Annotated in this window: 50 protein-coding genes (2 of these 50 cut by a window edge); 27 read left to right on the forward strand and 23 right to left on the reverse strand. The window is 65.1% G+C overall.

Features of this window, described 5'->3' with window-relative positions; genetic code table 11:
- On the reverse strand, window positions 1–243 hold the 5' portion of the coding sequence (locus tag V0R62_RS02915) for a cation:proton antiporter domain-containing protein (protein WP_330102659.1). The gene continues 984 nt to the left of window position 1, outside the view; 243 of the gene's 1,227 nt are visible here — the first part of the coding sequence; its start codon is at window positions 241–243; its stop codon lies beyond the left edge, outside the window.
- A gap of 197 nt (window positions 244–440) precedes the next feature.
- On the opposite strand from V0R62_RS02915, the gene V0R62_RS02920 reads away from it, so the two are divergent.
- From V0R62_RS02920 to V0R62_RS02965, 10 genes are read left to right on the forward strand one after another with little or no spacing between them, the layout of a single operon-like run.
- A complete protein-coding gene (locus V0R62_RS02920; RefSeq protein WP_330102660.1) occupies window positions 441–749 on the forward strand; it encodes a hypothetical protein in 309 nt (102 codons plus the stop codon).
- 25 nt (window positions 750–774) lie between these two features.
- Complete coding sequence (locus V0R62_RS02925) at window positions 775–1,662, forward strand: GNAT family N-acetyltransferase (RefSeq protein ID WP_330102661.1); 888 nt, start codon at window positions 775–777, stop codon at window positions 1,660–1,662.
- 1 nt (window position 1,663) lies between these two features.
- The gene (locus V0R62_RS02930; RefSeq protein WP_330102662.1) at window positions 1,664–2,359 is read left to right on the forward strand and encodes an SDR family NAD(P)-dependent oxidoreductase; all 696 of its coding nucleotides are present in this window, start codon (window positions 1,664–1,666) and stop codon (window positions 2,357–2,359) included.
- Window positions 2,356–3,720, forward strand: coding sequence for a long-chain fatty acid--CoA ligase (locus V0R62_RS02935; protein ID WP_330102663.1), 1,365 nt, complete (start codon window positions 2,356–2,358; stop codon window positions 3,718–3,720). The genes V0R62_RS02930 and V0R62_RS02935 overlap by 4 nt, the downstream gene beginning before the upstream one ends.
- The gene (locus V0R62_RS02940) at window positions 3,717–4,328 is read left to right on the forward strand and encodes an LbetaH domain-containing protein (RefSeq protein WP_330102664.1); all 612 of its coding nucleotides are present in this window, start codon (window positions 3,717–3,719) and stop codon (window positions 4,326–4,328) included. The genes V0R62_RS02935 and V0R62_RS02940 overlap by 4 nt, the downstream gene beginning before the upstream one ends.
- Window positions 4,325–6,037, forward strand: coding sequence for a chloramphenicol-biosynthetic FADH2-dependent halogenase CmlS (gene cmlS, locus V0R62_RS02945; protein ID WP_330102665.1), 1,713 nt, complete (start codon window positions 4,325–4,327; stop codon window positions 6,035–6,037). Before V0R62_RS02940 ends, cmlS begins: the two co-directional genes overlap by 4 nt.
- The gene (locus tag V0R62_RS02950) at window positions 6,027–6,584 is read left to right on the forward strand and encodes an RBBP9/YdeN family alpha/beta hydrolase (RefSeq protein WP_330102666.1); all 558 of its coding nucleotides are present in this window, start codon (window positions 6,027–6,029) and stop codon (window positions 6,582–6,584) included. Before cmlS ends, V0R62_RS02950 begins: the two co-directional genes overlap by 11 nt.
- Window positions 6,585–6,640: 56 nt before the next feature.
- Complete coding sequence (locus V0R62_RS02955) at window positions 6,641–8,041, forward strand: GNAT family N-acetyltransferase (RefSeq protein WP_330102667.1); 1,401 nt, start codon at window positions 6,641–6,643, stop codon at window positions 8,039–8,041.
- Window positions 8,034–8,420 (forward strand): hypothetical protein, encoded by a 387-nt coding sequence (locus V0R62_RS02960; protein WP_330102668.1) that lies wholly within the window; start codon window positions 8,034–8,036, stop codon window positions 8,418–8,420. Before V0R62_RS02955 ends, V0R62_RS02960 begins: the two co-directional genes overlap by 8 nt.
- Entirely contained in the window at window positions 8,417–9,103 is a 687-nt protein-coding gene (locus tag V0R62_RS02965) for a 4'-phosphopantetheinyl transferase family protein (protein WP_330102669.1), read from the forward strand. The genes V0R62_RS02960 and V0R62_RS02965 overlap by 4 nt, the downstream gene beginning before the upstream one ends.
- Here V0R62_RS02965 and V0R62_RS02970 read toward each other — a convergent pair.
- From V0R62_RS02970 to V0R62_RS02980, 3 genes are read right to left on the reverse strand one after another with little or no spacing between them, the layout of a single operon-like run.
- The gene (locus V0R62_RS02970) at window positions 9,090–9,728 is read right to left on the reverse strand and encodes a response regulator transcription factor (protein WP_330102670.1); all 639 of its coding nucleotides are present in this window, start codon (window positions 9,726–9,728) and stop codon (window positions 9,090–9,092) included. The genes V0R62_RS02965 and V0R62_RS02970 overlap by 14 nt on opposite strands.
- Window positions 9,729–9,764: 36 nt before the next feature.
- Complete coding sequence (locus V0R62_RS02975; RefSeq protein ID WP_330102671.1) at window positions 9,765–10,685, reverse strand: DMT family transporter; 921 nt, start codon at window positions 10,683–10,685, stop codon at window positions 9,765–9,767.
- Between the two features lie 12 nt (window positions 10,686–10,697).
- A complete protein-coding gene (locus tag V0R62_RS02980; protein WP_330102672.1) occupies window positions 10,698–11,060 on the reverse strand; it encodes a hypothetical protein in 363 nt (120 codons plus the stop codon).
- A 268-nt stretch (window positions 11,061–11,328) separates the two neighbouring features.
- On the opposite strand from V0R62_RS02980, the gene V0R62_RS02985 reads away from it, so the two are divergent.
- The gene (locus tag V0R62_RS02985) at window positions 11,329–12,219 is read left to right on the forward strand and encodes a LysR substrate-binding domain-containing protein (protein WP_330102673.1); all 891 of its coding nucleotides are present in this window, start codon (window positions 11,329–11,331) and stop codon (window positions 12,217–12,219) included.
- A gap of 111 nt (window positions 12,220–12,330) precedes the next feature.
- Here the strand turns inward: V0R62_RS02985 and V0R62_RS02990 are convergent, their stop codons facing one another.
- The gene (locus V0R62_RS02990) at window positions 12,331–12,984 is read right to left on the reverse strand and encodes an NADPH-dependent F420 reductase (protein ID WP_330102674.1); all 654 of its coding nucleotides are present in this window, start codon (window positions 12,982–12,984) and stop codon (window positions 12,331–12,333) included.
- Between the two features lie 137 nt (window positions 12,985–13,121).
- On the opposite strand from V0R62_RS02990, the gene V0R62_RS02995 reads away from it, so the two are divergent.
- Window positions 13,122–14,030 (forward strand): LysR family transcriptional regulator, encoded by a 909-nt coding sequence (locus V0R62_RS02995; protein WP_330102675.1) that lies wholly within the window; start codon window positions 13,122–13,124, stop codon window positions 14,028–14,030.
- A gap of 26 nt (window positions 14,031–14,056) precedes the next feature.
- Here V0R62_RS02995 and V0R62_RS03000 read toward each other — a convergent pair whose 3' ends face one another.
- The 3 genes from V0R62_RS03000 to V0R62_RS03010 all read right to left on the reverse strand — a co-directional run bounded on the left by V0R62_RS03000 (window position 14,057) and on the right by V0R62_RS03010 (window position 16,956).
- Entirely contained in the window at window positions 14,057–14,665 is a 609-nt protein-coding gene (locus V0R62_RS03000; protein WP_330102676.1) for a glutathione S-transferase, read from the reverse strand.
- A 328-nt stretch (window positions 14,666–14,993) separates the two neighbouring features.
- Complete coding sequence (locus V0R62_RS03005) at window positions 14,994–15,974, reverse strand: aliphatic sulfonate ABC transporter substrate-binding protein (RefSeq protein ID WP_330102677.1); 981 nt, start codon at window positions 15,972–15,974, stop codon at window positions 14,994–14,996.
- Between the two features lie 16 nt (window positions 15,975–15,990).
- Window positions 15,991–16,956 carry an ABC transporter substrate-binding protein gene (locus V0R62_RS03010; RefSeq protein ID WP_330102678.1) on the reverse strand — a complete coding sequence of 322 codons (966 nt, stop codon included), beginning with the start codon at window positions 16,954–16,956 and terminating at the stop codon, window positions 15,991–15,993.
- 211 nt (window positions 16,957–17,167) lie between these two features.
- Here V0R62_RS03010 and V0R62_RS03015 point away from each other — a divergent pair, with 211 nt between their 5' ends.
- The 13 genes from V0R62_RS03015 to V0R62_RS03075 all read left to right on the forward strand — a co-directional run bounded on the left by V0R62_RS03015 (window position 17,168) and on the right by V0R62_RS03075 (window position 33,659).
- Entirely contained in the window at window positions 17,168–18,058 is an 891-nt protein-coding gene (locus V0R62_RS03015; RefSeq protein ID WP_330102679.1) for a LysR family transcriptional regulator, read from the forward strand.
- Between the two features lie 169 nt (window positions 18,059–18,227).
- Window positions 18,228–19,361: an acyl-CoA dehydrogenase family protein gene (locus tag V0R62_RS03020; RefSeq protein ID WP_330102680.1), complete on the forward strand. Its 1,134-nt coding sequence runs from the start codon at window positions 18,228–18,230 to the stop codon at window positions 19,359–19,361.
- A complete protein-coding gene (locus V0R62_RS03025) occupies window positions 19,358–20,302 on the forward strand; it encodes a D-isomer specific 2-hydroxyacid dehydrogenase family protein (RefSeq protein WP_330102681.1) in 945 nt (314 codons plus the stop codon). Before V0R62_RS03020 ends, V0R62_RS03025 begins: the two co-directional genes overlap by 4 nt.
- Window positions 20,303–20,317: 15 nt before the next feature.
- Window positions 20,318–21,112 (forward strand): class II aldolase/adducin family protein, encoded by a 795-nt coding sequence (locus V0R62_RS03030; RefSeq protein WP_330102682.1) that lies wholly within the window; start codon window positions 20,318–20,320, stop codon window positions 21,110–21,112.
- A gap of 74 nt (window positions 21,113–21,186) precedes the next feature.
- Entirely contained in the window at window positions 21,187–22,806 is a 1,620-nt protein-coding gene (locus V0R62_RS03035) for an ABC transporter substrate-binding protein (protein WP_330102683.1), read from the forward strand.
- Window positions 22,803–23,753, forward strand: coding sequence for an ABC transporter permease (locus V0R62_RS03040; protein WP_330102684.1), 951 nt, complete (start codon window positions 22,803–22,805; stop codon window positions 23,751–23,753). Before V0R62_RS03035 ends, V0R62_RS03040 begins: the two co-directional genes overlap by 4 nt.
- A gap of 1 nt (window position 23,754) precedes the next feature.
- Window positions 23,755–24,657 (forward strand): ABC transporter permease, encoded by a 903-nt coding sequence (locus V0R62_RS03045; RefSeq protein ID WP_330102685.1) that lies wholly within the window; start codon window positions 23,755–23,757, stop codon window positions 24,655–24,657.
- The gene (locus V0R62_RS03050; RefSeq protein WP_330102686.1) at window positions 24,654–26,273 is read left to right on the forward strand and encodes an ABC transporter ATP-binding protein; all 1,620 of its coding nucleotides are present in this window, start codon (window positions 24,654–24,656) and stop codon (window positions 26,271–26,273) included. The genes V0R62_RS03045 and V0R62_RS03050 overlap by 4 nt, the downstream gene beginning before the upstream one ends.
- A gap of 71 nt (window positions 26,274–26,344) precedes the next feature.
- Entirely contained in the window at window positions 26,345–27,679 is a 1,335-nt protein-coding gene (locus V0R62_RS03055; RefSeq protein ID WP_330102687.1) for an LLM class flavin-dependent oxidoreductase, read from the forward strand.
- A gap of 34 nt (window positions 27,680–27,713) precedes the next feature.
- Window positions 27,714–28,814 (forward strand): LLM class flavin-dependent oxidoreductase, encoded by a 1,101-nt coding sequence (locus V0R62_RS03060; protein ID WP_330102688.1) that lies wholly within the window; start codon window positions 27,714–27,716, stop codon window positions 28,812–28,814.
- Between the two features lie 322 nt (window positions 28,815–29,136).
- Window positions 29,137–30,699: a flavin monoamine oxidase family protein gene (locus tag V0R62_RS03065; protein WP_330102689.1), complete on the forward strand. Its 1,563-nt coding sequence runs from the start codon at window positions 29,137–29,139 to the stop codon at window positions 30,697–30,699.
- Window positions 30,700–30,718: 19 nt separating this feature from the next.
- On the forward strand, window positions 30,719–31,213 hold the full coding sequence (locus V0R62_RS03070; protein WP_330102690.1) for a RidA family protein: 495 nt from the start codon (window positions 30,719–30,721) through the stop codon (window positions 31,211–31,213).
- Window positions 31,214–31,247: 34 nt separating this feature from the next.
- Window positions 31,248–33,659: a TonB-dependent receptor plug domain-containing protein gene (locus tag V0R62_RS03075; RefSeq protein ID WP_330102691.1), complete on the forward strand. Its 2,412-nt coding sequence runs from the start codon at window positions 31,248–31,250 to the stop codon at window positions 33,657–33,659.
- A gap of 48 nt (window positions 33,660–33,707) precedes the next feature.
- Here the strand turns inward: V0R62_RS03075 and V0R62_RS03080 are convergent, their stop codons facing one another.
- The 9 genes from V0R62_RS03080 to V0R62_RS03120 form a co-directional block, all read right to left on the reverse strand.
- Window positions 33,708–35,300, reverse strand: a complete 1,593-nt coding sequence (locus V0R62_RS03080) for an ABC transporter ATP-binding protein (protein ID WP_330102692.1) — start codon at window positions 35,298–35,300, stop codon at window positions 33,708–33,710.
- A gap of 1 nt (window position 35,301) precedes the next feature.
- Complete coding sequence (locus tag V0R62_RS03085) at window positions 35,302–36,324, reverse strand: ABC transporter permease (RefSeq protein WP_330102693.1); 1,023 nt, start codon at window positions 36,322–36,324, stop codon at window positions 35,302–35,304.
- The gene (locus V0R62_RS03090) at window positions 36,324–37,388 is read right to left on the reverse strand and encodes a microcin C ABC transporter permease YejB (RefSeq protein ID WP_330102694.1); all 1,065 of its coding nucleotides are present in this window, start codon (window positions 37,386–37,388) and stop codon (window positions 36,324–36,326) included. The genes V0R62_RS03085 and V0R62_RS03090 overlap by 1 nt, the downstream gene beginning before the upstream one ends.
- 1 nt (window position 37,389) lies before the next feature.
- Entirely contained in the window at window positions 37,390–39,243 is a 1,854-nt protein-coding gene (locus tag V0R62_RS03095) for an extracellular solute-binding protein (RefSeq protein ID WP_330102695.1), read from the reverse strand.
- A 10-nt stretch (window positions 39,244–39,253) separates the two neighbouring features.
- The gene (locus V0R62_RS03100) at window positions 39,254–41,851 is read right to left on the reverse strand and encodes a TonB-dependent receptor (RefSeq protein WP_330102839.1); all 2,598 of its coding nucleotides are present in this window, start codon (window positions 41,849–41,851) and stop codon (window positions 39,254–39,256) included.
- Between the two features lie 768 nt (window positions 41,852–42,619).
- Window positions 42,620–45,250: a TonB-dependent receptor plug domain-containing protein gene (locus V0R62_RS03105; protein ID WP_330102696.1), complete on the reverse strand. Its 2,631-nt coding sequence runs from the start codon at window positions 45,248–45,250 to the stop codon at window positions 42,620–42,622.
- A 100-nt stretch (window positions 45,251–45,350) separates the two neighbouring features.
- A complete protein-coding gene (locus V0R62_RS03110) occupies window positions 45,351–46,301 on the reverse strand; it encodes a FecR family protein (RefSeq protein WP_330102697.1) in 951 nt (316 codons plus the stop codon).
- Window positions 46,298–46,810: a sigma-70 family RNA polymerase sigma factor gene (locus tag V0R62_RS03115; protein WP_330102698.1), complete on the reverse strand. Its 513-nt coding sequence runs from the start codon at window positions 46,808–46,810 to the stop codon at window positions 46,298–46,300. Before V0R62_RS03115 ends, V0R62_RS03110 begins: the two co-directional genes overlap by 4 nt.
- Window positions 46,811–46,998: 188 nt before the next feature.
- On the reverse strand, window positions 46,999–48,165 hold the full coding sequence (locus V0R62_RS03120) for an N-acetylmuramoyl-L-alanine amidase (protein ID WP_330102699.1): 1,167 nt from the start codon (window positions 48,163–48,165) through the stop codon (window positions 46,999–47,001).
- Between the two features lie 154 nt (window positions 48,166–48,319).
- On the opposite strand from V0R62_RS03120, the gene V0R62_RS03125 reads away from it, so the two are divergent.
- Complete coding sequence (locus V0R62_RS03125) at window positions 48,320–49,042, forward strand: DUF4198 domain-containing protein (protein ID WP_330102700.1); 723 nt, start codon at window positions 48,320–48,322, stop codon at window positions 49,040–49,042.
- A 42-nt stretch (window positions 49,043–49,084) separates the two neighbouring features.
- On the opposite strand, the gene V0R62_RS03130 is transcribed toward V0R62_RS03125, so the two are convergent.
- Together V0R62_RS03130 and V0R62_RS03135 are read right to left on the reverse strand one after the other, a co-directional pair.
- Window positions 49,085–50,113: a methionine synthase gene (locus tag V0R62_RS03130; RefSeq protein ID WP_330102701.1), complete on the reverse strand. Its 1,029-nt coding sequence runs from the start codon at window positions 50,111–50,113 to the stop codon at window positions 49,085–49,087.
- Window positions 50,114–50,140: 27 nt separating this feature from the next.
- On the reverse strand, window positions 50,141–51,124 hold the full coding sequence (locus V0R62_RS03135) for a DUF1852 domain-containing protein (RefSeq protein WP_330102702.1): 984 nt from the start codon (window positions 51,122–51,124) through the stop codon (window positions 50,141–50,143).
- Window positions 51,125–51,483: 359 nt separating this feature from the next.
- Between V0R62_RS03135 and chrA the strand changes: the two genes are divergently transcribed.
- Entirely contained in the window at window positions 51,484–52,854 is a 1,371-nt protein-coding gene (gene chrA / locus V0R62_RS03140) for a chromate efflux transporter (protein WP_330102703.1), read from the forward strand.
- A 24-nt stretch (window positions 52,855–52,878) separates the two neighbouring features.
- Here the strand turns inward: chrA and V0R62_RS03145 are convergent, their stop codons facing one another.
- From V0R62_RS03145 to V0R62_RS03160, 4 genes are all read right to left on the reverse strand, one after another.
- Window positions 52,879–55,530, reverse strand: coding sequence for an excinuclease ABC subunit UvrA (locus V0R62_RS03145; protein ID WP_330102704.1), 2,652 nt, complete (start codon window positions 55,528–55,530; stop codon window positions 52,879–52,881).
- 78 nt (window positions 55,531–55,608) lie between these two features.
- Entirely contained in the window at window positions 55,609–56,946 is a 1,338-nt protein-coding gene (locus V0R62_RS03150) for a DUF3422 family protein (protein WP_330102705.1), read from the reverse strand.
- Between the two features lie 125 nt (window positions 56,947–57,071).
- Window positions 57,072–57,347, reverse strand: coding sequence for a formaldehyde-responsive transcriptional repressor FrmR (gene frmR, locus V0R62_RS03155; protein WP_186732360.1), 276 nt, complete (start codon window positions 57,345–57,347; stop codon window positions 57,072–57,074).
- 200 nt (window positions 57,348–57,547) lie between these two features.
- Window positions 57,548–57,671, reverse strand: the final stretch of a protein-coding gene (locus tag V0R62_RS03160; protein ID WP_330102706.1) for an NAD(P)/FAD-dependent oxidoreductase. The gene runs 1,184 nt beyond the window's last position; the window shows 124 of its 1,308 coding nt (coding positions 1,185–1,308); its start codon lies off the right edge, out of view; the stop codon is at window positions 57,548–57,550.

The raw sequence follows: 57,671 nt of genomic DNA on the forward strand, positions 1-57,671 counted from the left end.
CTCGGCACCGACCACGAACATGAAAAGCAAAATCCCCAGGTCACTGAGCACTTTCAATTGCAGTTCCGCCGCGCCCCGAAAGAGTGCACGATGAAAGTCCGGAAAGAAATAACCTAATACGATTGGCCCCAAAATGAAGCCCGCCATCATTTCACCCACGACTTCAGGTTGACCGGCTTTCTTCAGCAGTGCGCCGACAGACTTGGCGACAATCAGGATAAGTACCACCTGCACGAATAACATATCGATCCACCTTGCCGGGTTAGTATTCGAAGGCGCGCCAGCACGAAAGGCAATGCACGACAGCGGATCCTATCCAAGAACTGCCACCTGAAAAACCTACCGATTCCGGTAGCTTTTTCCACGACAGTCAGCCTGCTAATTTTTCCTCGCCACACGATGTCCCCTCTATTCAAGCAGGGTGTCAACAAGGAGTTGTGATGAGAGAGCAGATATTTGAAATTATCCAACGCACCCTCGGCGAGATAAATACCACGCGCCAGGAAAAGATCGACCTCAGCGACGTGCGCAACCTGGCACTGTACGGCACCGCTGGCGTGTTTGATTCCATGCAACTTGTCAGTTTCCTGGCCGCCGTCGAAGAAGTGCTGGACGACGAACTTGATATTGAAATATCGCTGACTTCCGAAAAGGCCGTGTCACAAAAAGTCAGCCCGTTCAGCAGCGTCACCTGCCTGATCGACTTCATCCTTGCCGAAACCCTTGAGACCCAGGCCGCTTCCGCCTGACCGCCGATCACGCAAGGAGACGATCGTGAGCATTACCGTCAGAAAGGCCGTCAGCAGCGATATGTATCCGGTCTGCAAACTGTTGCGCGAGTCGACCCTCAATTCCAACTGGATCGGCGTCAATACCCGCAAACGCATGTTTCAAGACCCCTGGTCGGGCGGTGAAGACTACTTCGGCTATGTCATGCTCGATGATGAAGCGATTGTCGGTTTCCTCGGCCTGCTGTTCACCCGCCAACCGGTGAATGGGCCGCAGGAGCGCTTCTGCGAGTTGCACAGCTGGTATGTAAAGGACGCTTACCGCAAGGAAAGCCTGAAACTGTTGTTGCCCGCGTTGTCCATGCGCAAAGTAACGCTACTTAACTACACGCCAACGCCGGACGTCTATGAAATCAGCAAGAAGTTTGGTTTCACCGACCTGGAAACTCGTCTGCGCCTGATCTACCCGCTGTTCAATCCTTTTAATCTGCGCCGCCGATATCGCTTGGACACCAACCTGTTCAGCATTCAGGGCCGTTTGAGCGAGCAGGACAAAGTGATATTTCACGATCACGCCAACCTGGATTGTCGGCACGTCATGATTATTGATGAACACAGCGGCAGAAGTTGTTACATGATTATCAAGCGCATGCGTCGACGCTGGTTCGAACCCTTTGCCAGGTTGCTCTACGTCAGCGACCCCGATCTTTGCGCGAAGAGCATCGATCGCTGGAGACTCAAACTATGCCTGATGCTGCGCGTGCAATGCCTGGCGATCGATGCGGCCTTTATTGGCGAACGCAAGATTGCCTTCTCCAAGGTCATCAAGCGCGAGGTGCCGTCATTGATCAAGACCCATTCCGAATTATTGATGGCCCGTTTGATAACCCCCATCTACAGCCTGCCCTTACTGATCGGCTACAAGTTGCACTGACATGATTCTATTAATCACCGGCACGCGCAAAGGCATCGGCAAGGAACTGGCCCAGCACTTTCTCGGCCAAGGCCATCAGGTCATCGGTTGCAGCCGCGGCGAAGGTTCCATCGAGCATCCAGGCTACCAGCACTTCGCGCTCGACCTGGCCGATCCGCTGGCCGTGCGCCGCATGCTCAAGCAGATCCGCCTGACCCATGGCCGACTCGACGTACTGGTCAACAACGCGGCGCAAGCCAGCATGGCGCCGTTCCTGCTGACGCCCGAGGACACCACCCGCGAACTGTTCGCCAGCAACGTCTTCGGGCTGATCAACGTCACTCGCGAGGCCGCCAAGCTGATGCAGAAGACCCCTGCCCCCTGCGCCGTGGTCATGCTGTCGACCGTGGCGACCGCCTGGGCGATACCCGGGCAGTCGGTGTACGCGGCGAGCAAGGCCGCGGTCGAGCAGTTGACCCGCACCCTGAGCAAGGAACTGTACGGCTTCGACATACGCATCAACACCCTCGCGCTGCCGCTGTTTCGCAGCTCCATGACCCGGACACTGCCCCAGGAGATCAAGCAGAAAATGATCGAACGCCAAGCCATTCCCAGGCCTTGCGTGCTAGCCGACGTGATCGGGCCACTGGAGTTCCTGATCTCGGAACAATCGTCCTTCATCACCGGAGAAACCTTGAGCCTGGGAGGTGTGCAGTGAGTCATCCTTTACTGGAAACACTGGCGGCCTGCGCCGACAGCGTGGCCCTGATCCACGACGACCAGGCGTACAGCTACGCGCGCCTGTGCCAGGAAACCGAAGCCGCCTGGCAGACGCTGCGGGCACAAGGGGTGCAGCCGGGGAATGCGGTGATCCTCAACGGCGACTATGACCTGGCGACCGTCGCCACGCTCCTGGCGCTCTACCTGAACCGCAATATCGTCGCGCCCCTGGTCGAAGCTGGCGAACGCAATGTCAGCACCCTGCGCGAGGCGGCCCAGTGCACTTATCTTGTCGAGCCCGGGGCCGCCGGCCCGCGCGCGCAGGCGCTGGAGCCTCTGTCCGACGCCCCCGCGCCGGCCCACTACCAGCGTCTTCGCGAACAGGGCCGAGCCGGCCTGGTGCTGCTCAGCAGCGGCAGTACCGGTGCGCCCAAGGCCATCCTGCACGACTTCGACGAACTGGTGTTGCCCAAGCTCGGCAAACCCCGCAAGAAACCCACCACCCTGCTGATGTTCCTGCTGTTCGACCATATCGGTGGCCTCAACTCGCTGATCAACAGCCTGACCGTCGGCGGCTGTGCCGTGCTGCCCAGCGAGCGCTCCCCCGAGGCTGTCTGCGCCCTGATCGAGCGCTACGCGATCAAGGTGCTGCCGGTCAGCCCGACCTTCCTCAACCTGATCCTGATGGGCCACCATCACGAGCTGCACGACTTGTCGTGCGTGCGCCTGATCACCTACGGCACCGAGGCCATGCAGCCCAGCCTGCTCGAACGCATCCAGCGCGCCTTCCCCAAGGCACGCATGCTGCAGACCTTCGGCACCAGCGAAACCGGGATCAGCACCACCGTCAGCCAATCCTCGGCCAGCACCTTCTTCAAGCTGGCAGACGACGGCACCGAATTTCGCATCGTCGACGGCGAGCTGCAGCTCAAGACCCAGAGCCAGTTCCTGGGTTACCTCAACCAGGCCACTGACAACGTCACCGAGGACGGTTGGTTCCGTACCGGCGACCTGGTCGAGCAGAACGCCGAAGGCTACCTGCGCATCCAGGGTCGCCAGAAAGAACTGATCAATGTCGGCGGCCTCAAGGTCCTGCCCATGGAGATCGAAAACCTCCTGCTCAAGAGCGAGCTGATCGACGACTGCCTGGTCTACGGGGTGGCCAATGCCATCACCGGCCAAGCCGTGCACATGGACGTGAAGTCCAGTGCCATCGAGTGCCGCAAGGCGCTCAAGCGCCATGTCCTGGAATACCTGGGGCAGCACCTGGAGGCCTACAAGCTGCCGGTGAAAATCAATCAGGTCGAGCAGATCGCCTTTTCCAGCCGCTTCAAGAAGTCCCGGGTGGTGACCCCATGAGCGCGATCGTCATCCTCGGCAACGACCGCTTCGCGCTGGAGCTGGCCAGCTACCTGCGCGAGATCGAGCCAACGGCCAGCCTGAGCCATCTGCCCCTGGACGCGCTGCTGGACAGCGACGCGACGCTCTCGAGCAGCCATCGCTATGTGCTTGGGGTCAACGACATCGCCCGGCGCCAGCAGTTGATCGACCGTTACTTCAATGACGGCCGCCTGGCGGCGCCGAACTTCGTCCACCCCGCCGTCCGCCACCACCTGGACCTGTCCGCGAGCCGCGGCAACGTCATCGCCGCCGACAGCTACCTGGGCGTCAACGTCCGGCTCGGCTCGTGGAACATGATCAATTACCACTGCTGCATCGGCCACCACAGCGTCCTGGGCGACAACAACTTCTTTTCTCCGAACTTCAACGCGGGCAACAGCGTGGCAGTCGGCAGTCGCTGCTTCTTCGGCCTGAGCACCGTCGTGGTGCCCCAGACGACGATCGGCGACGACGTCACCGTGCAGGCCGCAACGACCCTCAGCGAACAGATCCCTGCACGCTCGCATTGCAGTTCCTCGGCACGACAAAAAATCATTCAACTGGTTGAAGGGAGTCACAACGCATGAGCAAAAAAGCCAAAGTCATCGTCATGGGCGGTGGACCGGCCGGCAGTATCGCGGCCCTGACCCTGCAGAAGCTCGGCCATCAGGTCACCGTGTTCGAGAAAGAGAAATTCCCCCGCTACCGGGTGGGCGAGTCGTTCCTGCCCGGCACCCTGTCGATCCTCCATCGACTCGGTCTGAGCGACAAGATCGATGCCGCAGGCTACGTGCAAAAGCCCTCGGCCACCTTCCTCTGGGGCAAGACCGAAGCGCCCTGGACTTTCTCCTTCACCACACCCAAGACCGAGGACTGGGTCTTCGACCATGCCATTCAGGTACTGCGCTCGGAGTTCGACCAGATGCTCCTGGAAACCTGTCGTGAACGCGGCGTGCAGGTGTTCGAGGAAGCCGTGGTGACCGAGGTGGATGTCGAGCAGGCCGATCGGGTCAGCGTCCAGGTGCGCCATCGCAACGAAAGCAGTGAGTTCAGCGCCGACTACCTGATCGATGCATCGGGCAGCAACAGCCCGTTGGTGCGCAAGCTGGGGCTGCGCGAATACGACGAGTTCTACAAGAGCGTGGCCCTGTGGTCGTACTTCGAGACCCCCGACCCATTCCAGAACGACCTCAACGGCACCACCTTCTCGATCACCTTCGAGGACGGCTGGGTCTGGATGATCCCGCTCAAGGGTGGAGTCTACAGCGTCGGCGTGATCGTCGACCAGAGCAAGCTGGCGGACATCAAGGCCGAGGGCCTCGAACAGTTCTACGACAAGACCCTGGCCAAGAGCGAACGGGCGCTGGCAATCCTCAAGGGGGTGCAGCGCCGCGAAGAGGTCAAGCTGGTCAGGGACTGGTCCTACGAAACCTCGTGCTTCTCGCGCCAGCGCTTCTTCCTCTGTGGCGATTCGGCCTGCTTCACCGACCCGCTGTTCTCCCAGGGCGTGCACCTGGCGTCGCAGTCGGCGGTCAGCGCGGCGGCGAGCATCGACTACCTGATGAACCAGCCGGAGCAGAGCGACGAGGTCCACGCCTGGTACAACCGCACCTACCGCGAAACCTACAACCAGTACCACGAGTTTCTCGCATCCTTCTACACCTTCGCCTCGTTCACCGAGCCGGAGTCGGCGTTCTGGACCAAGCGCCGCATCTCGGAGTCGGCCGACGAACGCTTCAAGCGCAAGGAGTGGTTCGAGCAGTTGGTCGGCGCAGAGAACCAGCGCCGTCCGCAGATCGGCAACTTCAAGGATCGTGCCGCAACCATGATCGCCATCGGCCGCCACCAGCGCCAGGGCCTCACCGACGAGTTCATGGACGCCGAACTCAACCCGGCGCGGGTGCGCTGGATCTCTGAGCTGACCAAGCAGCTGAACCGCATCGTGCGCTTCGAATGGCAGGGCGCGCAGGTCGGCACCGAGGGCTTCTTCAAGATCGAGCCACAGAGCTTCAAGCTGCAGTCGCAGCGCATCCTGTGCAACGGCGCGGGCAAGGACATGACCAAGTACGCCGTGAGCGAGCCGTTGCTCGGCGTGGTCCAGGCCCTGCACGAGGAGCACTTCGGCTACAAGGAGTTGATGATCCGCCTCAACGAGGTGGGCGAAGTGAACTCGTCGCAGTTCGTCATCCGCCTGATGGAAGCAGGGCTGCTGGAGGGCTTCGACAAGCACGGCGAGCAGGTGCTGGTCCAGGATCGGCTGCGCTTCGACGGCGTGGGGGTGGAATATGAAGTCTGAACAGGGTCACGACTGGCTGTTCCTGGCGGGGGTCGGCAACTCCGGCAAATCGCACTGGCAGCGCCACTGGCAGGCCGGGCATGACAACTGTCTGTGGCTGGAACACCGCGACTGGGAAGCGCCGCTGTGCGAGGAGTGGGTCGATGAACTGCAGGGTATGCTGCAGGCCCTGACCCGGCCGGTGGTCATCGTCGCCCACAGCCTGGGTTGTCTGTTGCTGCTGGAATGGGCCACTCGCCATCGATCGGACAAGATCCTCGGCGCCTTCCTGGTGGCGGTGCCTGATCCTGCCAGCGACAGCTTCCCGCCTGAGGCCCTGGGGTTTCGTCCGGCGGACCACCTGGACGCGCCGTTCCCACTGACCATCATCGCCAGCGACAACGACCCTTACGGCGACCTGGCCTATGTCGGACGCAGCGCGCAGCACCTGGGCTGCTCCTTCAGCAACCTCGGCGCGCTGGGGCACATCAACGGCAAGTCCAAGCTTGGTCAGTGGCCACAAGGCTTCGAACTGCTGCAGGACTTCAGGCACTCGCTGAGCGCCTGACCTAATGGCGCGGGCCGCCCGTCACGGCCCGCGCCGCTATCGATGAGGATCGAGACATGCCAGCTCCCTCTGGCGGGTTGTCGACAACCCGCGCCTGCGATTTTCCTCTCTCAAGCCTCATCCAGGACCTGGTTCCAGGCCAGGCGCACCGTATTCCCGTACAGGTGTGGTACGCCGGGGCGCGGATGCCCGCACTGCTGGAGATGCTCGACCAGCACCACTGCCTGGTCGACCTGCAACAGAATACGTTTCCCGAGGACCATCATCTGCTCACGATCAGCTACCGGCAGACCCTGCATCACCCGGCCCTGCCGGTTTCGCTGCAGGTCGTGGGCGTCGCCCGCGGCCGCACCCGACTGACTGCCAGCCTGCTCAGCCCGCGCCCGGACTATCTGCCGGCGGATGCCCACTGGCAGGCGCCTTTACTCAGCGCCAGCGCCAGCAGCCCGGTGCTGTTCCGGCGCTGCTTTGGCGTCGAACTTGGCCATCTGGATCCCTACTGTGGAGAGTTCCGCGCCCTCCCTCACGATCCGGGCCTGCTGCCCGGCATCGACCTGGAGCTCACCCTGGAATGTCGCTGGAGCGGCACCTGCCGAGTGCGGGTGCAGGTGACCGGCGTTCACCTGTCGGATGATCAACGCAGTTACAGCTTCCGTGTGCTCGACCCGGCGTCGAGCCAGGCCCTGGCGCTGTTGCTGCTGTGCCAGCGCGAGCGCTTCAGTTTCGACTGCCTGCCCGCCGCCCTGCGCAAATCGACGGCCATCGACCGCCTGCTGGCGGTGAACATCGTCAACGCCAACGACCTGATGCACGAGGTGCTGGCCTGTCGCCTGGCCGCCAACCGCCATTATGGGCGCCTGGGCGATGTGGAAAGCGCCTGGAGCCTGTGGGACGAATTCGATCCCTATTCCATCCATGTCGCCGCGTCTCTGGGCAGCAAATGCGTCGGTTCCGGCCGGGTGGTGGTCAATGACGGTCACCGTGGCCGCTGCGAGATCGAGGTGGCGACACCGTTGCCGCAGTGGCTGTGGGACGCCGGTTTCGTCGAGATGTCCCGCGTCGCGATCCACCCGGAGTATGCCGGGCATCGCGTGATGCTCGCGCTGTTGCGGGAACTGGGACGGATCACCTTGCATCTGCGCAGCCGCTACATCGTCCTCGACGCCATCGAGGTGCTGGTGCCGATCTATGTAAAACTCGGCGCGCGCTGCCTGCCCATACACAAGCAGCATCCCTACAGTGGTGAGCGGGTGCGAATCATGTACTTCGATGTGGGCCAGTTGCTCGCAAGCCTGGACCGTGGCCTGCTGCACTGGCTGTACGTGTTCGGGCCGACCATCGAACACAGCATCACCCCGTACAACCTGCCCCAGGTGGCCAGGACCTTCCAAGTTCGCGCACTGCACCTGCGCCTGAAACGGGGGATCGCCAGTGTCTTCGGCAAATTCCTTGGCTGATCCGACACGGGTCAAGTGGCTCGGCTCGCTGTTTTCTGCCTGTCTGTATGCCGGCTGGGTCGCGTACTCGGCGCGCGGCCAGACGCCGGGCCAGATGCTGCTGTCGGCCACGGGGCAGTGGCTGCTCAGTTTCATCGCGACCTTCGCCTTTTCGGCCCTGATCAACCGCCTGGTGGGTGACAGCCGGCGTTACCCGGCCGCCGCGCGGGCCGGCGCGACAGCCATGCTGCTGTATGCCGGCGCGCTGTTCGCCGTGCATGGGCTGCTCGGCACGCCACATCCGCTGGCCACCCTGCTCCCAGTGCTGTTGCTTGCCGGTGGCTATGCCTTCGTCTTCGCTGGCCTGCAGGTACGCCACAACCTGGGCGTGGCGACGTGATCACACCGCAGGTGCTGCTGTTTTCGCTCGAGCGGCTGGCGAGCGGCGAATGGTGGGAACACCTCACGGCTGCGGATCTGGGCCATGCGCAGACGCTTTCCGGTCGCCATCTGGTGCGCTTTGTCAATGGCCGCATCGCCTTGCGCATCGCCTCTCGCGACTTTCCGGGTAGCGGGAGCGAAGCCGTTTCGATCACTCGGGACAACTACGGGCGGTTGTCGCTCGGCGCCGGGCACACGCTGTACGTCAGCTTGGCCTATGGTGCCCGCTTGGGCGTGGCGGCGCTGGCCCGACAGCCGATCGGCATCGACTATGAAAGCGACCCGGCGCCGGTGTTCTGGGCCAGCGCGGCACGACGTTATTGCTGCGCCTGCGAACAGCACTGGCTGGCGGCACGGCCGGAACAGCAAAGAGAAGAGGCGTTCGTCTGGTTATGGACACGCCGCGAAGCGGTACTGAAATACCTGGGCATCGGCATTCGCGGCGAGTGCCGCTGCCTGTGCGCCCTGGGGCCCGATACTGCCCAACTCAGCTTCCGCCCGACCTCGGGTGAAGGTATCGGCACGCTGGTCTGCGGCGAACCGCTGGATACCCTGCAACCTCGTGTAATCGACCTCGGCCTGCCAGGCACCGACGCGCTGTCGCTGAACTGGCTGGCCGCGCCAGCCACTAAATCTGGATGAGCTGCATGGCCAACGCCTGCACGGCTGCCGCGCTGCGGGTGCTCACGCCGAACTTGCGACGGATGTTCTTGAAGTGGAAATCGATGCAGGCTTCGGAGCGGTTGCAGATGTTGGAGATTTCCCAGTTGGTCTTGCCGATGGCGCTCCAGCGCAGCACTTCCGTCTCGCGCTTGGTCAGCTTGATGGTGCCCTGTGCCTGAAGCAAACCCAGCGCCCCCTGCAGCGCGCAGTCCTTGAGCAGCGACAACATCGGCAGGTTGGCACGAAAGGTCGCCACGGCCTGTTTTTCGTCGTGGCTGCCAGAGAAGATGTCCAAGGTACCGGACTGCCCCTGCGGCCCCAGGAGGGCGAAGGTCATGCCATGCAGCGTGCGCTCCACCTCGGGCGTGGAGCGCGCCCAGGTAACCGGCAGGATGCTCCATGCAGCCTGGTCCCGAGCGCCATGTTCCTGCTCGGGAGCGTCAGCGGCAAAGCTGGCGATATCCACGGCATGCGCTCCCGAACTCAGGCGCAGGCGAAAATGGGCAACGCCCAACCGCTGCAACTGCTCGTGGAGCGTGGCCTGCCAGCGCTCGCGGTTGCTGTGGGCAAGACTGGAAAGCGCTTCGATCACGTCAAGATCCATCCTGGTGTCTCCAGTTCCCGATTGTTCATGAGGGGCTCACGCGCGGCTGTTCACCAGCCAGATCGCCAGCGCTATCGCCAGCGCCCCAAGACCTTGCACCCAGGACAGTTGCGTGCCGAGCACGCTGAACGACATCAGCACCGCGAACAGCGGCGCGAAAAATAGAAAGCCACTGACCCGGGTGGCATTGCCCTTCTTCAGCGCCAGGAACCACAGGCCGAACGATCCGGTGGAGGCTGGAATCGCCAGCCACAGGAACCACCCCCACTGCGCCGCGCTGACGCTCACAGGCCAGTGTTCGCCGGTAAAGCTGGCCGCCAGCAGCACGAACAGCGAACCGATGAACATCTGCCAGAAGCTCAGCGACCAGTTGCCCAGCGACAGGCGGCTGCGCTTGTTGATCAGGGTCGCCGCCGCCCAGCACAGCGCCGAGGCCAGTCCATAGGCAAGGCCGCCCAGCATGGCCGGGTCACTGCTGAGCAACGCCTCGGGACCGATCGCCAGGGCCACCCCGACGATGCCCAGCAGCAGCCCGCTCAGGCGCGCCAGGCCCAGACGCTCGGCAAACAGCACGCGACTGGCCAGGGCCACCCACAGGGGATTGGTGAACAGCAAAATGGCGGCGGCGGCGGCCGACAGGGTCTGCATGGCCAGGAACAGCAGGCTCATCACCGCGGCGGTCTGGGCCAGGCCGATAAGCATGACGATCAGTGCTTCCCTGCCCCGCACACCACGCGGAAATAGCGCGGCGAACAACGAGCGACCGTCCAGCAGAACCAGCGGCAAGGTCGCCAGGGCCGCGACGAAAAAACGCCAACCGACCAGAAGAAACGGGGGGAACCCCTGATCGAGGAGGACCTTTCCGGAAATGAAGCTCGACCCCATGAGAAACGTCGAGGCGAGCAAGGTCACGATCAGAATCAAGCGGCCGTCCGACTGCCGAGTGTGCAATGCCATCCTTGCCCCCTCTCACACGATGTCGATATGCAGGGCCGAAGGTTGCAGGGTCGGCAGCCCTGTCTTCAGCCAGCGGCGCAGTGCGCCCAGGTAATTGTGAGCGGGCAGCGGCTGGCTCGGCGCGAAGGCAAAAACGCCCTCGCCGTTGACCAGCGCCTGCCCGGCATGCAACACGACGCTCTGTCCCTGTGCCAGCAGCAGGTCACGGCCACGCCAGCTGATCCAGTGGGTGCCGCTGATCGAGCGGGCCAGGATCGGCCTTCGAGTGTCCAACGACAGCAACTGGGTGCGGGTCAAGATCACCTGCATACCGTCAGGGTCGAACCCTGAAAGCGGGGCGATCACCGACCCCGATGACGTCCAGGCAATTCTCATCGCACACCTCCCGCTTAACGCAAGCACACGGCCCCTTATGAGCACTCAGGCTCTGCCCGAAATGTATCTGCACTCGCCCATACTGCGTTGAAACGGGGCTCGGAATGCTCATGTACTCCAGTACACTCCGCTTCCTCCCCCCGTTTCGCCTTGTCTGACCTTCGCGCAGACACATTTCGCACAGACCCTGGTAGCCAGGCTTACAATATGAGGTTTCAGCAGGTGATAATATTTATATTTATTTCCGGTTAATGTAAGGAAAACTAACATGTCGGTGATCCCTCCCCTCAGCAGCCTGCGCAGTTTCGAGGCCGTCGCGCGCCTGGGCAGCGTGACCCTGGCGGCGCAGGAGCTCCACGTCACCCACTCGGCGATCAGCCAGCAACTCAAGTCACTCGAAGACATGCTCGAGGTCGGGCTGTTCATCCGCGACGGCAGGACCTTGCAGGTCAGCGAGGATGGCCGCCTCTACGCGTTGCAGGTACGCCAGACCCTGAGTGCGCTGACCGAGGCGACCCGACAGATCAAGGCACAGCCCCGGGCCACGGAGCTGGTGGTGGCGGTGATGCCTTCGTTCGGTCATTCCTGGTTGCTGCCGCGGATCGAACGCTTCCTGGAACGCCACCCCGGGTTTTCCGTGCGCCTGCAGGCCAGTCTGAGTCTTTCCAACCTGGCCCAGGAGACCATCGACCTGGGCATTCGCATGGGCCGTGGCGACTGGCCGGGCCTGGAGAAACGCCTGATGTTCCATGACGAACTGGTGGTGGTGGCAGCGCCTGGCTTTCGCGACGGCGACCTGCCGCGCACCCCGCAGGCAATCGTCGACAGCCGGATCATCTTCACCATGGATCCCTGGCAACCCTGGTGCCAGGCGGCAGGGTTGGACACCGAGGTGCCGCGCAGCGGCCTGTGCAGCAACGACTCGAACCTTGTGCTCGAAGCGGTGCGCCTGCGCCAGGGCATCGCCCTGCTGCGGCGCAGCCTGGTCCACGAGGCCATCCGCCGGGGCGAACTGGTGCAATTGAGCGACTACGTGGCGCCGTACAACTACCCGTACTGGCTGGTCCTGCCGGAGCGCGAACGCCCCGGCGTCAAGCGCCACCAGTTCGTCACCTGGCTGTTCGAGGAAGTGGAACGCTACCAGCAGGAGCTGGGTTGAGCGCCAATACGCATAGGCACTGGGGCGCCTGAACCAGCCATGGAAACGTTGCGTTCATTACGTGATCGACTTGCCTGAACAGGCGCCGGCCGATCATTTGCGCGCACGTTATCACTCACGCCAGGCGCCTTCGGCCTGATCGGGGCCTTCGTCGGCCAAGGCTGCGCGCAGGCCCGCACTGTCCAGACGACGACAGTAGGCAGGACGCGCGCGCTCAAAACGACGCCCTTCGACGAGCGCCCCAGCGTCGATCACGTCATAACCGAAACGCTCGTGCAGCGCGCTGACCACTTGCTTGGCTTGCGCGTCATCGCCTGCTATCGGCAACGCTCGGCGCCACGCCGAACCGGCCGGGCGCGCGTCGGCAACCAGGTCGCGAGCAAGAATGGCGTTGAACGCCTTGACCACGCGGGCACCATCCAGGTGCCGCGCCAGCATCTCGCTGGTGGTGGTATGCCGACTGTCCAACGCCACGATCTGGCCATCGCGCTGCGGATAGTAGTTGCCGGCATCCAGCACCACCCTGTCGGCGAACACGTGTGCCGGCAGGTCGCGGTAGCGGTTGAAGGGAATGGCCAACAGCACCAGCTCGCCGAAGCATGCGGCCTGTTCGAGCGTGCCGACCTGGCAGCCCAGGTCGGTCTTGATGCTGGTCAGCGTTTCGGGGCCACGGGAGTTACTGAGCATGACTTCGCAGCCGTTGTTCACGGCAAGTTCGCCCATGGCGCGACCAATGAAACCCGCCCCGATGATTCCTATACGCATTGCCGACTCCTGCCTTGTGCTACAGAGGACGCCGGCAGGCACTTGCCAGCCAGCACTGAAGCCATGATCCTATTGGAAACCAGATACGTTAAATACCGGCCTTTTATTGGAAGTATCGAAACCATGGATTTGGAATAATGGACCGACTACAAAGCATGGCGGTGTTCGTCAAGGCGGCTGACAGCGGCTCATTTTCCGCAGCCGGGGCGGCTTTGGGCATCTCCTCGCAAATGGCGGGCAAACACGTCAGCGCGCTGGAACAGCAACTGGGCGTGAAACTGCTCAACCGCACCACCCGGCGCCAGCATCTCACCGAAGTCGGTCAGCAGTACTACGAACGCTGCAAACGCGTGCTGGCTGAAGTGGAAGCCGCCGATGCGCTGGCCCTGAACCATGCATTGGCGCCGCGAGGACGTCTGCGCATCAGTGCGCCAGTCACCTACGGCAACTACTGCCTGATCCCGGTGCTTGGACGCTACTTGCGTCGCAACCCGCAGGTGAAGGTGGAATTGTCGCTCAATGACCGCATTGTGGACCTGGTTGACGAAGGTTTCGATGCAGTCATCCGCATCGGCCGGTTGAGCGACTCCACCCTGGTAGCCCGGCCACTCGCGCCCTATCGCCTGATTGCCTGCGCAGCCCCCGCGTATCTTGCGACACACGGCACGCCGCGGACACCTGATGATCTCGCAGGGCACCATTGCCTGGGATACAACGCCTGGCCTTCGCCAGTGACGCAAGAATGGGAACTGCTGGGGGGCGAAAACCTGCAACGGCTTGCCCAGGACAGCCGCCTGCAGATCAACGACGCACGCGCACAGCGAACTGCCGCTTGCGAGGGGCTGGGGATCATCCTGGGCTCGGAAATGATGCTGGCCGATGACCTTCGCTTAGGGCGCCTGGTCCAACTGTTTCCTCAGCTGAAGGCACCGCAACGGCAAGTGCACCTGCTCTACGCCCGCGACCCGCGCATGGCGCCCAAGCTGCGCAGTTTCGTGGACCAGGCCGTCGCCGAATTGGAGCACACCCCGGCTTCGCAGCCCTGACAGCGAATGAGGGACCACGCCAGGCATCAGGCGATCGGATAACGCTTGAACAGGTCGGTCTGTTCCAGGCGCGCCGCATGGGCCTTGAGGGACGGAAAATCATCGGCCCTGACCACCTCGGGCAACATCAGCTGCATGAACGACCAGGCCACGGCAGTCGTGAGCGCAGCCTGGTCTGGCCGCTCGGTTTGCGACGGTCGTGCCGCGTAATGCCTGTCCAGTTCGGCGCATGCCGCCAGCAATTGCCGGGTGGCGCGCTCGACCCACGGCAGATGCAGCTTTTCGGCCGGGCGCATATTGTGCTCATAGACAATCTGCACGGCCTTTTCACAGGCAGCCAGGGCAAGTCCCAACGTAACCAAGGCGCTGGCCAGCGCCTCCGGCTGCTGCGGCAGCAACGTGCTGCCAGGGCCGCTCAAGCGCTCGAAATACTCGATGATCAGCGTCGAATCCATGAGTACCGAACCATCATCCAGCACCAGGGTCGGTGCCTTGACCACTGGATTTATCCGGGAGAACGCCTCGAAAGTGCTGAATACCGACAACGGCTCGTGCTCGAAACTGACACCCAGCAGATCGAGGGAAATCGCCACTCGGCGCACGTAAGGTGAATCCAGCATGCCAATGAGTTTCATCCATCGCTCTCCTTGGTTGATAACGTCGAGGTTGTCCTGCCGCGTTGTCCATGACCACAGTCCCACTGCCTCCGAGACGTTGCCGTCCCTGACATGGGTGGGAGCCCAGGCCCTGTCTATCGGTAGTTTTCGAGCTTCACACAAGGAACACCTGCCTGTCGACTGTTCCCCCTTGCCTGCCCCAGCCTGTAGGAGCGGCCTTGCCGAGGCGTCGGACCGGCCGGAAAGGGCCGCAAAGCGGCTCCGGCGATACCTGCATTGACGCTGAGATCCGGTCCGCTGCGCAGCCCCGAGTCTGGCGCACCTCCAGCGTTTCAATCGATCACCGTCACTTCGACAACCGCGCCTCGCTCTGAGCGTCAAGCGGCTCGAACAGGCTCACTGCCTGTGCATCCACCGCCTTGGGTAACAGCCCCGCCTGGTAGAACGCGTCGGCAATACGTTGCTGCTCGGCCAGGTTCTCCAGCCTCACGGGCTGCACGTCATAGCTGCGCCGGGCATTGGCCTGCTGCACCGTGGCGCTGTCCAGGTTGCCCCACAGCGGGCCGAGAATACGCGCCGCCGCCGCGGGGTTGGCCTTGGTCCAGGCGCCGGCCTCGCGCAGGGCCAGGTAGACCTGCTGCAATACCGCGGGATGCGCCTTGGCATAGTCGCTGCCCGCCAGGTAATAACGCTGGTAGCTGGCCAACCCGCTGCCATCGACCAGGATGCGTGCGTTCTGCTGGTTTTGCGCGCTGGCCACGAAGGGGTCCCAGGTCACCCAGGCATCGACCTTGTGGTTCTCGAACGCGGCGCGGCCATCGGCGGGGATCAGGTAGGCCGGGGTGATGTCCTGGAAGGTCAGGCCCGCCTTGGCCAGCGCCTGGATCAGCAGGTAATGGCTGCCGGCCGCCTTGGTCACGGCCACCCGCTTGCACTTGAGGTCGGCCAGGGTGCGCAACGGCGAATCAGCCGGCACCAGGATCGCCTGGGCTGTCGGCGATGGGGTTTCGCGGGCGAAATAGGTGAGTTTGGCGCCGGCGGCCTGGGTGAACACCGGCACGGTGTCGGCGACATCCGCCGACAGGTCGACATTGCCCAGGTTCAGCGCCTCCAGCAGGGGCAGACCGCTGGGGAATTCATGCCATGTGACACGAACGTCCTGGGCCTGCAGACGGTGCTCGAGACTGCCGCGGGCCTTGAGCAGGATCAACAGGGTCGAGGACTTCTGGTAGCCGATCCGCAAGGTCTGCTCGGCACTGGCCAAACTCGGCAGCAAGGCACTGGCCAGCAGCGCCAGCCCCAAGCGGCGCAAGGGTTTCAACGACATGGGACGATCTCCTGGGTCAGGGCTGCACAGCCAGCTTGGCGGCGCTGGGAAGGGTAAAGCCGGTGGCGAAGGTCGGTGCCACGTCGAGGCGTTGGTTGATCAGGCCGTGGCCATGGTAGAAGTCGGCAGTGCGTTGCTGCTCGGCGACGATCTGCGGATCGATCACCTGCCAGTGCAGTTGACTGCGTTCGAAGTGCCGGCGGGCAGCGGCCTCTGGAAACCCGATGATCGCCGCGAGTGTCTTCGCATAGCTGTCCAGGTGCTGGTAGGCCCACACCTGCGCCCCGGCCAGACGGTTGAGGTAGTCCTGCAGCGCAGCGCGCCGCGCCGGTTCACTCAGGGCCTGGTCGGTGGCGGCGAGGAAACTGTTGCCGTTGGACAGGCCACGGCCACTGACCAGCACCCTGCCCTGCCCACTCAATTCAGCCAGCGCCGTGTAAGGCTCCCAGGTCGACCAGCCGTCCACCGAGCCGTTGGCCAGGGCAGTCTTGGCGTCCACCGGCCCAAGGAAGCGAAACTCCACGTCCTTTTCACTGAGCCCGGCCTGCTCCAGCGCCTTGAGTGCCAGGTAATGGCCGATCGAACCACGACCGGTGGCGATGCGCTTGCCCTTGAGCTCGGCCGCGCTGTGCAGCGGTGCGTCGGGGCGAACCAGCAGCGCAGTGCCATAGGGGTCGTACTTGTCCACGGCAATGGCCTTGACCGGCGCCCCCGAGGCCTGCACGAACAACAGCGGCGCATCACCGATGATGCCGGCATCGATAGCCCCGGCATTGAGCGCCTCGGCCAAGGGCGCGGCGGCGGGGAATTCGGCCCAGTGAATGTCGTAGGGCAGGTCGCGCAGGGCATCGGCAGCCTCCAGCTGGGCGCGCATGTTGCCCTTCTGGTCGCCGATGCGCAGGGTCAGGCGTTCGCTCGCGATGGCCTGGCCGGCCAGCAACAGGGCTGCGGCAAGGACCAGCAGCTTCGATCGGATAGACATGGCGTTCCTCGCTGTCGTGGAGGGCAGTTTCATACGGCCTGGGTCGGGAGACTCTAGCGAGAAATAAAAAATAAATTAAAGTGATTTTAGGAATAACCTAAGATGCATTTTTGAGAATAATCGACGTTGACCGACTCGAACAGATAGCATTACCTGCCAGTCAGATTATGCTATTGGCTTATTTTTTCGTTCGATCCTGTGAGCGCCGATTATGAAAATCGATGATATGGACGCCTTCGTCGCGGTCATTCGTTGCCAGTCCACCAACCTCGCCGCCGAGGCCCTGCAACTGACGCAGCCAGCCATTACCCGCCGGGTGCAGAACTTCGAGCAAGACCTCGGCGCCACCCTCCTCGACCGCAACACCAAACCGCTCAAGCCAACGCCCATGGGCCTGCGGGTCTATGAACAGTGCAAAGCGATCCTGCGCGAAATCGACGCATTGCGCGAAATGGTCGCCAACGATGGCGCCCCTTCCGGCACCCTGCGCCTGGGCGTGCCGCAGACCCTTGGCGATGTGGTGCTGCTCGAGGCCCTGGCGCGGATCCGCGAGGCCTATCCGCAATTGCGCACCCAGGTCAGCAGCGGCTGGGGCAGCAGCCTGATCACTCGCATGGAGAATGGCGAACTGGACGCCGCCGCCGCGCTGTTCCCGCCGGGCAAGATTTTCCCCGACGGCATCGCCAGCCAGTCGATCGCGCGCATGCCGCTCAAGGTGGTGGCGGCCCGGGGTAGCGTCGCCAAGCGCAGCTACAAGCTCAAGGATTGCTATACCCGTGGCTGGGTTCTCAACCCCGATGGTTGTGGCTTTCGCGCGGGGCTGCAACGGGCACTCAGCGAACAGGGGCTGAGCCTGTCGATCAACCTGGAAACCTTCGGCACCGAGTTGCAGCTGGGGTTGGTCGCCAACGGCCAGGGCCTGGGCCTGGTGCCTGAGCCACTGCTGCAGGCCAGCCGCCATCGCGATGCGCTGGATGTGCTCAATGTCAGCGATTTCAAGCCGCAGGTGGATCTGTGGCTGTTCCATCCGCGTTACCTGGGCAACCTGCAGGAACCGGTGGAGCTGTTTGGTGAAGTGGCGGGGCATCGGCTGCTGGGTTGAGCTGGCCCGGGTTACCCGGCCGATCAATCCATAAATGCAATTTACGCATAAAGATTAAACATATAAATTCTTAAAACAAATAATTAGCATAGAACTAAAAAGACTTTTACAGCCTTCATCCATGCGAATACGGTCTTAGCCAACACACCGTCATCCAGGGATGAACCCGATGAGTCACCCGTCCGACAGCGCCCTCGCCGAGCTGACGCAGGCCCTCGCGGCCAATGCCGAGCGCTACGACCGCAATGCCCAGTTCCCCCAGGACAACTTCGACCTGCTGCAACGCCACGGCCTGCTCGCCCTCACCGTGCCCCAGGCCCTCGGTGGTGGCGGCGCGGACCTTGCCTGCGCCCGCCGGGTGATTGGCGCGGTCGCCAAGGGCGACCCGGCCAGCGCGCTGATTCTGGTGATGCAATACCTGCAGCACTTTCGCCTGCAGGACGAGACACGCTGGCCCGAACACCTGCGCCAGCGCGTGGCCCGCGATGCCGTGCAGCACGGCGCGCTGATCAACGCCCTGCGCGTCGAGCCCGAACTCGGCACACCGGCCCGCGGCGGCCTGCCCGCCACCGTGGCGCGGCGCACCGCCGAGGGCTGGCGACTGAGTGGTCGCAAGATCTACTCCACCGGCAGCCATGGCCTGACCTGGTACCTGGTCTGGGGCCGCAGCGATGACAGCGACCCACTGATCGGCGGCTTCCTGGTGCATCGCGGCACCCCCGGCATCACCATCGTCGACGACTGGGACCACCTGGGCATGCGCGCCACCTGCAGCCATGAAGTACGTTTTGATGACGTGCTGATCCCGCTGGACCACGCGGTAAGCGTCAGCCCTGCCAGCGCGCCCAAGGCCGAGCTGGATGGCGACAGCCTGCTGTGGATGGGCGTGTTGCTGCCGGCGGTGTACGACGGGGTGGCCCGCGCCGCGCGCGACTGGCTGGTGGGCTTTGTGAACCAGCGAGCCCCTTCCAACCTCGGTGCGCCGCTGGCCAGCCTGCCAAGGTTCCAGGAAGTGATCGGGCGTATCGACACCCTGCTGTTCGCCAATCAGAGCCTGCTCGAGTCAGCCGCCAGCGGGCAGGTCGGCGCGCGGCATGCCGGCCAGCTCAAGCACCTGGTCAGCGCCAACGCCATCCAGGCCGTGGAGTTGGCCATCGAGGCCGCCGGCAACCCCGGGCTATCGCGCCGCAACCCGCTGGAGCGGCACTACCGCGATGTGCTGTGCAGTCGCATCCACACCCCGCAGGACGACGTTGTGTTCGCCCAGGTCGGGCGCGCCGCGCTGACGGAGGCACGGGCATGAGCCATTCGATCATCGCCAGCCAACTCGACGCCCAGGCCAATCAGATCTTGCGCGAGCAACTGGCCGACCACGAGATCATCGATATCGCCGCCGACCAGTTGGCCCTCGATGCGCCCGCTGATGTGTTCATCCTGCGACCGATCAACGTGCGCGGCCAGCGCATCGACAGCCCGCCACCCGGTTGGCCCTGGGGCCTGAAGTGGGTGCAACTGGTGTCGTCGGGCATCGACTTCTACCCCGACTGGGTGTTTCAGGGTGCGCCGGTCACCACCGGCAAGGGCGCCAACGCCGAACAGGTGGCCGAGTTCGCCCTCGCCCTGCTGTTCGCCGCCGCCAAGCGCTTGCCTGGACTGTGGGTCAAGGATACCGACTGGCAACTGACCCCATTGGCACCGCTGCACGGTCGTACCCTGGGCATTCTCGGTTTCGGCAGTATCGGCCAGAGCCTGGCGCGCAAGGCTACGGCGCTGGGCATGCGGGTACTGGCCATGAGCCGCCCCGGCCAAGCCATCGCCGAGGTGCCGGGGGTGGTACGCGCCGCCGACCTCCGCCAGCTGTTCGCCGGCAGCGATCACCTGGTGCTGGCCGCCCCGCTCACCCCGGCTACCCGTGGCCTGATCGACCACCAGGTGCTGGCCCACGCCCGCCCCGGCCTGCACCTGGTCAACATCGCCCGTGGCGGCCTGCTCGACCAACAGGCCCTGCTCGATGCCCTGGACAGCGGCCTGATCGGCCGGGCCAGCCTGGATGTCACCGACCCCGAGCCGCTGCCCGCCGGCCACCCGCTGTACCACCATCCGCGGGTGTTCCTGTCGCCGCACACCTCGGCCATTTCCGAGGACGGCTACCCGGCCTTCCTCGAGGCCTTTATCAGCAACTTCCACCGCTACCGCGAGCAGGCGCCCCTGGCCAACCTGGTCGACACCGCGCGCGGCTACTGATTACCGGAGCACCCCATGAGTTCACTGTCTGCCGTCACCGCCAACCCTCATCACGTGCGCGACCGGGTCAGCCCGCAAGAGTGGGAGGTTCGGGTCAAGCTGGCCGCCGCCTACCGGCTGGCCGCCCTGTTCCGCTGGACCGACCACATCTACACGCATTTTTCGGCCCGCGTGCCAGGGCCGGACGAGCATTTCCTGATCAACGCCTTCGGCTTGCTATTCGACGAGATCAGCGCCTCCAACCTGGTCAAGGTCGACGTCGACGGCACGCTCATCGACGACCCGCTGGGGCTGGGCATCAACCAGGCCGGGTACGTGATCCACAGTGCCATTCACCGCGCCCGCCCCGACCTCAAGGCCGTGCTGCATACCCATACCCGCGACGGCGCGGCGGTGTCGGCCCAGCGCGATGGCCTGCTGCCGATCTCCCAGCACGCCCTGGCCTACTACAGCCGGGTGGCGTACCACGACTACGAAGGCGTGGCCCTGGACCTGGACGAACAGCAGCGGCTGGTGGCCAACCTGGGTGAAAGCAACATCCTCATCCTGCGCAACCACGGGCTGCTGACCGGGGGGATCAGCGTGGAGCACGCGTTCCGTGAACTGCATGGGCTGGAGCGTGCCTGCAACATCCAGGTGGCGGCCCAGGCCGGGGGCAACGACCAGCTGCTGCATGCGCCGCAGGCGGCGATTGCCAAAGTGCACGAGCAGTCCAAGCGGTTTGCCGAAGGCAAGGGGGAAGGCATCCAGCGGCATTGGGATGCGTTGATCCGACAGCTGGACCGCGAGGGCCGGGACTACCAGGACTGACTGAAGATCATCCGCAGCCCGTGCCGCCCGCCTGGCCGGTACGCCAAGGCCCCATTCTGATGAAGGACCACCCCATGCCCGCACCGCACCGCCTGTTCGCCATCGCCTCCCTGACCTTGATGCTCGGTGCCTGCTCACCGGCCGACAACAGCACCGCCAGCAAAACCCTGAACATCGCCTTCTGGGGCGACAACACCACCCTGGTCAGTGTCGACCCCTTCCAGGTCTACTGGCTGGAGCACCGTGTGTTGCTGCGTAACGTCGCCGAATCCCTCACCGACCAGGATCCGCAGAGCGGCCGCATCATTCCCTGGCTGGCGAACAGCTGGGAGGTCGGCGCCGATGCCCTGAGCTATACCTTCCACCTGCGCCAGGACGTCACCTTCAGCAACGGCGAGCGCTTCGACGCCCATGCCGTGAAAACCGCCTTCGACAGCAACAAGGCCTTCGCCACCCAGCTGCCGGCCACCTTCGGCGCCACCTACCTCGCCGGCTACGACCACGCCGAAGTACTCGACGACTTCACCGTGCGCCTGGTGCTGAACAAGCCCAACGCAGGCTTCCTGCAGGCCACCTCCACCACCAACCTGGCGATCCTCGCTCCAGCCTCCTACCGGCTGACCGCGCAGGAGCGCTCGCTGGGCAAGATCATCGGCACCGGTCCATTCGTGCTCGAGCACTACACGCCGGAAGTCGGCGCACGCCTGGTCAAGCGCGCGGACTACGCGTGGGCCTCGGCCAATGTGCGCAACCAGGGCCCGGCGCACCTGGATGCCGTGGAGATCAGCTACATCCCCGAGGAGAGCGTGCGCAACGGCCTGTTCCTGCAGGGCAAGGCCGATATCCTGTGGCCACGCAACCCGTTCTCGGAAGTCGACCTCAAACTCTTCCAGTCCAGGGGCGCGACCATCCAGAGCCGCTCGCTGCCGGGCCCGGCCCTGAACCTCTACCCCAACACCCGCAACGACCGTCTGTTGGGCGACCGCCAGGTGCGCTTGGCGCTGCAGAAAGCCATCGACCGCACCAGTTACGCGCGCACCGTGTACAACGCCGAGTTCCCGGTGGTGAGCGGCGTCTACGACGTCACCACGCCGTATTTCAAGCCCCAGGCCAGCAAGCTCGCCTACGACCCCAAGGGCGCCGAACAACTGCTCGACGCCGCCGGCTGGCCCAAGGGCGAGGACGGCTACCGGCACAAGAACGACAAGCGCCTGACCTTGCGCTACATCATCACCCCCGCCGAAACCGCCGGTGACGTGCTGGTGCAGGACCAACTGCGCAAGGTCGGCATCGATCTCAAGCTGAACGTGCTGACCCGTGCCGAATGGGTGACCGGCAACGCGTCGGGCAACTATGACCTGACCTCCACCTACATGACCCGCGCCGACCCGATCGTCCTGCAGACCATTCTCGATCCACGCACGGCCAACAGCGCCACGCTTGCCACCAATACCTACGAGCCCCGGACACAGGCCTTGGCCCAGGCGCTGTTCGACAGTGGCCTCAGCGCCACCGCCGGTTCGCAGCGGGCCCAGGCCTATGGCCAGTTGCAGGACCTGCTGGTCGACGAAGCCAGCGCCTTCCCGTTGTACGAGCGTGTCTGGCAGGCCGCCACCGCGCCACGAGTCAAGGACTTCCGCTGGACCGCCGAAGGTTTCGCCCTGCTCAGCGATATCCAGGTCGAGCAGCCATGAAGCACTACCTGATCGGCCGCATCGGCCAGGCGCTGCTGGTGCTCTGGGGCGCGTACACCATCACCTACTTCATCCTCTATCTGCTGCCGGGCGATACCCTGGCGATCATGCTCAGCGCCTCAGGCATGGAGGCCGACGGCCTGTCGCCCGAGGACCTGGCCAAGGCCCGCGCCTATTACGGACTGGACAAGGGCCTGTTCGAGCAATACGGCGACCTGCTCTGGCGTGCCCTGCACGGCGACCTCGGCCAGTCGCTGTCGCTGGGCCGGCCGGTCACCGCGCTGCTGGCCGAGCGCCTGCCACAGACCCTGGCCCTGGCCGGCAGCGCCATCGTCCTGTCGCTGCTGGCCGGGGTCGGCCTGGCCTACCTGACCGCCTACCTGCAATGGCCTGCGCTGAAGACCGCGCTGGCGCGCCTGCCGTCGCTGGGCTTTTCGGTGCCGGTGTTCTGGATGGGCCTGCTGCTGATCCAGGTGTTCGCCTTCGCCCTGGGCTGGTTCCCGGCCACCGGCAGCCAGGGCCTGGCCAGCCTGGTGCTGCCAGCCGTCACCCTGGCGATCCCCAGCGCCGCGGTCTACGCCCAGGTGCTGCAACGCGGCTTTCAAGGCGTGTGGCGCGAGCCGTACATCGTCACCGCCTTCGCCAAAGGCCTGAGCCGGGGTCAGGTGCAGGCGCGCCATGGCTTGCGCAACGCGGCGTTGCCGCTGCTGACCCTGGTCGGCCTGCAGGTGGGCAACACGGTGTCCGGCGCGGTGCTGGTGGAGACCATCTTCTCGCGCAACGGTGTCGGCCGCCTGGCCCAGGAAGCCGTGCTGCGCCAGGACATCCCGGTGGTGCTGGCGATCGTCACGGTGTCGGCCACTGCCTTCGTGGTGGTGAACCTGATCGTCGACCTGCTCTATCCCTTGCTGGACCCACGCATCACCCATGCCGCCAAGGTGAGCTGACATGACAATCGACATTTCCCGCGCCAGCCGGCTGACCGGCGACGAGGCCCTCCCCGCCACCTGGAAACGCCGCACACGCCTGGCGCGCGCGCACCTGGCCTTGACCCCCTTGCTGCGCCGGCCCGGTTTCAGCCTGGCCCTGGCGATCGTGCTGTTCGCCCTGCTCTGCGCGCTGACGCCTCAGCTATTGACCCATTTCGACCCCTACACCACCGCCCCCGCCGACAAGCTCAGCGCGCCCAGCCTGACGCACTGGTTCGGCACCGACGAACTGGGCCGCGACCTGTATACCCGGGTGGTGTACGGCGCGCGCCTGTCGGTGCTGGCGGCACTGCTGGCGGTGACCCTGGCGCTGCTCGGCGGCCTGGGCCTGGGCGTGCTGGCGGGCTTCGCCGGCGGGCGCGTCGACGCGGTGCTGATGCGCCTGACCGACGTGTTGCTGGCACTGCCCGGCCTGTTGCTGGCCCTGGCCATCGTCACCGCCATCGGCTTTGGCACCGTGCCCGTGGCCATCGCCGTGGGGGTCGGCATCATCCCGGGCTTCGCTCGCACCACCCGCGCCGAAGTGCTGCGGGTAAAGAGCTTGCCTTACGTCGAGGCCGCCCGCCTGGGCGGCGCCAGCTGGGCGCGCACGCTGCTGAGGCATGTGCTGCCCAACGCCTGGGGGCCGGTGGCGGTGCTCGCCACCTTGGATTTCGGCGCAGCCATCCTGGCCACCGCCGGGCTGAGTTTTCTCGGATTCGGCGCGGCGCCGCCCGCGGCGGAATGGGGCACGCTGATCGCCAACGGCCGCCATTTCCTCGTCACCGCCCCCTGGGTATCCCTGCTGCCGGGGCTGTTCGTGGTCGCCGTGGTGTTCAGCCTCAATCACCTGGCGCGCAGCGCCGAGGAGCATGCCCGATGAGCCCGTCGCCCCTGATCGAGGTCCGCGACCTCAGTGTCAGCTATGCCATCGCTGGTGAACGCCCCCAGGCGCTGCGCAGCTTGTCGTTGCAGCTGAATCAGGGCGAGACCCTGGCCATCGTCGGCGAGTCGGGCTCAGGCAAGTCGACCCTGGCCAATGCCCTGCTCGGCCTGCTGCCGGACAATGCCCGGATCGACCAGGGCCAACTGTGGGTCGCCGGCATCGATGTCGCCCAGGCCAGCGAGCGCACCCGCCGCCAATTGCGCGGGCGCACCATCGGCCTGGTGCCGCAGGACCCGATGGTCAGCCTCAACCCCACCCTGCGCATTGGCCGGCAGATCGCCGAGGCCCTGCTGCTGGCCCGTGGTCGACGCTACCCGGAACTGGACGCCGACGTACTGCGGCTGCTGGCCCAGGTCGGCCTGGACGACCCGGCGCTGCGCGCCCGGCAATACCCCCACGAGCTGTCCGGCGGCATGCGCCAGCGGGTGCTGATCGCCATCGCCCTGGCCGGCGAGCCGCGGCTGATCATTGCCGACGAACCCACCAGCGCCCTGGACGTGACAGTGCAACGGCGCATTCTCGACCACCTGCAGCAGCTGGTGGCCGAGCGTGGCATCGCCTTGCTGATCATCACCCATGACCTGGGCATGGCTTGCGACCGCGCCGACCGCCTGCTGGTGATGAAACAGGGTGAACAGGTGGAGCACGCCTCGCCCAGGCAGATCCTCTGGGGCGCGGCGCAACCCTACACGCGCGACTTGCTCAACGCCGCCCCCGCCTTCGTGCCACGGCGCAGGTCAGGCGTACCAGACCACCAGGCGCCGCTGCTGCGCCTGAGCAACGTCGGCAAACGCTTTGCGCTGCCCGGCCCGGGCGAGTCGTTCACCGCGCTGCACGACCTGAGCCTCGAGCTGCATGCCGGCCAGACCCTGGCCATCGTCGGCGAGTCAGGCTCGGGCAAGAGCACCGCGCTGCGTATCGCCCTGGGCTTGGAGAAGCCCAGCCAGGGGCGCGTGGAATTCGCCGGCGTGGATGTCAGCGCCTGCAGCTGGCGGCAGTTCCGCCCCCTGCGTCGACGCATCCAGTTGGTGCAGCAGAACCCGTTCGCCGCCCTCGACCCACGCTTGAGCGTATTCGACAGCATCGTCGAGCCGCTGGTGTCGTTCGGCCTGCTCAAGGGCGCGGCGCTGGAGCGCAAGGCCCGCGAGCTGATCAGCCGGGTGCGCTTGCCGGTGCACGTGCTCGACCGCCTGCCCAGGGAGCTTTCGGGCGGCCAGCGGCAACGGGTGGCGATTGCCCGGGCCCTGGCTCTGGAGCCTGATGTGCTGCTGCTCGACGAGCCGGTCAGCGCGCTGGATGTGTCGGTTCAGGCGCAGATTCTCAGCCTGCTGAACGACCTGCAGCGCGATCTGGGGATGGCTTATGTGCTCGTCTCCCATGACCTGGCGGTAGTAGCCAGCATGGCCGACCAGGTGCTGGTGCTGCGGCGTGGGCAAGTGGTCGAGCAAGGGCCTGCGGCGCAGGTCTTCGGCCAGCCCGCCAGTGCCTACACGCGGGAGCTGATTGCGGCGATACCCGGGCATTCGCGCAGCGTGCTGCCCGTCGCGGTTTAACGGCGGTGTCGCGTGGAGCCACCACGCGGTGCTGATCGACATTCATGCATGGCAAGCAAGAGGAAATGATCATGAGCAAGCGACAGATACATCTGGGTGCAATGATCCACGGCGTCGGCCACGGCTGGGGCGAATGGCGTCATCCCGAGGCACTGGCCGATGCCAGCGTCAACTTCGGGTTCTACCAGCAGCAGGCGCGGTTGGCCGAAGCCGCCAAGTTCGATTTCGCCTTCATCGCCGACAGCCTGCACATCCACGCCCGTTCCAGCCCCCACTACCTGAACCGCTTCGAACCGCTGACCCTGCTCTCGGCGCTGGCGGCGGTCACCACCCACATCGGCCTGGTGGCCACGGTCACGGTCAGCTACACCGAGCCCTTCCAGGTCGCCCGCCAATTCGCCTCGCTGGATCTGATCAGCGGCGGACGCGCCGGCTGGAACGTGGTCACCTCGTGGCTGTCGGGTACCGCCGACAACTTCGGCAAGGCCGAGCACCCGCCCCACGCCGTGCGCTACCGCATCGCCCGCGAACATGTCGAGGTGGTCCAGGGGCTGTGGGACTCGTGGGAAGATGACGCCTTTACCCGCGACAAGCAGACCGGCAAGTTCTTCGACCCGGACAAGCTGCACACCCTTGGCCATCAGGGTGAGTTCTTCAAGGTCAAAGGCCCGCTGAACATCCAGCGCTCGCCCCAGGGGCAGCCACTGATCTTCCAGGCCGGCGTGTCGGAGGACGGGCGCGCTTTCGCCGCCCAGAACGCCGATGCGATCTTTGTCAGCCCCGAGTCGTTCAGCGATGCCCGCGCCTACTACCAGGACCTGAAACAACGCGCCGCGCGCCATGGCCGCGACCCGGACCAGCTGTTCATCCTGCCGGGCATCCGCCCCATCGTCGGCCGCGACGAAGCGGAAGTCGAGCGCCGCTACCAGCAGGCCGTCGACCTGGTGAGCATCGAGGATGCCCTGGTCGCCCTCGGACGCCCATTCAACGACTACGACTTCAGCCAGCACGCGCTCGATGAACCCTTCCCCGACCTGGGCACGCTGGGCGACAACAGCCACAAAGGCACCGCCGACCAGCTCAAGCAACTGGCCCGCGACGAGGCCCTGACCCTGCGCCAGCTGGCCTTGCGCTTCTCCCGCCCGAGGCGGGACTTCACCGGGACCCCCGAGCAGGTCGCCAATGCCCTGCAGGACTGGTTCGAGGATGGCGCCGCCGATGGTTTCATCATCAACTCGCTGCTGCCCGATGGCCTGCAGTACTTCACCGAGCTGGTGGTGCCGCTGCTGCAAGCCCGAGGCCTGGTACGCCACGAGTATCCCGGCCGCACCCTGCGCGAGAGCTTCGGCCTGAATGTACCGGCCAACCGCAATACCCTGCGCCGCAACCAGACAGCGGTCGCCTGAGGCCGCCCAACAGGACGAAAAGGAGTTCCATCGCATGAGCCTCGAATTCATCGGCCTCATCGGCCCTCAGGAAGCGAGTGAGTCACAGGCCCCACGCGGCCCGCTGGTCGACCTGAAGTTCATCAAGGCCTTCGCCCAGGCCCAGGAATACGGCGGGTTCGACAAGGCGCTGCTGGCGGTCGACACCAGCGCCCCGGACTCGATGATCCTCGCAAGCTACGTGGCCGCGCTGACCGAACGCATTGGCCTGCTGGTGGCGCACCGTCCCGGCTTCCAGGCACCGACCTTCGCCGCCCGCCAGTTCGCCACCCTCGACCAGCTCAGCCGCGGCCGCGCCGCGATCAACGTGATCACCGGCGGCGACAGCGGCGACCTGCAGCGCGACGGCGACTTCCTCGACAAGGATGCCCGCTACGCCCGCACCGACGAGTACCTGGAGGTACTGCGCAGTACCTGGACGCGGCAGCAGCCCTTCGACCACCAGGGCACGCACTACCGGGTGGAGGACAACCTGACCCTGGTCAAGCCGGTGGGCACCCTGCCGGTGTACTTCTCCGGGGCCTCGGAGGCGGCGGTGGAGGTCGCGGCCAAGCACGCCGACGTCTACATGATGTGGGGCGAGCCGCTGGAGCAGGTACGCGAGCGCATCGCCCAGGTGCGCAAGGCCGCCGCCCGTCATGGGCGGGACAAGCACATCCGCTTCAGCCTGTCGCTGCGACCGATCCTGGGCGCCACCGAGGACGAGGCCTGGGCCCGCGCCGAGCGGATCCTGGCCGAGGCCAGGGCGCATATCGGCATCCGTCAAGGCAAGCGCCGGGACAAGAACTTCGGACGCAGCAACACAGGCTCCGAGCGGCTGGTGGCGCTGGCCAGCCAGCGCAAGGTGCATGACACCCGGCTCTGGACCGAAATCGCCGCGCTGGGCGGCGGCGCCGGCAACTCGACCTCGCTGGTGGGCACGCCTGAACAGGTGGCCGAGGCCGTGCTGGCCTATTACGAGCTGGGCGTGAGCACCTTCCTGTTCCGCGGTTTCGAGCAGTTGCGCGATGCCGTGGAGTACGGCCAAGACTTGATTCCAAGGATTCGCGCCCTGGTCGCACAGCTGGAGTCAGACCGCGGCACCCGCAGCGCCTGAGCTGCACCGCCCCTTGCGCACGCGCCGACACGCCACCTCGCTCATGTGAGGTGGCGTGTCGGCGCGTGCGGCTTTCCATGGGAAGTCACCGGCTCGGTTAATATCAGTATTTTGCATTTAATCTTAAAAGTTAAATTACATTAAAACATAATTAACATAGAACCAAAAAGCCTTTCACAACGCTGAAGAAGACCATTAAGTTCTTTAAACCGACCCCCGACATGGCGGAGGCAAATGGATATGTGCCAGCCGCCGTCGGTCCCTTCTTGCGTCCGCCTGCCCGTTGCGCCTGTCCGAAACCCAACTCCTCGGAGACCGCAACATGGGATTGTCCCGTAGAGACCTGATTACCCGCCTGGCTGCCGTGGGTGGCTATAGCGCGGCGCTCGGCGCGCTGGGGCACAATGCCCTGGCCGCCACTTTCGAACCTCTGCAACTGGCCGCCAACAGTGGCAATGGCAAGCGCGTGGTCATTGTTGGCGCGGGGATTTCCGGCCTGGTGTCGGCTTACGAACTGCGCAAGGCCGGCTTCTCGGTCACGGTGCTCGAAGCCCGCGACCGCGTCGGCGGCCGCGTCTGGACCCTGCGCCAGGGCGACCACGTCGAGCACAACGATGGACAGTCACAAACCGTCGAGTTCGACCCGGGGCACTTTTTCAATGCCGGCGCCGCGCGCCTGCCCAGCCACCACCTGACCATCCTCGGCTACTGCCGCGAGCTGGGCGTCGAACTGCAGGTGCTGGTCAACAGCAGCCGCAATGCCCTGGCCCAGCCCGACCTGGCACGCCCGCCGCTGCTGTTGCGCCAAGCGGTCAACGACACCCGCGGGCACTTGAGCGAACTGCTCGCGCGCAGCATCGGCCGCAACAGCCTCGATGCCGACCTCAGCAGCGGCCAACGTAAAGCGTTACTGGACTTCCTCAAGGTCTATGGCGACCTCGACAGCCAGCAGCAGTACCGCGGTTCGGTGCGCGCCGGCTACACCCGCTTCGCCGGGGCCGGCGACCAGACCCCGATCCAGCGCCAGCCGGTCCCCCTCGACCAGTTGCTGGACAGCAACCTGCTGCTACCACTGGTATTCGACGAAATCCCCGAGTTTTCCTCGACCATGTTCCAACCGGTCGGCGGCATGGACCAGATCCCCAAGGCGTTCTACCGCCAGCTCAAGGACAGCGTGCGCCTGGGCGCCGAGGTACTGGGCGTGGAAACCGGCGACAACGCCAGCAAGGTCGTGTGGCGTGACCGCAGGAGCGGGAAGCAGCATGTCGAACACGCGGACTACGCCATCGTCACCCTGCCCCTGCCCCTGCTGGCCAAGCTGCCGAACAATTTCGACGCCGCCTTCAAGCAGGCCATCGGCAGCGCCGAGGGCGACAAGGCCAACAAGGTGGCCTGGCAGTCGCCGCGCTTCTGGGAGACGGACTTCCAGATCTACGGTGGGCTCAGCTACATCAATCACGAAGCACGCACCCTGTGGTACCCCAGCGACCATCTCAACAGTGCCCGGGGCGTGCTGGTGGCGACCTACAACACCGGCGAGGTGGCCGAACAGTTCGCCGCCAAGTCACTACAGGCGCAGATCGCCTCGTCGCGCCAGGCGGTGGAGTCGCTGCATCCGGGCCACAGCCACAAGCTGGGCCAGCCGGTGGTGGTGAACTGGTCGAAGATCCCGTTCAGCGAAGCGCCGTGGATCGTCCACGACGAAGTCGCCCAACCCGGCTACGACATCCTCAACCAGCCCCAGGGCCGCACCTGGTTGGCTAGTGACGCCCTGGCCCATGGCGGGGTCGGGATCTGGCAGAACAGTGCTGCCGAGTCCGCCCGCCGCGTAGTCGGCCTGATCGCCCGCCATGCCAGCCAGACCACCCGCGGCGCCGCCGCCTGATTGCCAAGGAAGCCACCCCATGCCTCGCCTTCTTCTGCTTGCCGCATCCCTCATGTCGCTGACCCTCAACGCCCATGCCGACGACATCAAGCGGGTCGCCCCGCCCGGCTCGAACTTCCCCATTTCGCAACTGGTCACGGTACCGGCCGGCAGCCAACTCACCTTCGTCAGCGGCACCCTGCCGGATGTGGCCGACGCCAAGGCGCCCAAAGGCAGCATCGCGGCATTCGGCAACACCGAGACCCAGACCCGCTCGGTGCTCGAAAAACTGCGCACGACGCTGCGCGGCCAAGGCCTGGACCTGGGCGACATCGTTCAGTTGCGAGTGTTCCTGGTGGGTGATCCGGCCAACGGCGGCGCCCTCGACTTTGCCGGCCTGCAAGCGGCCTACACCCAGTACTTCGCCACGGCCGAGCAACCGCGCACGCCCACGCGTACCGCCGTCCAGGTGGTGGCCCTGCCGCTGCCGGGGGCGCTGGTGGAAATCGATGCGATCGCGGCCAAGGCGCCTTGAGCGCGCCACCGACGCCAGACAAGGAAATGCAAGCATGAAGCAAGCCCTCACATCCGCCCCACTTTTGACCGTGGCTCTCGCCGCCGGGCTGCACAGCTCACTCGGCCTTGCCGACGAAACTGCCGCCCAGGCCCTGGGCACGGTCATCGTCACCGGCAACCGTGGCAGCGAAAAACGCACCGTCACCAGCAGCCCGGTGCCCATCGACGTGATCAGCGCCAAGCAGTTGCAGGAAACCGGCAAGCCCGGCCTGATGGAAGCCCTCAGCGCCAGCGTGCCGTCGCTGACCTTGCCGGAAAAGACCGGCTGGGACGCCAGCGGCATGGCCCGCGCGCCGAACCTGCGCGGCCTCAACGCCGCCCAGGTGCTGGTATTGGTGAACGGCAAGCGTCGCCATACCAGCGCCACCCTGAACATCAGTGGCATCAACGCCGGCGCCGCGCCCAGCGACCTGGACCTGATCCCCATCAGTGCCATCGACCATGTCGAAGTGCTGCGTGACGGCGCGGCGGCCCAATACGGCTCCGACGCCATCGCCGGGGTGATCAACGTGATCCTCAAGGCCGACACCAGCGGCACCGCCGTGACCACCGCCGGGCAAGGCTACGATGGCAAGAAACAGACCGTGCAGCAAAGCCTGAACAAAGGCTTCGAGATCGGCCGCGACGGCATCGTTCAGCTGGCCCTCGACGCCCGCAGCCAGAACGACGACAACAAGGCCAGCGCCAACGGCTACAGCCAGGCCGAGGCGCTGGACCGCGCCGGCAAGGTCACCTACGGCGGCTATGGCACGCCGAAGATCAACCTGCTGACGCTGGGCTACAACGCGGAGCTGCCGGTGGACGACGCACTCACCCTGTATTCGTTCAGCACCTGGTCGTACCGCAAGGCCGAGCAAGGCCAGAACTTTCGCCTGCCGACGATCGTCAACACCATCACCACCGGCCCCAATGGCCGCCCGTCCGGCTATACCCCCACCTGGTACATCGAAGAGCACGACTACCAGGCCGCGTTCGGCGCCAAAGGCCTGGCTGGCGAATGGAACTGGGACCTGTCCAGCACCTACGGGCGCAACGAAGCCGAACAGGGCACCTGGAACAACCAGAACCCGTCGCTGGGCGAGGCCACGCCGAATCATTTCGAGTCCGGCACCTGGGTCAGCTCGCAGTTGACCAGCAACCTCGACCTGCGCCGCAGCTTCGACGTCGGCCTGAGCAAGCCGCTGGACGTTTCCTGGGGCCTGGAACAACGCCGTGATACCTACCAGGTGCAGGACGGCGACTGGGCCAGCTGGGCCGACGGTGGCTACTGCGCGGCGCCCGGCAACTGCGCCTCGTCCGGCGCCCAGGTCACCAACGGCATCTCCCCGGCCGAGGCCAGCAGCGCCAGCCGCAACAGCTACGCAGGCTACCTGGACGTCGGCTTCAACCCGCTGCCGCAGTGGTACTGGGGCGCCGCGCTGCGCTACGAGCACTACGATCGCGGCATCGGCGCCACCCGCAGCGGCAAGCTGACCACCCGCTACGAGCTGACCCCGGCGCTGGCCGTGCGGGCCACGGTGAGCAACGGCTTTCGCGCCCCGTCACTGGCCAATAGCCTGTTCAGCGCCCGCTCGACCACCTTCGGCGTGGTCGACGGCGTGTACCAGTCGATCAACTACGGCGTGCTGCCGGTGGACTCGCCCGCCGCCCAGGCATTGGGCGCCGAGCCGCTCAAGCCGGAAAAGTCCACCAACTACAGCCTGGGCCTGACCTGGCAGCCCAGCGAACGCCTGGCCTTCACCGCCGACGCCTACCTGATCAACGTGCGCGACCGCATCACGCTCACCGGCACCCTGCTGGGACCGGAGGTCACCCAGACGCTGCTGAACAACGGCATCGACTCGACCTCGGGCGGCCAGTACTTCACCAACGGCGCCGACACCCGCACCAAGGGCCTGGACCTGGTGAGCAGCTACGACCAGGACCTGGGCAGCGCGGGGACCGTGAAATGGACCGCGGCCTTCAACTGGAACGACACCGAGATCCTCGACTACAAGCAAAACGTGAACATCCTCGGCACCTCATACGCGCTGATGGGCCGTCAGGCGCGCAACCTGCTGACCGACGTGCAGCCGCACACCAAGTTGATCCTTGGCGCCAATTGGCGCCTGGACCGCTACCGGGTCAACCTGGGGCTGACCCGCTACGGCTCCTGGCGCGAAGTGAACGACGACAATGACCGCTCGCTGGACCGCGAGTACAAGGCACGCTGGATCACCGACCTGGATGTGGGCTACCAGCTGACCCGGGACCTGGAGCTGGCGATCGGCGCGCGCAACCTGTTCGACGTGTATCCCGAGCGCCAGGCGCCGAGCAACAAGACCATGGTCAGGGGGTATGGGGTGTATTCGCCGTATGGCTTCACCGGAGGGTATTACTTCGGGCGGCTGACCTATAGCTTCTGAGCATCAGCCCTTTCGAGATGTTCGCCATTAGCGTTAAGGCGCTCGGTCTCACAAGCGCTGCAACTCCGACGTCAAACACGCCGCAGCCATCAACTCCCGGGTATAGGCATGTTGCGCAGCGGCAAACAGCTGTGCGCTGTCCCCGCGCTCGACCACCACGCCCTCCTTGACCACGATCAGCTCGTGGGCCAGCGCCCGCACCACGGCCAGGTCATGGCTGATGAACAGGTAGGTGAATCCCTGCTCGACCTGCAGCCGCCGCAGCAGCTCCACCACCTGTTTCTGCACGGTGCGGTCCAGCGCCGAGGTCGGCTCGTCGAACAGGATCAGCTCCGGTTCGAGCACCAGGGCCCTGGCGATGGCGATACGCTGGCGCTGGCCGCCGGAGAATTCGTGCGGGTAGCGGTGACGCATGGCCGGGTCCAGCCCCACCTGCTCCAGCCCCTGGATCACCCGCGCCTCGCGTTGCGCCGCGTTCAAGTCCGTGTGTACCTCGAGCCCCTCGGCGATGATCTGCGCCACGCTCATGCGCGGGCTGAGGCTGCCGAATGGGTCCTGGAACACCACCTGCAGTCTCTTGCGCCAGGGCCGCAACTGGCGTCCCATCAGGCTATCCAGCGCGGCTCCCTGAAAGCGAATGCCACCCTCTGAGTCGATCAGGCGCAGGATCGCCTGGCCTAGGGTCGACTTGCCCGAGCCGGACTCTCCGACGATGCCCAAGGTCTGCCCGCGCCGCACCCGCAGGTCGATGCCATCCACCGCCTTGATCAGCTGGCGCGCCCCGCGCAGCCAGCCGCCCTGGGCGAAGTGCACGCGCAAATCCTCGACCTCCAGCAGCGGCTCCCCCGCCGCCACCACCGGCGCATGCACTTCGGGTTCGGCGTCGAGCAGCTGGCGACTGTAGGGGTGGCGCGGGGCGCTGAACAGCGTCGCGCAGTCGGCCTGTTCGACGATTTCCCCCGCCCGCATCACAGCCACCCGCTGGGCGATGCTGCGCACCACGTTAAGATCATGGCTGATCAGCAGCAGGGCCATGCCCAGCTGTCGTTGCAGGCGCCGCAACAGTTGCAGGATGCGCTGCTGCACGGTGACGTCCAGCGCCGTGGTCGGCTCGTCGGCGATCAGCAGTTGCGGCTCGCAGGCCAAGGCCATGGCGATCATCACCCGCTGGCGCTGGCCGCCGGACAGTTCATGGGGATAGGCGCTCAAGCGCTCCGCAGGGCGACTGATCCCCACGAGCTCGAGCAGCTCGACGATCCGCGCACGCGCCGCACGACCCTTGAGCCCCTTGTGCAGCAGCAGCGTCTCGCCCAGCTGGCGCTCGACACTGTGCAGCGGGTTGAGCGAGGTCATCGGCTCCTGGAAGATCATCGCGATGCGGTCGCCACGCAACTGGCGCAGGCGCGCGGGTGTGGCCCCGAGCAACTCCTCGCCCTGGTAGCGGATACTGCCCTGGGTATTGACAGCGCCCTTGGGCAGCAGTTGCAGGATCGAATGGGCCGTCACCGACTTGCCCGAACCCGACTCGCCGACCAGCGCCAGGCACTCGCCGGCGCGGATGTCCAGGTCGATGCCGCGCACCACCGGCTGCCCGGCGAAGGCCACGCGCAGATCACGGATCTCGATAAGGTTGTCAGCCATGTCAGGCCCTCGGGTCGAAGGCGTCGCGGCAGGCTTCGCCGACGAACACCAGCAGGGAAAGGATCAGCGCCAGCGCGCAGAAGGCGGTCAGCCCCAGCCACGGCGCCTGCAGGTTGTTCTTGCCCTGGCCAATCAGCTCGCCCAGCGACGCGCTGCCAGCGGGCATGCCGAAACCGAGGAAATCCAGGGCGGTCAGGGTCGAGATGGCGCCGGTGAGCATGAACGGCAGGTAGCTCAGGGTGGCGTTGAGGGCATTGGGCAGGATATGCCGCAGCATCACCTGGCGATCGCCCACCCCCAGTGCCCGCGCCGCCTTCACGTACTCCAGGCTGCGCCCCCGGAGAAACTCGGCGCGCACCACATCGACCAGGGTCAGCCAGGAGAACAGCGCCATGATCCCCAGCAACCACCAGAAGCCCGGCTCGACGAAGCCGGACAGGATGATCAGCAGGTACAGCACCGGCAGGCCCGACCAGACCTCCTGCAGACGCTGGCCGATCAGGTCGACCCAGCCGCCGTGGTAGCCCTGTAGGGCACCGGCGGCGATGCCGAGCAGCGCGCTCGCCGCTGTCAGGGCCAGGGCGAACAGCAGCGACACCCGGGCGCCGTAGATCACCCGCGCCAGCACGTCGCGCGCCTGATCGTCGGTGCCCAGCCAGTTCTGCGCCGAGGGCGGGCTTGGCGCTGGCACCGTGAGGTCGTAGTTGAGCGTGTCGAAGCCAAACGGGATCGGCGCGAACAGCATCCAGCCGCCCTGCCCCTCGATCAGGGTGCGCACGAAGGCGCTGCGGTAGTCCGGCTGGAACGGCAGCGGGCCGCCGAAGTCCTGCTCGGTGTAACGCTCGAACGCCGGGAAGTACCAGTGGCCCTGGTGCGAGACCAGCAGCGGCTTGTCGTTGGCGATCAGTTCGCCGCCCAGGCTCAGGCCGAACAGCAGCACGAACACCCACAGCGACCACCAGCCGCGCCGGTGGTCCTTGAAGCGTTGCCAGCGACGCCGGGCAATCGGGGTGAAGACCTGCATCACACACTCCTCGCGGCAAAGTCGATACGCGGGTCGAGCCACTGGTAGCACAGGTCGCCCAGCAGCTTTATCAGCAACCCGCCCAGGGTGAAGATGAACAGCGTGCCGAACACCACCGGGTAGTCCCGCGATACCGCCGCCTCGTAGCTCAGCCGCCCCAGGCCGTCGAGGGAGAAGATCACCTCGATCAGCAACGAGCCGCCGAACAGCACCCCGACCAACGCCTGGGGCAGGCCGGCGACGATCACCAGCAACGCGTTGCGCAGCACATGGCCGTAGAGCACCTGGCCTTCACTCAGGCCCTTGGCCCGGGCGGTGACCACGTACTGACGGCTGATCTCGTTGAGCACGCTGTTCTTGGTCAGCAGCGTCAGGGTGGCGAAACCGCCGACCACCAGGGCGCTGACCGGCATCACCAGGTGCCAGAGGTAGTCCAGCAGCTTGCCGGGCACGGACAGCTCGGCGAAGTCGTCCGACACCAGCCCGCGCACCGGAAACCAGGCCAGCAGGCTGCCGCCGCCGAACACCACGATCAGCAGCAGGGCGAACAGGAAGGCCGGCATGGCATGGCCGAGAATGATCGCCGTGCTGCTCCAGACATCGAAGCGGCTGCCGTGGGCCACCGCCTTGCGGATGCCCAGCGGGATCGACACCAGATAGGTGACGAGCATCGCCCACAGGCCCAGCGACAGGGTCACAGGCAGCTTGTCGAGGATCAGCTCGGTGACCTTGGCGCCGCGGAAGAAGCTGCTGCCGAAATCCAGCCGGGCGTAGCTGGCAAGCATCAGCCCAAGACGCTCCAGCGGCGGTTTGTCGAAGCCGTACTGGCGCTCGATGTCGGCCAGCAGCTTGGGGTCCAGGCCACGGCTGGTACGGGACTCGCCGCCCACATGCTCGACCCGCGCGGCACCGGCGCCGGCCGTGGCGCCGATGCCCTGCAGGCGGGCCACGGCCTGCTCCACCGGGCCACCGGGCGCGGCCTGGACGATGGCGAAGTTGACCAGCAGGATGCACAACAGGGTCGGCACGATCAGCAGCAGGCGCCGCAGGGTGTAGGCAAGCATATCAATGCACCTCGGCGATGGGTTGCGTAACGGGGCGAGCCTGGGCGGTGGGGCTGGTTTCCCACCAGGTGTCGATGCCGGGATCGTTGCGCGGGGCGATCGCCGGCCGGCCAAAGCGGTTCCACCACACGCTCGAGGAACCTGGCGGGTAATAGTTGGGGATCCAGTAGTAACCCCACTGCAGCACCCGGTCCAGGGCACGAGCATGGCTGAGCATGTCGGTACGGTTGTCGGCGTGCACCAGACCGTCGATCAGCGCGTCGACCACCGGGTTGCGCAGGGCCATGAAGTTGTTCGAGCCCGGGTCGCTGGCGCTGGCCGAGCCGTACTGGTTGTAGAGTTCGGCGCCCGGCGCGGGCGAGACAGCGAAGCCGGTGACGATCATGTCGTAGTCGCGCTCGCGCACGCGGTTGGCGTACTGGGCGGTGTCGACCTGGCGGATCTCGAAGCCGATGCCGATCTGCGCCAGGTTGCGCTTGAACGGCAGCAGCAGGCGCTCGAAGCCCTTCTGGCCATTGAGGAAGGTAAAGCTCAGCGGCTCGCCGGCGGCATTCACCAGCCGGTCGCCCCGTGGCTTCCAGCCGGCCGCCTCCAGCAGCGCCAGGGCCTGCAACTGCTGTGGTCGGACATTGCCGCTGCCGTCGGTTGTCGGCGCCTCGAAGGCCTGGGTGAAGACCTCCTCGGGCAATTGCTGGCGGAACGGTTCGAGCAAGGCCCGCTGGCGGGCGTCCGGCAGGCCGCTGGCGGCCAGTTCGCTGCGCGAGAAGAAGCTGCGCTGGCGCAGGTACATGCCGTGCATCATCTGCCGGTTGCTCCACTCGAAGTCCCACAGCAGGCTGATCGCCTGACGCACCCGGCGGTCGGCGAACAACGGTCGCTGCAGGTTGAACACGAAGCCCTGGCTGGACTGCACCGCCTGCGGCGCCAGCTGTTCGCGCTGCAGACGGCCGTCCTGCAGCGCCGGCCCCTGGTAGCCGACGTTGTACTGGGTGGCCGAGAACTCGCGGTTGAAGTCGAAGCCGCCGGCACGCAGGATCTGCCGGGCCACGTCGGTGTCGGCGAAGAACTCAAGCTTGAGGGTGTCGAAATTGAACTGCCCGCGGGTCACCGGCAGGTCCTTGGCCCACCAGTCGGCCTGGCGGCTGAAGGTCACGCTGCGCCCGGGGTCCACTGCGCTGATGCGGTACGGGCCGCTGCCCAGCGGCGCCTCGAAGCCACCACCGTTGGCGAAGTCGCGGCCGTGCCACCAGTGCTCGGGCAGCACCGGCAAGCTGGCGATGTCCAGCGGCAGGCTGCGGTTGTCGACGTTCTTGAAGGTGAAGCGCACCTGGCGCGGCGACTCGACGATCACCTGCTCGACATCGGCGAACTGCAACCGGTAGCCGAGGCTGCCCTCGCGCATCAGCAGCTCGAAAGTGAAGCGCACGTCCTCGGCGCTGATCGGCCGGCCATCGGCGAAGCGTGCCCTGGGGTCGAGGTAGAAGCGCAGCCAGCGCCGGTCCGGGGCCAGCTCCATGCGCTGCGCCACCAGCCCGTAGACCGTGTAGGGCTCGTCCAGGGAGCGGTAAGCCAGCGGGCTGTACAACCAGCCCTGGATCTGGCTCACGCCGATACCCTTGTCGATATAGGGAATCAGATGGTCGAACTGGCCATTCTCCATGGACGCGCGGCTGAAGCGCCCGCCCTTGGGCGCGTTCGGCTCGACGTAGTCGAAATGCCGGAAATCGGCGGCATACCTTGGCGCCTCGCCATACACCGTCAGGGCATGGCTGGCCGCCGCCTGGGCCAGGCCCGCGCCGCCCAGGCACAGGCCCAGGCACACCACGCGCGCCAGGCGCGCTGCTTGGGAGTTCATCGCCCGATCCTCAGAAGTGATAGGCCACGCGGGTGAACAGCACGCGTCCGAACGGGTCGGAGTAGCGCGGGTCGTAGCCGCTCTGGAAGGTGTAGGTCTGGTTGCTGAACGGCGGCTCGCGGTCGAACAGGTTCTGCACGCCGCCGGTAAGGGTCAGGGTGCCGCGCCAGTCGTAGGTGGCGGCCAGGTCCCAGACGTTCCACGAGCCCACCTGGCCATGGCTGTCGCGTTTGTCGTCGTTGTAGCCGCTGGTGAAGCGATTGGTCAGGCTGGCGCTGAGCGGCCCCCGGCTCCAGCTGCCGGTCAGGCTGTGGCGCCAGCGCGCCACGGCGCCGGCCGAGGCGAAGTCGCCGCCGCGGAAGTCGCCGACCTTGTCGATGTACTCGCCATCGCGTTGCTGCTGGTAGTCGTAGCGGGTGACATAGGTGCCTTGCAGCGTCAGGCCGAAATTGCCCAGGGACGATTCGGGGAAACGGTAGTCGAGGCTGACGTCGACGCCACTGGTCTTGACCTTGCCCAGGTTGGCCAGGCCCGTGACGATGTGGTCGATCGAGCCATCGGCCTTGCGCACCACGCGCTCGGGGTACAGGTCGGGGTTTTCGAACACGGCCGACTCGGGGAAATCGGCGATCTGGTTGGTGATCTTGATCCACCAGAAATCCAGCCCGGCGGACAGCGCGCTGATCGGCTGGTAGACGAAGCCGAGGGTGACGTTGCGTGCGGTCTCGGGCTTGAGGTCGGGGTTGCCGCCATTGCGGCTGAGGAACTGCTGGGCGCAGTCGCGGTTGGCGATGCCGCCATTGCCCGGAGTACCGCCTGGGCACAGGCGCGGGTCGTTGTAGTTGGCGTTGGTGAAGCTGGTGAAGGTCGGGTTGTACAGCTCATACAGCGACGGGGCGCGGAAGCCTTCGCTGTAGGCGCCACGCACCACCAGCTCGCGCAGGGGCTGGAAGCGGAACGAGTACTTGGGGTTGGTGGTGCTGCCGAAGTCGCTGTACTTGTCATGCCGCAGCGCTGCCGACAGCTCCAGGCTTTCCAGCACGGGCACGTTCAGCTCGGCATACTCGGCGCGTACCGAGCGCTCGCCAGCCACACCTCCATCAGGGTCGACGCCCAGGCTCTGGATGTTGCCGGCGAATGCGTCGAACGCCTGGTGGAAGTCCTCCTTGCGGTACTCACCGCCCAACGCCAGGGCGGAGGTGCCCGCACCGAACCAGTCGCCGATCTCGCGGCTAAGACGCCCATCCAGGCTCTTGACCCGCCCCACGGCGCTGCCGTACTCGCCACTGAGCGCGGCCTGTTCCAGCAATGCCCGCCCCGCTTCGCCCTGCGGGCCGAACGGGTTGATCGTGCCATTGGCGATACCGGCCTTGATCGTCTGGTCGTCGACGTAGCCGGAGCGGATGCTGTTGCTGACCTTGTTCTGGTTGTAGGCGGCGCCGACGTTGTAGTCCCAGCCCGCCACGAAGCCTTCGAACGTGAGCAGGGCGCGCTGGCTGACGTTGTCGTCTTCCTGGCGGCGCGGCCCCACCACGCTCTCGCGCCAGTTGACGTTGACCGGCCGGGTCGGGTCGAGGGTGAAACCGTTGGGCCCAGGGGTGATGCCGTTGCCAGGATAGAACGTCGTGCCCGGGTCGACCTGCGCCCCGGTGAGGGTGCCCGGGCCGACCTCGGTGCGGTTCTTGTTCTGCGCCCAGAAGTACTCGAGGCTGACCCGGTGATCATCGGCCAACTGCCCGGTGGCCTTGCCGAAGAACGAGGTCTTGTCAGTTTCCGGGGCCAGGTCCAGGTAGCGCCACAGCGACTCGCGGCAGATGCCGCTGCGCGGGATCAGCCCCGGGCCGTTGCAACCCGATGCGGCCAGCGGGTTGGTGGCGTTGGCACCCTGGCTCCAGTTGGCCGGTGAGGCGGTGCCGGAGGTGTAGTCCAGGCCCCGGCCCGGCTGGTAGTTGTAGGTGAAGTCGCGGTCCTTGGCCTTCAGTTGCTTCTGCTCCTCGTGGCTGACCACGCCGAACACGTTGAAGCGGTCCTCCTCCAGGTCGCCGAAACCCCAGCTGCCACTGAAGTTGTTGCCGTCCCCGCCGCCGCCACGGGTAGGGCTGCTGTAGCCGGCGCTCAGCTCGCCCTCGGTGACGCTCTTGCGGGTGATGAAGTTGATCACCCCGCCGATGGCGTCGGTGCCGTACAGCGCCGAGGCGCCGTCGCGCAGCACCTCGACCCGGTCGATGGCGGCGAACGGGATGGTGTTGAGGTCGACGCCGGACCCGTTGATGGCGTTGGTGGCGTTGTTGCTCAGGCGTCGGCCGTTGAGCAGTACCAGGGTCTTGTTCGGGCCGATGCCGCGCAGGTCGGCGTAGGAGGCGCCACCGCTGTTGGAGCCGACCGAACGCCCGGCGCTGACCGACGATTGGTTGGCGGCGATGCGCTTGACCAGTTCTTCGGTGCTGGTGACGCCCTGGCGCTTGAGTTCCTCGGTGCGCAAAATGGTCACCGGCACCGCGGTCTCGGCGTCGACCCGGCGAATCGCGCTGCCGGTGACTTCGATGCGCTGCAACTGGGGCGGGCTCACCGGTACCGCCTGTTCATCAGCCCGGGTCTGGTCTGGCACGACGGCGGTGACGACGATGCCGTCGGCATCCTTGTGCTGTTGCAGGCCACTGCCTTGCAGGGCGCGTTGCAGGGCATCGGTCGGCGCCAGGTCGCCGCGAATGGCGGGCGCCTGGCGCGATTCGACCAGCGACTGCTCGAACGAGATGGGCAGCGCCCCTTGCCGCGAGATGCTCAGCAAGGTCTGGTCCAGGGGACCGGCGGGGATGTCGAACTGGACGGCGCAAGCCAGCCCGGGAGCCAGGCTCAGGGCCAGCAGCGTGCGCGACAGCGGCGCGAGGGAAAAGGGCGTCAAGGCAACACTCCGCATCAGGTTGTGGGGAACATGATCGGTTGTGCAATGGCACCCGGATTTTTATAGGGCGGGGTTAGATCGTTGCGTGATGAGCTTATACTCGTTCAGAAATGATGGGATTGTCTGCTCTAACATCCCTTTCAAGGTGTCCGACATCAGAGTTGCAGCGCCTATCAGATCGAGCGCCGCCCGCGCGGCGCATCGCGACACAAGGCCGCTCCTACATCTGTTTCGGGCCAGTCAATCCTGTGCCATTACCTTATCCGCCTTGTTGGTACGACGCGGTTTCAGTGTGGGCACCACTGCCGCCCCACCAGTCTCAAGACATGCACCAAGGCGGGCAACCATGGCCTGACAGGTTCGGCACGTTACAACAAATGTAGGAGCGGCCTTGCGTCGCGATGCGCCGCGCGGGCGGCGCTCGGTCTCACAGGCGCTGCGAGGGTAACGGCGAACACTCTGAAAGGGCCGACGCTAACTACCAAAGTGATAACTCAGATCCAGCCACACCTGACGACCGTAGGGGTCGTAGTTGCCGGTCGGGTAATAAGGCCACCCCGCCGAATCGTCATGCTTGATCTTGTTCAGCAGGTTGTTGACCGTCAGCCCCACGCTGGCCCGTTCGTTCAGCCGGTAACGGGCGCTGGCGTTGACGTTGGTCCAGGGCGACAGGCGCCCATCGGCCGCCGCATTGGTGACGCTGCCGTAGCGGATCGCCAGCACGGTGGTGGTGAACGCCCCATAGTTCCAGGTCAGGCTGGCGTTGACCTTGCTGCGCCAGTCGGTGTTGTTGCGGCTGGTGCGCAGGTCTTCGCTGGGCGCGTCATCGGCCTCCTTGTAGTTGTGCGACAGCACCACGCTGTAGCCCAGGGTCGAACTGAACGCGCCATACTCCCCCGCCCCCCAGCGCAGGTTGGTCCTCAGATCCAGGCCGCTGACCCGTTCGCTGGCGGCGTTGATCGCGTTGATGCGCACGCGCTGCAACTGGTTGGGATCGACCGCCGCATTGCCGGCATTGCGGTCAATGCGCGCCAGCACCGCCTGGCAACTGGCCGAGTCGCTGCCACTGGCACGGCAATCGTTCTCCTGCTGCAGCAGGCGGTTGATGTCCAGGCTGGTCAGCAGGTCGTCGATCTGCACGCGCCAGAAGTCGGTGGAGAAATCGAAGTTCGACGTCGGCGACCAGACGAAACCATAGGTCCAGGACTTGCCGCGCTCGGAGGCCAGGTCCGCGGTGCCGCTCTGCACATAGTCGACCCGCCCCCGGTCACAGGCCCCCGCCACGCCCTGGCTGCAACCGTAGTAGTCGATCTGGTCGGGGGTGTAGCCATTGCTGTCGGCCTGGAACAGGTAGTTGAGGTCGGGCGCGCGGAAGCTCGTGCCGTAGCTGCCACGCAGCAACAGGCTGTTCAGCGGGCGCCACTCCAGGCCCAGGTTGTAGGTCTTCTGCTGCTCGCTGCGACCGCTGAACTTGTACTGGTCCCAGCGCCCGGCCACCGACGCCAGCAGGCTGTCGGCCAGGGGAATGCTGAACTCGCCCCCGGCGGCATAGCGGTCGCGTCCGCCGCCGGCGTTTGCGGCCGGGCTGGTGTTGTAGAAACTACCGTCACCGAGCGCGTCATCGGTGTCGATGTGATACTCCTGACGCCCGGCCTCCAGTACCCCGGCAAAGGCCACGGGGCCGGCCGGCAGCTCGAACAGGTCGCCGTTGCCGCTCAGGCTGAGGGTCTGCGAGGTGGACTTGCTCTCCTGCACCAGGCTGCCGCGAAACTGCCGCCACTCGTCCTCGGTGAGCGGCCGGTCGATGCGCGACGGGTCCGGGTCGAACACCGGATAGCCGTCCCGGGTGCCCAGTTGCGGACCCAGGTAGAAGTCGCGGATCCCGGCCAGCGGGGTGTAGCGGGTACTGCGCGTGCTGCGGTATTCGGAGCGGTTGGCGGCGACCTGGTAGTGCCAGCTGGTGTCGGCGATACGGTCCTCCAGGCCTAGGGTGCCGGTCCACGACACTTCGCGCCACTTGCTGTTGTTGCTGGTCTTGCCACCGATCTCCTCGCTGGAAAAACGCCGGTACCAGCGCTCCAGCTGGCCAGTACCCTGGTTGATGAAGTCCGGCGAGGTGAAGCTCGGGCCACGGGTGTTGTTCTGGATATGGTCGAAGCCGAACATCAGGTCGGCGAACACCTGGCCGCTGTCGCTGAAGTGCCAGGCGCCACGGGTGTAGCCATCGTAGTTCTCCTTGGCCGTCTGCAGGGTCCAGTAGTCGTTGTAGACCTGGTCGGTGGTGCAGCGTCGGCCATTGCCGCTCAGCGACCCTTTGAAAATCCCCGCATAGGCGCCGCAACCAGGCCCCAGGTACTGGCCGCTCTGCAGGTTGCGCCGGTAGCCCACGTCCAGGGCCGGGCCGCTGTCCATGAAGCCGCGCTGATCGGCCCAGATCGGCTCGCGATTGGTCAGCTCGAGGCCGAACACGCCGTCGAAGTCGCCCCAGCTGTCGCCGCCGCTGATCTGCAGGCGCTGGTTGTCGCCACCACCGCGCTCGGCATAGCCGCCGCGTACGTTGACGTCGACACCGCTGGCCTTGTCCTTGAGGATGATGTTCACCACCCCGGCGATCGCGTCCGAACCGTACACCGCCGACGCGCCGCTGCTCAGGAGCTCGATGCGGTCGATCATCACTGACGGGATGTTCGCCAGGTTGGTGAAGTTGACGTTGCCGCCATAGGCGGTGGGGTAGTCGGCCACGCGGCGGCCATTGATCAGCACCAACGTGTGATTGGGCCCCAGGCCACGCAGGTTGAGGGCGCTGGCGGCGGGCTGGAAGGTGTTGCCGTAGTCTTCGCCCTGGGTCATGCCGGTGTTCTGCGTTTGGCTGGCGATGGCGTCGTAGACATTACGATAGCCGCGCGCCTGGATCTCCTCGGCACTGATCACCGTCACCGGCGACGGTCCCTCCTGCTGCGCGCGAGCGATGCGCGAGCCAGTTACCGTGACCCGTTCCAGTGCCGTGTCGCCAGTAGCCTGCGCTGGCCCATTACCAAGCAGCGTGGCCAGGCCGGTGGCCAGCGCCAGTGTCGCCGGACGGCGTCGGTGTTTCCTTGATTGCATTGCAGTGCTCCCCCATCGATTGGCTTTTCAGGGGTGAGCAACAGGCGCGGCGGATTTATAGGGCGGGCTTAGGCTATCTGGTGCTGAGGATATAACCGGCTCAAGGCACGTCGATGCTGACCCAGTAGTCGCTGTGCCGGCTGATGCGAATGGGCAGCGACTTGGCCAGCAGTTGCAGGCTGCGCTCGCTGTCATCCAGCGGGTAGATGCCGCTCAGGCGCAGGCGCGCCGCCGCGGCGCTGACCCGGATGATCCCCGGCCGGTAACGGCGCAACTGCTCGATCACCTCGCCCAGCGAACGGTCACGGACCTCCAGGCGCCCCTCGATCCAGGCCGTCGCATCGCCCCGCACCGACTCCAGGGCGAACAGCCGCTGCGCCTCGAAACGTATCTGCTGGCCTTCGCCGACCTCGGCGCGCTGCCCGCCCAGGGTGGTGACCTCGACCCGGGAATGCAGCATCGTCAACTGTGTACCCGTGGCCTGCTGCTCGACCTGAAAGCGCGTGCCCAGCGCACAGATCCGCCCCTCGGCCGTGGCCACCAGCAAAGGCCGCGTCGGGTCGTGCCGGACATCCACCAGCAACTGGCCGCGGGTCAGTTGCACAAGGCGTTGCTCGGCATCGAAACGCACCGCGACCTGGCTGCGGGCATCCAGCACCAGGCGGCTGCCATCGGGCAACAGCAGGTCGCGCCGCTCGCCCGTGCCGGTCTGCAGGATATCGCCCCCCTCCCCCGGCCAGCGGCTGGCCCACAACCCGGCCAACGCCACACCCGCCACCGCCAGGCTGCCGTGGACAAACTGGCGACGGCTGCTGCGCGGCGTGTTCAGCGCCTGCAGCAAGCGCTCGCTGGACACGCCCTGCACACGCCCGCCCTGCAACCCGCCCAGGCCCAGGCTCATCTGCCGCACCACCTGCGCCCGAAGCGGATCACCCGCCTGCCATTGCTCGAACGCCCGCAACTCCTCGGCGCTGGCCTGGCCCGACTGCAGCAGGGCCAGCCACTGCGCGGCCTCGCCGATCATGGCCTCGTCCGGGAACCCAGGGCTCATGCCGCCTCCAGCGCCAGGTAGCAACGCTTGAAGGCTTCGGCCATGTACTGCTGCACGCGGCTGACCGACACCTCCAGGCGCTCGGCGATCTGGACATAGGTCAGGGCATCGAGCTGGTGATACAGGAACGCGGCCTTGGCCCGCGGCGACAGGCCGTCGAGCAGCCGGTCGAGGGTGAGCAGGGTCTCGATCACCAGCAGGCGCTCCTCCGGCGACGGATGCACCGCCGCCGGCGCCAGGGCCAGGCTGTCGAAGTAGGCGCGTTCCAGGTCCTGGCGGCGCCAGCCCTCGTACACCAGGCGCCGGGCAATGGTGGTCAGCAACGCGCGGGGTTCGCGGATCGCTGCGGGGTCGGGCATGGCCAGCACCCGCAGGAAGGTCTCCGAGGCGATGTCCTGGGCGCCATGCGGGCAGCCCAGTGCGCGGCCGATACGGCCGCACAGCCACCCGTATTCACGTTGGAACATTTGCCCGACCAGGGTGAGGGAAGAAACGGAAGAGGACGTCATGGCGAGCTCCAAGCTGAACAGCAACCATCCATTGGAAGGAGAGCAACGGACTTTGCCTGACAGCGTTTCAAGCTTGGAAGGAATAATAAATTACTAAATAATCACCTTATGGAATATAAAATGGATCAACCTGCCGACTTCGCGTGCTTGATGCTCTTCTGCCCTGGGGCACAGGCCACCCTTATTCCCTAGGCTTGCTCCTTGGCCGCAATCAGGCTGCCAGCAGGCGGCTGCTGGCGGAAATAACCGTCCAGCCCGGCAAAGATCGCTGCGGCCACCTTGCGCTGATGCCGAACATCATGCAGACGCTTGCAATCGCCGGCATTGGAAATGAACCCCGTTTCGACAAGGATCGAAGGCACCGCCGCCGACTTGAGCACCGCGAACCCGGCCTGCTCCACCCGCGCCTGGTGCAGGCCCGACACCCGTCCCAGCTGGCCGAGCACCTGATGCCCCAGGTCCAGGCTGGCGGCAATCGTCGAGCTAACGGACATGTCCAGCAGCACGCCCGCCACCATGGGGTCGGGCTGGCGCAGTTTCACCGGCAGACCGCCACCGACGTTGTCCGCCGCGTTTTCCCGCTGCGCCATCCAGCGCGCCATCGATGATGTCGCGCCGCCTTGGGACAAGGCAAAGACAGAGGCGCCCGAGGCAGTAAGCCGGGGCGCTGCGTCCGCGTGCACCGAGACGAACAGGTCGGCATTCAGACGCTGGGCGAGTTCGACGCGCTTGCGTAGCGGGATGAACACATCATCACTGCGCACCAAACGTGCCTTGTAGCCCTTCTGCGCGTCGATACGCCTGGCCAGCAACTTGGCAATCTGCAAGGCGACGTGCTTTTCCTGCTCGCCCTTGGCCCCCACTGCGCCAGGGTCCTTGCCGCCATGCCCGGCATCCACCACGATCAGCAGGTCACGCAGGCGCGCGGATGGCTGTGCCGCTACCGGCGCGGCAGCCAGCGCAGGCCCGGTGAGCGACAGCTCGAGCCCGTGCCCCCCGGCCTGGACCGTGCGAACCTCGCTGCGCAAGGCCGCGGCGGCCAGGTCCACGACGATACGCAGGTCTCCAGTCGCGGTGATCCCGCTGCGAATCGCCGTGACCGCTGTGCCTTGCAGGGCAAGGTCAGCCAGCGATGCCCGAAGGGTGGCCTGGGGAAGATCAAGCACCAGCCGAGGTGGCGCGGCGAGGCTGAAATGCCTGGCCGCCACTGGCCCGGTCAGGTCCAGCATCACCTTGGTGACATTGCCTACCTGGCTCACGCGAACGTTTCTGACTGCCTGGGCCGCCTGCGCCGCAAGGGGCAGCGGCAATGCCAGGCATGCCAGCAACAATTTCAGGACACGGCGTCGATCCATACGAACTCCAACGGGCCAGCGAAGACCCAGACAATATCGCTGGCCTCCCACAAAAGCTACATTATAACATATCAATTATTGTCGTAATGAAGACTCCCGCAGGCAGCCAACCAGCGCCGGGACTGACCCTGAATCTTTGAACCAAGGAAACATCATGCATTCATCGTTGAAAGCCGCCACCCTGCTCACCGTGATGATCAGCGTCAACGCCGGTGCCCACGGCCTGTGGACCGAGGAGCGACGTGGCAATATCGAGGCGGTGTACGGCCACGGCGCCGAGGATAGCGCCTACAAGCCTGAAAAGATCAAGCGTGCCTGGGCGTTCGACGCCGCCGGCAAGATGATCCCAGTCACGGTCGAGCGCCTGGCGGACCATGCCGTCCTGCAGCCGCTCACCCCGCCTGCGACGCTTGCCGTGCTGCTGGACAACGGGCCTTGGTCGCAACGCCCGGACAAGCAGTGGGTCAACCAGGACCGCACCCAGGTCAAGGACGCGGTCGCCTCCACCCACAGCCTGAAGTACAGCCTGGCCATTTATCAGAGCGGTGCCCGCCTGCCGCAACTGGACATGCTGCGCCTGGCGATCATCCCCCTGAGCGACCCGCTGAAGGCAGGTCCAGGCAAGCCTCTGGAAGTGCAGGTGCTACTCGATGGCAAACCGGCTGCGGACATCCCGCTGCAAGGTGACTACCGCGGCGCGCCCCACCAGATCAGTGCCACCACCGACCAGCAAGGCCGGGCACGGATCACCGTACGCAACGAGGGGCTGAACATCATCGCCGCCCAGGCCACCTTGCCAATGCCCGAAGGCGAACCGGTGGAGCAACAGAGCCTGTTCAGTTCACTGACGTTCCTGGGTGAGCCGCACCACGAGTAGCGTGCCCCCTGCCTCGGACGCCCTCCCACACAGCACTCGGTCTTACTTCGCGAGCTCTCTGCGGACGATCTCTGCACCTGCGCTCAACGCATTCAGCTTGCCGCGTGCCACGGCACGCGGCAACGGCGCCATGCCGCAGTTGGTGCACGGGTAGAGCTTGTCGGCATCCACGAATTGAAGGGCTTTACGCAGTGTGTTGGCCACTTCCTCCGGGGTTTCGATGGCGTGGTTGGCGACGTCGATAGCCCCGACCATCACCTTCTTGCCGCGGATCAACTCGATAAGCTCCATCGGGACGTGGGAGTTGTGGCACTCCAGCGAGACGATATCGATCTTCGATTGCTGCAGTTTGGGGAATGCCTCCTCGTACTGCCGCCACTCCGAGCCCAGGGTCTTCTTCCAGTCGGTGTTGGCCTTGATGCCATAGCCGTAGCAGATATGCACCGCCGTTTCGCACTTGAGGCCTTCGATGGCCCGCTCCAGGGTGGCGACGCCCCAGTCGTTCACCTCGTCGAAGAAGACGTTGAAGGCGGGTTCGTCGAACTGGATGATGTCTACACCGGCCGCTTCGAGCTCGCGAGCCTCCTCGTTGAGGATCTTGGCAAATTCCCAAGCCAGCTTTTCGCGGCTTTTATAGTGCGCGTCATACAGCGTGTCGATCATGGTCATGGGGCCTGGCAGCGCCCATTTGATGGGCTGCGAGGTTTGCTGACGGAGGAACTTGGCGTCTTCCACGAATACAGGTTTCTGACGAGCCACTGCGCCCACGACCGTCGGAACGCTCGCATCATAGCGGTCACGTATGCGGACGGTTTCGCGCTTCTCGAAGTCAACGCCGTCGAGGTGTTCGATGAACGTGGTGACGAAATGCTGACGGGTCTGCTCACCGTCACTGACGATATCGATACCGGCGAATTGTTGTTCATGCAACGACAGGCGCAGCGCATCCTGCTTGCCCTCGATCAGCGCCTCGTCTAGCAGTTTCCAGGGCGACCAGAGGGTCTCCGGCTGTGCCAGCCAGGACGGTTTGGGCAGGCTGCCGGCAGTCGAAGTAGGGAGTAGTTTTTTCATGACGCAAGGCCTTGTGTATTCGATCGATCAAACAGCGTAGTGAGCGGACCACTGCTGCAGCACGGCGTGGTACGGCTTGATGAATTGTTCTTCCGCATACTTGCCTTGCTCAATGGCCAGACGGCTGCGCTCTTCGCGGTCGTAGACAATTCGAGTCAACGAGTAGTCCTGGTGTTTCAGGCTAGGTTGATAGGACTTGCCTGCCGCCGAGTTCGCGTTGTAGATCTCGGGGCGGTAGATCTTCTGGAAGGTGTCCATCGTGCTGATGGTGCTGATCAGCTCGAGATTGGTGTAATCCCCCAACAGGTCGCCGGCAAAGTAGAACGCCAACGGCGCGACACTGTTCGGCGGCATGAAATAGCGCACCTTCAGGCCCATCTTGGCGAAGTACTCATCGGTCAATGAGTACTCATCCTGCTGGTACTCATAACCCAGGACCGGGTGCTGATTTTCAGTACGCTGGTAGGTCTTGCTGCTCGAAACGCTCAGGCAGATGACCGGCAGTTTGTTGAAGTGCTCCTTGAAAGCGCTCGAGTTCACGAAGCACTTGAACAGTTTCCCGTGCAGCTCGCCAAACGCCTCCGGCGTGCTGAAGCCGGATTGCCCTTTGTTGTGGTCCAGCAACAGCACGCTGAAGTCATAGTCCCGTACGTAAGAGGAGAAATTGTTCCCGACAATGCCTTCGATGCGCTCGTTGGTCTGGTGATCGACAATGCTGGTTTTCAGGATCTCAATCAGCGGCAAGGCATCGCCTGCCTGCTCACCCGCGATCTTCATCTCGACGGAAACGATATCGAGCTCTACCGAATAACGGTCACCCTTGGGGTTGTCCCAATGCGCCAGGGCATTGAAACGATTGTCGATCATCGCCAGCGTGTTGCGCAGGTTCTGTTGGCGACTCGCGCCCCTGGCCAGGTTGGCAAAGTTGGTGGTGATGCGCGTGTTGTCCGCAGGCAGATAGTCCTCGTCGAAACGAATACTTTTAATGGCGAACGTGAAGGTTTTATTCATTGCGACCCGGCACCCTGATTCCCGAAGTAGATCCTGAAAAGTCTTCCTGCTTGCCCGGCTTCGAAGGAAAAATTCAATGGGGGGATTGTCAGTAAACGATCACAATGAGACAAACTCATTTTTTTTGAGCTGATCTTTAATTTCCCTCATGATCAATCTAAGGTCCCTGCGCACGATCCACGCCCTGCGCGATACCGACAGCCCGCACGACGCAGCTGCCTGCGCTGGAACGCAGCCTCTGAAAACGCTTATGCTCGCGGGCTTGAGAGAAAGCATCGGCGATGACGATCAACTGACAACGGTAGCCGAGGGCATTTTCGATGGCCTGCTGACGGCTTTCGCAAGTGAGGAAGCTCAAAATGGTTGATATTCCCTCCGCTGTGAACACACAGCCACCTTCGCAAGCCACCCGGCAGCCGGTCAGTTTGTTTGAAGCCTTCCGGTTCTGGCTCAAGTTGGGATTCATCAGCTTCGGCGGGCCCGCAGGGCAGATCTCGATCATGCATCAGGAGCTGGTCGAACGCCGGCGCTGGATCAGCGAGAAGCGGTTCTTGCATGCACTGAATTACTGCATGTTGTTGCCCGGCCCTGAGGCTCAGCAGCTCGCCACCTACATCGGCTGGCTCATGCACCGCTCCCGGGGCGGGGTGATTGCCGGCGCGTTGTTCGTATTGCCTTCACTGTTCATCCTGATCGGTTTGTCCTGGGTCTACATCGCCTTCGGTGAGGTCGCGGTAGTCGCAGGGATCTTCTATGGCATCAAGCCGGCGGTCACGGCGATTGTCGTCCACGCGGCCCATAGGATCGGTTCACGCGCGTTGAAGAATGGCTGGCTGTGGGCCATGGCCGGCGCTTCATTCGTTGCCATCTTTGCCCTCAACGTGCCGTTCCCGCTGATCGTGCTGGTCGCCGCGATCATCGGTTATGTGGGAGGCCGCCTTGCCCCAGCCCAGTTCGTGATCGGTGGCGGTCACGCAACCGCAAAGCGTAACCATGGCCCGGCACTGATCGATGACGACACCCCGGCTCCCGAGCATGCCCGATTCCGTTGGGGCCACCTGTTGCGCCTGCTGCTGGTTGGTGCCGCACTCTGGGCCCTGCCCATGGGGCTGCTGACGCTGTCGTTTGGCTGGGACGCAACCCTGACGCAGATGGGCTGGTTCTTCACCAAGGCCGCACTGCTGACCTTTGGTGGTGCCTACGCGGTGCTGCCCTATGTCTACCAGGGCGCTGTCGGGCACTACGGCTGGCTGACGCCAACCCAGATGATCGATGGCCTCGCCTTGGGGGAAACCACGCCGGGACCACTGATCATGGTGGTCGCCTTTGTCGGTTTCGTTGGGGGCTACGTGCATCCCATGTTCGGTACCGAGCACCCGTTTCTTGCCGGTGCAGTCGCGGCGAGCCTGGTCACCTGGTTCACGTTCCTGCCATCGTTCCTCTTCATCCTCGCGGGTGGCCCGTTGGTGGAGTCGACGCACAACGAGATGAAGTTCACCGCACCGCTGACCGGCATCACCGCGGCGGTCGTGGGAGTGATCCTGAACCTGGCCCTGTTCTTCGGCTACCACGTGCTGTGGCCAAAGGGCTTCAGTGGGGCATTCGACTGGCCCTCAGCGGTGATCGCGTTTGCTGCGGCAGTCGCCTTGTTCCGCTTCAAGCGTGGCGTGATTCAGGTGCTGTTTGCCTGCGCCCTTGCTGGTCTGGGTGTCAATCTGCTGCAAGCCTGACGCCCATCACCGCTCGACTGGGAGTTACCGCGTGCGCTTGAACGCCTTCGCAAGAAACGGCGCCGTCCGGCTATCCGCCACCTCAGCCACCTGTCGAGGCGTCCCGGTCGCGACAATCCGTCCACCTGCCTCACCCGCGCCCGGCCCCACGTCGATCACCCAGTCGGCCTGGGCCACTGCACGCATGTCGTGCTCGATCATCACCACGGTATTGCCGGCCTCGACCAGGCGCTGCAACTGCACCAACAGACGGTCGGCATCCGACGCATGCAACCCGGTGGTCGGCTCGTCGAGCACATACAGACTGCGGCCGCGCTGGCTTCGCTGCAGTTCCGTGGCCAGCTTGATGCGCTGCGCTTCGCCCCCCGACAGCTCGGTGGCGGGTTGCCCCAGGCGCAGGTAGCCCAGCCCGATCTCGCACAGCAGTTGCAGCGGCCGCGCGATAGCCGCTTCGCCCGCGAAAAAGTCATGGGCCTCTTCGACCGTCATGTGCAGCACTTCGGCGATGTTGCGCCCGTTCCAGCGCACTTCGAGGGTGGCCTCGTTGTAGCGCGCGCCATGGCAGGTCGGGCATGGTGCATAAACGCTGGGCATGAACAGCAGTTCGACACTGACGAAACCCTCCCCTTCGCACGTCTCGCAACGGCCCTTCGGCACATTGAAGGAGAACCGCCCGGCATCGTAGCGATGACGACGGGCGTCCGGCGTGGCGGCGAACAGCTTGCGCACATGATCGAACAGGCCGGTGTAGGTGGCCAGGTTGGAACGCGGTGTGCGACCAATCGGCTTCTGGTCAACCTGGACCAGGCGCTGGATCACCTCGACATTACCGGCCAGATGACCACCCGTGGCTTCGATCACCGTTGGGCCTTCGTGCTCGGCATTTTCAGCCGCATCGTCCTCGGGCTCGTGCCCCAGGTGCAGCAGCAACAGCTCCGGCAGGGCCTGGGCGACCAGGCTGGACTTGCCCGAGCCGGAAATGCCGGTCACCGCCGTCAGCACACCCAGCGGGATGCGTGCATCCACCCCCTGCAGGTTGTGCCGCCGAATGCCGCGTAGCTCCAGCCATCCGGCCGGTTCGCGTTCACGGCTGCCCGGCGCGGACGCCTCATCGAACAGATAACGCGCGGTGCGCGACTCGGCAACGTCTCGCAGGCCCTCCGGCAGGCCGCTGTAAAGCACCCGGCCGCCGCGCTCCCCCGCATCCGGCCCGACATCCACCAGCCATTGCGCACGGCGCATCAGGTCCAGGTCGTGCTCGACCACGAACAGCGAATTACCGGCATCGCGCAGCGTGTCCAGCGAGTCGTACAGTGCCTGGCTGTCGGAGGGATGCAGGCCTGCCGAAGGCTCGTCGAGCACATACACCACGCCAAACAGCATGGAACTCAATTGCGTGGCCAGACGCAAACGCTGCAACTCGCCCGCCGACAGCGTCGGCGTGGCACGGTCGAGTGTGAGGTAGCCCAGGCCCAATCCACGCAGTTGGCGCAGGCGAGCCATCACGCCAGCGGCCAGGCGCTGCGCGGCGAGACGTTTTTCCTCCGAAAGCGCCGAGGTACGTCGCACGTCAGGCGATACCGCATGGACTGCGCGGCCACTCTCGGCACGCGCCGCCCGATCACGGCGTGTCGCCTCCCGATTAGTCCCCTCCCCGGCCGTGTGCCCATGAAAATCACCTTGGGCAATGGGTTCGAGCAATGCCGCCAGGCGGTCCAGGGACATTTGCGTGAACTCGCCGATATCCACGCCGGCAAAGGTGACCGACAGCGACTCGGCCTTGAGGCGCTTGCCCTGGCAGGTCGGACACAGCCGGCCCTCCATGTAGCGCGACACGCGCTTTCGCATCAAAGCGCTCTGCGTGTTGGCAAAGGTGTGCAGCACATAGCGGCGGGCACCTGTGAAAGTCCCCATGTAGCTGGGCTCGAGCTTGCGCTTGAGCGCCGCACGGGTCTCGGCGGGCGTGAAGCCCGCGTAGACCGGCACTGTCGGGGTTTCTTCGGTGAACAGAATCCAGTCTCGGTCCTGCTTGGACAAATCCTTCCAGGGGCGGTCGACGTCATAACCCAGGGTGACCAGGATGTCGCGCAGGTTCTGGCCATGCCAGGCCGGCGGCCAGGCCGCGATGGCACGCTCGCGGATGCTCAGCGACGGGTCGGGCACCATGGTCGCCTCCGTCACCTCGTACACATGGCCCAAGCCATGACAGGCCGGGCAGGCTCCTTGCGGGGTGTTCGGCGAAAAATCCTCGGCGTAGAGCATCGGCTGACCGGCCGGATAGGCGCCGGCCCGCGAGTACATCATGCGGACCAGGCTGGACAGTGTGGTCACGCTGCCCACCGACGAGCGCGCATTGCTCGCCCCCCGCTGCTGCTGCAAGGCGACCGCGGGGGGCAGGCCATCGATGGCGTCGACGTCGGGCACGCCCGCCTGGTCGATCAGCCGCCGCGCATACGGGGCCACCGATTCGAAGTAGCGCCGCTGCGCCTCGGCATAGATCGTGCCGAACGCCAGCGAGGACTTGCCGGAGCCTGAGACCCCGGAAAACACTACCAGCGCATTGCGCGGGATGGCGACGTCCACATCCTTGAGGTTGTTTTCCCGCGCGCCGCGCACTTGCACCAGGCCACTGGCCGCAGCGCTGCACGAGGATTCACCGTATGAAGGGTTCGACATGGGTTCGTGTCCTGCTGTTGGTGGGTGGCCGCGGGCCGAGGCCTCGCACATGATGGTCGCCGGGCCGCGATGACCGCGTCAGGACGATCGCTCTTCTCCTGCAGGGTCCCCATGCGCATGCCTGATTCGCCGGACCGTCCACCAGATTGCCAGGATGACCACGGGCACCAGCCCGGCAATCACAAGCTCAGGCGCCACCTTGTCGTGAACCCCTGGAATACCCTTGAGCAGATAAGCCAGCAGGCTGACGACGTAATAGGAGATGGCCGCGACCGACAAGCCTTCAACGGTTTGCTGAAGGCGCAACTGCAACTTGGCGCGGTTGTTCATCGAGGCCAGAAGGTCCCGGTTCTGACGCTCGAGCTCGACGTCGATCCACGAGCGCAGCAACGCGATGGCGCGTGTCAGCTTGTCGGAAAGCTTGGCCTGACGCTCCTTGACCGATTGGCAGGTGCGCATCGCCGGGGCAATGCGCCGATGCAGGAAGTCTCGCCAGGTGCAGTACCCCGCGACTGACGCCTCCGCCAGCGCATCCAGCCGCTCTTCGACGATTTCGTGGTAGGCCCGGCTGGCGCCGAACCGATACAGGTTCGCCGCCACGCCGGCCTCCAGCTCCGCGCCCAGGGTGGTCAGCTCGGCCAGCAGCACGTCGTGATCCCGGCGAGCGCCCTTGCCGGTGCGCATCTGGTCAGTGATGGCGGCAAGTTGCGACTCCATGCGCCGCAGGTCCACGGTCATCGAGCGAGTCAGCGGCAGCGCCAGCAATGCCAGGGTGCGGTAGGTCTCGATCTCCAGCAGGCGCTGAACGAGCGCCCCTGCCCGCGCCTGGGTCAGGCCACGGTCGAGCACCAGGATATTGGTCAGGCCATCGGCATCCTGCCGAAAGTCGGTGACGATCGCGGCGGCACCGTTCTCCACCACCGAATAGCACAGGCTGACGGGGTCGAAACGATCGATCTCCTGTTCAGCTGCTGCGCTCCAAGGCAGCACATTCAGCCGAACTCCGGAAATCACCGGGCCAGGCGCGACGAAGCCGTGCTTGAACGGGTTCTCCCCGCAGGGCGTTGCGGTATCGGGATCGAGCACGGCGCTCCACAGGTAGGTCGAGAACTCCGTGTGCTTTTCGCAATGCAGGTCACCTTCGTCCCAGGTCAGGCCGTGAAGCGCCGCGCCACTGTCGGGCTGCGCGACGCCCAGGCGCTGGGACAATTCGGTCATTGCCTGCTGATCCCGGGCAGGATCGCCTTCGGTCATGAAGGCCAACTGCAGCAAGCCCCGGGGCGCCTGGATAAGCAGGTGCGGACGTGCATGCACTTCATCAACGGCCAGTGCACGACCGGCGTGGGCTGGCATGCCATACACGCTGGTGGAAGCAGTGGGTCGCGGGGGCGTATCGGAGAGGGGCGGCTGTTTCATGACGGCCTCTTGTCTCTTTGATTGAAGGGTAACGCGCTTGACGCCCGGTACCCTGGGCATGACCCTGGATAACCGGCGCAAGCCAGAAAGTGAGCGCCCCCCGACTGCCCCGAAAACGACGATGGCTAGCGCAGGTAGGAGCGCACGATGGAGATCGTGTCGTCGATCGTCTGCTTCTGCGAATCGCTCCTGTCCTCGGTCTGCGGGAATTCTTCGCGCAGGTAGCTTTCCAGGATCGACGCCATCAAGCCGTTGACGGCGCCGCGGACCGCCGCAAGCTGCTGGAGAATCGCAGCGCACTCGGCCCCGTCATCCAGCGCTTGCTCAAGGGCACCTACCTGACCTTTGATGCGGCGCACGCGGGTCAGCGCTTGTTTTTTCTCGCGAGGGTTGTGGGGCATCGAACACCTTCAAGGGTTACGTGCATGCCTAATACTATACTCCCGTGCAGTATAAAGTCATGCAAATGGTTGAAATTCGTCGCTCGGATCGAGCGCGTCCATGCTAGTCGAATTTCCCCTTGAAACGCACCCTCCGCTTCCGAAGCCGCCATCATTGAAAACGACACGCTCCGCCAAGCCGACGAGCCTACTCGGTGCCCTCAATCCACCGAAGCGGATTTACCTGGCGTATTTCTCCCCTGCTCACCGGTGCGCATGATCAGGCGTGAACCCCGGTAGCCGACGCTGTGGTTCCACACCCAGCTCAGCGCGACACTCAAGCGA

The sequence above is a fragment of the Pseudomonas carassii genome, from assembly GCF_036324045.1.
GTDB classification, from domain to species: Bacteria; Pseudomonadota; Gammaproteobacteria; order Pseudomonadales; family Pseudomonadaceae; genus Aquipseudomonas; species Aquipseudomonas peradeniyensis.

Coding starts and splice junctions, on each gene's coding strand:
- V0R62_RS02920 (WP_330102660.1), top strand. CDS start 441: ATGAGAGAGCAGATATTTGAAATTATCCAACGCACCCTCGGCGAGATA.
- V0R62_RS02930 (WP_330102662.1), top strand. CDS start 1,664: ATGATTCTATTAATCACCGGCACGCGCAAAGGCATCGGCAAGGAACTG.
- V0R62_RS02940 (WP_330102664.1), top strand. CDS start 3,717: ATGAGCGCGATCGTCATCCTCGGCAACGACCGCTTCGCGCTGGAGCTG.
- cmlS (WP_330102665.1), top strand. CDS start 4,325: ATGAGCAAAAAAGCCAAAGTCATCGTCATGGGCGGTGGACCGGCCGGC.
- V0R62_RS02950 (WP_330102666.1), top strand. CDS start 6,027: ATGAAGTCTGAACAGGGTCACGACTGGCTGTTCCTGGCGGGGGTCGGC.
- V0R62_RS02955 (WP_330102667.1), top strand. CDS start 6,641: ATGCCAGCTCCCTCTGGCGGGTTGTCGACAACCCGCGCCTGCGATTTT.
- V0R62_RS02970 (WP_330102670.1), bottom strand. CDS start 9,728: ATGGATCTTGACGTGATCGAAGCGCTTTCCAGTCTTGCCCACAGCAAC.
- V0R62_RS02975 (WP_330102671.1), bottom strand. CDS start 10,685: ATGGCATTGCACACTCGGCAGTCGGACGGCCGCTTGATTCTGATCGTG.
- V0R62_RS02980 (WP_330102672.1), bottom strand. CDS start 11,060: ATGAGAATTGCCTGGACGTCATCGGGGTCGGTGATCGCCCCGCTTTCA.
- V0R62_RS02985 (WP_330102673.1), top strand. CDS start 11,329: ATGTCGGTGATCCCTCCCCTCAGCAGCCTGCGCAGTTTCGAGGCCGTC.
- V0R62_RS02990 (WP_330102674.1), bottom strand. CDS start 12,984: ATGCGTATAGGAATCATCGGGGCGGGTTTCATTGGTCGCGCCATGGGC.
- V0R62_RS02995 (WP_330102675.1), top strand. CDS start 13,122: ATGGACCGACTACAAAGCATGGCGGTGTTCGTCAAGGCGGCTGACAGC.
- V0R62_RS03000 (WP_330102676.1), bottom strand. CDS start 14,665: ATGAAACTCATTGGCATGCTGGATTCACCTTACGTGCGCCGAGTGGCG.
- V0R62_RS03005 (WP_330102677.1), bottom strand. CDS start 15,974: ATGTCGTTGAAACCCTTGCGCCGCTTGGGGCTGGCGCTGCTGGCCAGT.
- V0R62_RS03010 (WP_330102678.1), bottom strand. CDS start 16,956: ATGTCTATCCGATCGAAGCTGCTGGTCCTTGCCGCAGCCCTGTTGCTG.
- V0R62_RS03015 (WP_330102679.1), top strand. CDS start 17,168: ATGAAAATCGATGATATGGACGCCTTCGTCGCGGTCATTCGTTGCCAG.
- V0R62_RS03020 (WP_330102680.1), top strand. CDS start 18,228: ATGAGTCACCCGTCCGACAGCGCCCTCGCCGAGCTGACGCAGGCCCTC.
- V0R62_RS03025 (WP_330102681.1), top strand. CDS start 19,358: ATGAGCCATTCGATCATCGCCAGCCAACTCGACGCCCAGGCCAATCAG.
- V0R62_RS03030 (WP_330102682.1), top strand. CDS start 20,318: ATGAGTTCACTGTCTGCCGTCACCGCCAACCCTCATCACGTGCGCGAC.
- V0R62_RS03035 (WP_330102683.1), top strand. CDS start 21,187: ATGCCCGCACCGCACCGCCTGTTCGCCATCGCCTCCCTGACCTTGATG.
- V0R62_RS03040 (WP_330102684.1), top strand. CDS start 22,803: ATGAAGCACTACCTGATCGGCCGCATCGGCCAGGCGCTGCTGGTGCTC.
- V0R62_RS03045 (WP_330102685.1), top strand. CDS start 23,755: ATGACAATCGACATTTCCCGCGCCAGCCGGCTGACCGGCGACGAGGCC.
- V0R62_RS03050 (WP_330102686.1), top strand. CDS start 24,654: ATGAGCCCGTCGCCCCTGATCGAGGTCCGCGACCTCAGTGTCAGCTAT.
- V0R62_RS03055 (WP_330102687.1), top strand. CDS start 26,345: ATGAGCAAGCGACAGATACATCTGGGTGCAATGATCCACGGCGTCGGC.
- V0R62_RS03060 (WP_330102688.1), top strand. CDS start 27,714: ATGAGCCTCGAATTCATCGGCCTCATCGGCCCTCAGGAAGCGAGTGAG.
- V0R62_RS03065 (WP_330102689.1), top strand. CDS start 29,137: ATGGGATTGTCCCGTAGAGACCTGATTACCCGCCTGGCTGCCGTGGGT.
- V0R62_RS03070 (WP_330102690.1), top strand. CDS start 30,719: ATGCCTCGCCTTCTTCTGCTTGCCGCATCCCTCATGTCGCTGACCCTC.
- V0R62_RS03075 (WP_330102691.1), top strand. CDS start 31,248: ATGAAGCAAGCCCTCACATCCGCCCCACTTTTGACCGTGGCTCTCGCC.
- V0R62_RS03080 (WP_330102692.1), bottom strand. CDS start 35,300: ATGGCTGACAACCTTATCGAGATCCGTGATCTGCGCGTGGCCTTCGCC.
- V0R62_RS03085 (WP_330102693.1), bottom strand. CDS start 36,324: ATGCAGGTCTTCACCCCGATTGCCCGGCGTCGCTGGCAACGCTTCAAG.
- V0R62_RS03090 (WP_330102694.1), bottom strand. CDS start 37,388: ATGCTTGCCTACACCCTGCGGCGCCTGCTGCTGATCGTGCCGACCCTG.
- V0R62_RS03095 (WP_330102695.1), bottom strand. CDS start 39,243: ATGAACTCCCAAGCAGCGCGCCTGGCGCGCGTGGTGTGCCTGGGCCTG.
- V0R62_RS03105 (WP_330102696.1), bottom strand. CDS start 45,250: ATGCAATCAAGGAAACACCGACGCCGTCCGGCGACACTGGCGCTGGCC.
- V0R62_RS03110 (WP_330102697.1), bottom strand. CDS start 46,301: ATGAGCCCTGGGTTCCCGGACGAGGCCATGATCGGCGAGGCCGCGCAG.
- V0R62_RS03115 (WP_330102698.1), bottom strand. CDS start 46,810: ATGACGTCCTCTTCCGTTTCTTCCCTCACCCTGGTCGGGCAAATGTTC.
- V0R62_RS03120 (WP_330102699.1), bottom strand. CDS start 48,165: ATGGATCGACGCCGTGTCCTGAAATTGTTGCTGGCATGCCTGGCATTG.
- V0R62_RS03125 (WP_330102700.1), top strand. CDS start 48,320: ATGCATTCATCGTTGAAAGCCGCCACCCTGCTCACCGTGATGATCAGC.
- V0R62_RS03130 (WP_330102701.1), bottom strand. CDS start 50,113: ATGAAAAAACTACTCCCTACTTCGACTGCCGGCAGCCTGCCCAAACCG.
- V0R62_RS03135 (WP_330102702.1), bottom strand. CDS start 51,124: ATGAATAAAACCTTCACGTTCGCCATTAAAAGTATTCGTTTCGACGAG.
- chrA (WP_330102703.1), top strand. CDS start 51,484: ATGGTTGATATTCCCTCCGCTGTGAACACACAGCCACCTTCGCAAGCC.
- V0R62_RS03145 (WP_330102704.1), bottom strand. CDS start 55,530: ATGTCGAACCCTTCATACGGTGAATCCTCGTGCAGCGCTGCGGCCAGT.
- V0R62_RS03150 (WP_330102705.1), bottom strand. CDS start 56,946: ATGAAACAGCCGCCCCTCTCCGATACGCCCCCGCGACCCACTGCTTCC.
- frmR (WP_186732360.1), bottom strand. CDS start 57,347: ATGCCCCACAACCCTCGCGAGAAAAAACAAGCGCTGACCCGCGTGCGC.